The 56,577-nt window shown below is 42.1% G+C and carries 48 protein-coding genes (1 of these 48 cut by a window edge); 23 read left to right on the top strand and 25 right to left on the bottom strand.

The genetic code is table 11. From position 1 onward, the window contains the following. The first annotated feature begins 227 nt into the window (after window positions 1–227). Window positions 228–353: a hypothetical protein gene (locus tag IQ246_RS30730; protein WP_255515418.1), complete on the top strand. Its 126-nt coding sequence runs from the start codon at window positions 228–230 to the stop codon at window positions 351–353. A gap of 124 nt (window positions 354–477) precedes the next feature. On the opposite strand, the gene IQ246_RS01250 is transcribed toward IQ246_RS30730, so the two are convergent. Beyond that, window positions 478–726 carry a DUF6761 family protein gene (locus IQ246_RS01250; protein ID WP_191758764.1) on the bottom strand — a complete coding sequence of 83 codons (249 nt, stop codon included), beginning with the start codon at window positions 724–726 and terminating at the stop codon, window positions 478–480. Between the two features lie 554 nt (window positions 727–1,280). Here IQ246_RS01250 and IQ246_RS01245 point away from each other — a divergent pair. Continuing rightward, a complete protein-coding gene (locus IQ246_RS01245) occupies window positions 1,281–2,057 on the top strand; it encodes a response regulator transcription factor (RefSeq protein ID WP_193999361.1) in 777 nt (258 codons plus the stop codon). 24 nt (window positions 2,058–2,081) lie between these two features. Here IQ246_RS01245 and IQ246_RS01240 read toward each other — a convergent pair whose 3' ends face one another. The 4 genes from IQ246_RS01240 to IQ246_RS01225 all read right to left on the bottom strand — a co-directional run bounded on the left by IQ246_RS01240 (window position 2,082) and on the right by IQ246_RS01225 (window position 4,837). Beyond that, window positions 2,082–2,888: an ATP-binding cassette domain-containing protein gene (locus tag IQ246_RS01240; RefSeq protein ID WP_193999374.1), complete on the bottom strand. Its 807-nt coding sequence runs from the start codon at window positions 2,886–2,888 to the stop codon at window positions 2,082–2,084. A 115-nt stretch (window positions 2,889–3,003) separates the two neighbouring features. Then, entirely contained in the window at window positions 3,004–3,558 is a 555-nt protein-coding gene (locus tag IQ246_RS01235) for a hypothetical protein (protein WP_193999359.1), read from the bottom strand. 124 nt (window positions 3,559–3,682) lie between these two features. After that, window positions 3,683–4,144, bottom strand: coding sequence for a DUF4079 domain-containing protein (locus IQ246_RS01230; RefSeq protein WP_193999357.1), 462 nt, complete (start codon window positions 4,142–4,144; stop codon window positions 3,683–3,685). A gap of 297 nt (window positions 4,145–4,441) precedes the next feature. Beyond that, window positions 4,442–4,837, bottom strand: a complete 396-nt coding sequence (locus IQ246_RS01225; protein WP_193999355.1) for a DUF1830 domain-containing protein — start codon at window positions 4,835–4,837, stop codon at window positions 4,442–4,444. A gap of 577 nt (window positions 4,838–5,414) precedes the next feature. Between IQ246_RS01225 and IQ246_RS01220 the strand changes: the two genes are divergently transcribed. From IQ246_RS01220 to IQ246_RS01205, 4 genes are all read left to right on the top strand, one after another. Beyond that, window positions 5,415–7,004: a photosystem II high light acclimation radical SAM protein gene (locus IQ246_RS01220; RefSeq protein ID WP_193999353.1), complete on the top strand. Its 1,590-nt coding sequence runs from the start codon at window positions 5,415–5,417 to the stop codon at window positions 7,002–7,004. Window positions 7,005–7,114: 110 nt separating this feature from the next. Next, window positions 7,115–8,512 (top strand): DICT sensory domain-containing protein, encoded by a 1,398-nt coding sequence (locus IQ246_RS01215; RefSeq protein ID WP_193999351.1) that lies wholly within the window; start codon window positions 7,115–7,117, stop codon window positions 8,510–8,512. After that, the gene (locus IQ246_RS01210) at window positions 8,509–9,147 is read left to right on the top strand and encodes a pentapeptide repeat-containing protein (protein ID WP_193999349.1); all 639 of its coding nucleotides are present in this window, start codon (window positions 8,509–8,511) and stop codon (window positions 9,145–9,147) included. The genes IQ246_RS01215 and IQ246_RS01210 overlap by 4 nt, the downstream gene beginning before the upstream one ends. Window positions 9,148–9,204: 57 nt before the next feature. Beyond that, window positions 9,205–9,447 carry a hypothetical protein gene (locus tag IQ246_RS01205; RefSeq protein ID WP_193999347.1) on the top strand — a complete coding sequence of 81 codons (243 nt, stop codon included), beginning with the start codon at window positions 9,205–9,207 and terminating at the stop codon, window positions 9,445–9,447. 210 nt (window positions 9,448–9,657) lie between these two features. On the opposite strand, the gene IQ246_RS01200 is transcribed toward IQ246_RS01205, so the two are convergent. Continuing rightward, entirely contained in the window at window positions 9,658–10,482 is an 825-nt protein-coding gene (locus tag IQ246_RS01200; protein ID WP_193999345.1) for a CPBP family intramembrane glutamic endopeptidase, read from the bottom strand. A 64-nt stretch (window positions 10,483–10,546) separates the two neighbouring features. Next, window positions 10,547–10,828 (bottom strand): ATP-dependent Clp protease adapter ClpS, encoded by a 282-nt coding sequence (gene clpS, locus IQ246_RS01195; protein ID WP_193999343.1) that lies wholly within the window; start codon window positions 10,826–10,828, stop codon window positions 10,547–10,549. Window positions 10,829–11,129: 301 nt separating this feature from the next. Between clpS and IQ246_RS01190 the strand changes: the two genes are divergently transcribed. Continuing rightward, entirely contained in the window at window positions 11,130–11,480 is a 351-nt protein-coding gene (locus IQ246_RS01190) for a hypothetical protein (protein WP_193999341.1), read from the top strand. Window positions 11,481–11,655: 175 nt separating this feature from the next. Here IQ246_RS01190 and IQ246_RS01185 read toward each other — a convergent pair whose 3' ends face one another. Next, window positions 11,656–11,853 carry a hypothetical protein gene (locus tag IQ246_RS01185; RefSeq protein WP_193999339.1) on the bottom strand — a complete coding sequence of 66 codons (198 nt, stop codon included), beginning with the start codon at window positions 11,851–11,853 and terminating at the stop codon, window positions 11,656–11,658. Between the two features lie 469 nt (window positions 11,854–12,322). On the opposite strand from IQ246_RS01185, the gene IQ246_RS01180 reads away from it, so the two are divergent. The 4 genes from IQ246_RS01180 to IQ246_RS01165 all read left to right on the top strand — a co-directional run bounded on the left by IQ246_RS01180 (window position 12,323) and on the right by IQ246_RS01165 (window position 19,311). Further along, on the top strand, window positions 12,323–12,664 hold the full coding sequence (locus IQ246_RS01180; protein ID WP_193999337.1) for an STAS domain-containing protein: 342 nt from the start codon (window positions 12,323–12,325) through the stop codon (window positions 12,662–12,664). A 331-nt stretch (window positions 12,665–12,995) separates the two neighbouring features. Then, a complete protein-coding gene (locus tag IQ246_RS01175) occupies window positions 12,996–15,668 on the top strand; it encodes a TIGR03960 family B12-binding radical SAM protein (protein WP_193999335.1) in 2,673 nt (890 codons plus the stop codon). 805 nt (window positions 15,669–16,473) lie between these two features. Next, window positions 16,474–18,627, top strand: coding sequence for an Rne/Rng family ribonuclease (locus IQ246_RS01170; protein WP_193999333.1), 2,154 nt, complete (start codon window positions 16,474–16,476; stop codon window positions 18,625–18,627). Window positions 18,628–18,636: 9 nt separating this feature from the next. Then, window positions 18,637–19,311, top strand: a complete 675-nt coding sequence (locus IQ246_RS01165) for a ribonuclease HII (RefSeq protein WP_193999331.1) — start codon at window positions 18,637–18,639, stop codon at window positions 19,309–19,311. Between the two features lie 4 nt (window positions 19,312–19,315). Here the strand turns inward: IQ246_RS01165 and IQ246_RS01160 are convergent, their stop codons facing one another. Continuing rightward, window positions 19,316–19,903 carry a DUF1997 domain-containing protein gene (locus IQ246_RS01160; protein WP_193999329.1) on the bottom strand — a complete coding sequence of 196 codons (588 nt, stop codon included), beginning with the start codon at window positions 19,901–19,903 and terminating at the stop codon, window positions 19,316–19,318. Window positions 19,904–20,102: 199 nt separating this feature from the next. On the opposite strand from IQ246_RS01160, the gene IQ246_RS01155 reads away from it, so the two are divergent. Both IQ246_RS01155 and pheA read left to right on the top strand, forming a co-directional pair. Beyond that, window positions 20,103–21,833 (top strand): glycosyltransferase family 39 protein, encoded by a 1,731-nt coding sequence (locus IQ246_RS01155; protein ID WP_193999327.1) that lies wholly within the window; start codon window positions 20,103–20,105, stop codon window positions 21,831–21,833. Between the two features lie 259 nt (window positions 21,834–22,092). Beyond that, a complete protein-coding gene (pheA, locus tag IQ246_RS01150; RefSeq protein WP_193999325.1) occupies window positions 22,093–22,971 on the top strand; it encodes a prephenate dehydratase in 879 nt (292 codons plus the stop codon). Between the two features lie 7 nt (window positions 22,972–22,978). On the opposite strand, the gene IQ246_RS01145 is transcribed toward pheA, so the two are convergent. The 8 genes from IQ246_RS01145 to IQ246_RS01110 all read right to left on the bottom strand — a co-directional run bounded on the left by IQ246_RS01145 (window position 22,979) and on the right by IQ246_RS01110 (window position 30,507). Then, the gene (locus tag IQ246_RS01145) at window positions 22,979–23,626 is read right to left on the bottom strand and encodes an LON peptidase substrate-binding domain-containing protein (RefSeq protein ID WP_193999323.1); all 648 of its coding nucleotides are present in this window, start codon (window positions 23,624–23,626) and stop codon (window positions 22,979–22,981) included. 278 nt (window positions 23,627–23,904) lie between these two features. Continuing rightward, complete coding sequence (gene rpsJ, locus IQ246_RS01140) at window positions 23,905–24,222, bottom strand: 30S ribosomal protein S10 (RefSeq protein ID WP_008232935.1); 318 nt, start codon at window positions 24,220–24,222, stop codon at window positions 23,905–23,907. 167 nt (window positions 24,223–24,389) lie between these two features. After that, complete coding sequence (gene tuf / locus IQ246_RS01135) at window positions 24,390–25,619, bottom strand: elongation factor Tu (protein ID WP_193999321.1); 1,230 nt, start codon at window positions 25,617–25,619, stop codon at window positions 24,390–24,392. A gap of 23 nt (window positions 25,620–25,642) precedes the next feature. Further along, window positions 25,643–27,721 carry an elongation factor G gene (gene fusA / locus IQ246_RS01130; protein WP_193999319.1) on the bottom strand — a complete coding sequence of 693 codons (2,079 nt, stop codon included), beginning with the start codon at window positions 27,719–27,721 and terminating at the stop codon, window positions 25,643–25,645. Between the two features lie 138 nt (window positions 27,722–27,859). Beyond that, window positions 27,860–28,330: a 30S ribosomal protein S7 gene (rpsG, locus tag IQ246_RS01125; RefSeq protein WP_191758783.1), complete on the bottom strand. Its 471-nt coding sequence runs from the start codon at window positions 28,328–28,330 to the stop codon at window positions 27,860–27,862. Between the two features lie 396 nt (window positions 28,331–28,726). Further along, window positions 28,727–29,110, bottom strand: a complete 384-nt coding sequence (gene rpsL, locus IQ246_RS01120) for a 30S ribosomal protein S12 (protein ID WP_086687982.1) — start codon at window positions 29,108–29,110, stop codon at window positions 28,727–28,729. A 99-nt stretch (window positions 29,111–29,209) separates the two neighbouring features. Further along, a complete protein-coding gene (locus IQ246_RS01115; protein ID WP_193999317.1) occupies window positions 29,210–29,536 on the bottom strand; it encodes an iron-sulfur cluster assembly accessory protein in 327 nt (108 codons plus the stop codon). Window positions 29,537–30,087: 551 nt separating this feature from the next. Next, the gene (locus IQ246_RS01110) at window positions 30,088–30,507 is read right to left on the bottom strand and encodes a cupin domain-containing protein (protein WP_193999372.1); all 420 of its coding nucleotides are present in this window, start codon (window positions 30,505–30,507) and stop codon (window positions 30,088–30,090) included. A 49-nt stretch (window positions 30,508–30,556) separates the two neighbouring features. Here IQ246_RS01110 and IQ246_RS01105 point away from each other — a divergent pair, with 49 nt between their 5' ends. Then, window positions 30,557–30,805, top strand: coding sequence for a hypothetical protein (locus IQ246_RS01105; RefSeq protein ID WP_193999375.1), 249 nt, complete (start codon window positions 30,557–30,559; stop codon window positions 30,803–30,805). A gap of 31 nt (window positions 30,806–30,836) precedes the next feature. Here the strand turns inward: IQ246_RS01105 and IQ246_RS01100 are convergent, their stop codons facing one another. Next, entirely contained in the window at window positions 30,837–32,864 is a 2,028-nt protein-coding gene (locus IQ246_RS01100; RefSeq protein ID WP_193999315.1) for a phosphodiester glycosidase family protein, read from the bottom strand. Window positions 32,865–33,644: 780 nt separating this feature from the next. Here IQ246_RS01100 and gltB point away from each other — a divergent pair. Together gltB and IQ246_RS01090 are read left to right on the top strand one after the other, a co-directional pair. After that, window positions 33,645–38,381, top strand: coding sequence for a glutamate synthase large subunit (gene gltB / locus IQ246_RS01095; RefSeq protein ID WP_193999313.1), 4,737 nt, complete (start codon window positions 33,645–33,647; stop codon window positions 38,379–38,381). An 810-nt stretch (window positions 38,382–39,191) separates the two neighbouring features. Then, window positions 39,192–39,536: a DUF1815 family protein gene (locus IQ246_RS01090; RefSeq protein WP_193999311.1), complete on the top strand. Its 345-nt coding sequence runs from the start codon at window positions 39,192–39,194 to the stop codon at window positions 39,534–39,536. Window positions 39,537–40,055: 519 nt separating this feature from the next. On the opposite strand, the gene IQ246_RS01085 is transcribed toward IQ246_RS01090, so the two are convergent. After that, entirely contained in the window at window positions 40,056–42,119 is a 2,064-nt protein-coding gene (locus IQ246_RS01085) for a CHAT domain-containing protein (protein ID WP_193999309.1), read from the bottom strand. A gap of 116 nt (window positions 42,120–42,235) precedes the next feature. Between IQ246_RS01085 and IQ246_RS01080 the strand changes: the two genes are divergently transcribed. Further along, window positions 42,236–42,733 (top strand): thioesterase family protein, encoded by a 498-nt coding sequence (locus IQ246_RS01080; protein ID WP_193999307.1) that lies wholly within the window; start codon window positions 42,236–42,238, stop codon window positions 42,731–42,733. Window positions 42,734–42,776: 43 nt separating this feature from the next. Here IQ246_RS01080 and IQ246_RS01075 read toward each other — a convergent pair whose 3' ends face one another. The 3 genes from IQ246_RS01075 to IQ246_RS01065 form a co-directional block, all read right to left on the bottom strand. After that, entirely contained in the window at window positions 42,777–42,974 is a 198-nt protein-coding gene (locus IQ246_RS01075) for a hypothetical protein (RefSeq protein ID WP_193999305.1), read from the bottom strand. A gap of 282 nt (window positions 42,975–43,256) precedes the next feature. Further along, window positions 43,257–44,453, bottom strand: coding sequence for a 1-deoxy-D-xylulose-5-phosphate reductoisomerase (locus IQ246_RS01070; RefSeq protein ID WP_193999370.1), 1,197 nt, complete (start codon window positions 44,451–44,453; stop codon window positions 43,257–43,259). A 14-nt stretch (window positions 44,454–44,467) separates the two neighbouring features. After that, window positions 44,468–44,605 (bottom strand): hypothetical protein, encoded by a 138-nt coding sequence (locus tag IQ246_RS01065; RefSeq protein ID WP_193999303.1) that lies wholly within the window; start codon window positions 44,603–44,605, stop codon window positions 44,468–44,470. 220 nt (window positions 44,606–44,825) lie between these two features. On the opposite strand from IQ246_RS01065, the gene IQ246_RS01060 reads away from it, so the two are divergent. The 4 genes from IQ246_RS01060 to IQ246_RS01045 are packed head-to-tail and all read left to right on the top strand — an operon-like array spanning window position 44,826 to window position 50,409. Continuing rightward, window positions 44,826–46,133: a mannosyltransferase family protein gene (locus tag IQ246_RS01060; RefSeq protein WP_193999302.1), complete on the top strand. Its 1,308-nt coding sequence runs from the start codon at window positions 44,826–44,828 to the stop codon at window positions 46,131–46,133. 34 nt (window positions 46,134–46,167) lie between these two features. Continuing rightward, complete coding sequence (locus IQ246_RS01055; protein WP_193999368.1) at window positions 46,168–47,568, top strand: DUF2079 domain-containing protein; 1,401 nt, start codon at window positions 46,168–46,170, stop codon at window positions 47,566–47,568. 26 nt (window positions 47,569–47,594) lie between these two features. Beyond that, window positions 47,595–48,989, top strand: a complete 1,395-nt coding sequence (locus IQ246_RS01050) for a DUF2079 domain-containing protein (protein ID WP_193999300.1) — start codon at window positions 47,595–47,597, stop codon at window positions 48,987–48,989. Between the two features lie 46 nt (window positions 48,990–49,035). Beyond that, window positions 49,036–50,409 carry a mannosyltransferase gene (locus tag IQ246_RS01045; RefSeq protein WP_193999298.1) on the top strand — a complete coding sequence of 458 codons (1,374 nt, stop codon included), beginning with the start codon at window positions 49,036–49,038 and terminating at the stop codon, window positions 50,407–50,409. Between the two features lie 54 nt (window positions 50,410–50,463). On the opposite strand, the gene IQ246_RS01040 is transcribed toward IQ246_RS01045, so the two are convergent. Then, a complete protein-coding gene (locus IQ246_RS01040; protein ID WP_193999297.1) occupies window positions 50,464–52,014 on the bottom strand; it encodes a glycosyltransferase family 39 protein in 1,551 nt (516 codons plus the stop codon). Between the two features lie 158 nt (window positions 52,015–52,172). On the opposite strand from IQ246_RS01040, the gene IQ246_RS01035 reads away from it, so the two are divergent. Further along, on the top strand, window positions 52,173–53,135 hold the full coding sequence (locus tag IQ246_RS01035) for a glycosyltransferase family 2 protein (protein ID WP_193999296.1): 963 nt from the start codon (window positions 52,173–52,175) through the stop codon (window positions 53,133–53,135). 1,228 nt (window positions 53,136–54,363) lie between these two features. Then, window positions 54,364–55,275 carry a polysaccharide deacetylase family protein gene (locus IQ246_RS01030; protein ID WP_193999295.1) on the top strand — a complete coding sequence of 304 codons (912 nt, stop codon included), beginning with the start codon at window positions 54,364–54,366 and terminating at the stop codon, window positions 55,273–55,275. Window positions 55,276–55,433: 158 nt separating this feature from the next. On the opposite strand, the gene IQ246_RS01025 is transcribed toward IQ246_RS01030, so the two are convergent. Beyond that, complete coding sequence (locus tag IQ246_RS01025) at window positions 55,434–55,649, bottom strand: DUF2839 domain-containing protein (protein ID WP_193999294.1); 216 nt, start codon at window positions 55,647–55,649, stop codon at window positions 55,434–55,436. Between the two features lie 229 nt (window positions 55,650–55,878). Beyond that, window positions 55,879–56,577, bottom strand: the 3' portion of a protein-coding gene (locus tag IQ246_RS01020; protein ID WP_193999293.1) for an ATP-dependent DNA helicase. Its footprint extends 858 nt past the window's final position; the window shows 699 of its 1,557 coding nt (coding positions 859–1,557); its start codon lies beyond the right edge, outside the window — the gene reads right to left on this strand; its stop codon occupies window positions 55,879–55,881.

Raw genomic sequence — 56,577 nt, 5'->3', positions numbered from 1 at the left:
ATCAGTTCAACATAGCTGACCGCCTTTTCTTTTCAGTGACTTTTCACCTGAACAGATATGTCAATTTTTTATCCATACTTTTCTAAGTATTATTTTCCGCTCGCTTATCTTTAGTCTAAACTCCAGTAATTAGGAGGAACGGCAATAGACGGGGGTAAATAAAGTGTATCTTTACAAAGAATTGGTATAACTCATAAAAATATTGCAATGCCATTAACTAAAAAGTGATGGCATTATTTTATGTACAGACAATAATAGCCTTGGCATTAGTGCAAGTGCATATTAGCCGTCATGCCCTAACATTTAGATCAAAAATCCCCTCAGTCACCTTGGCAAGACCAAGATGTGGTTGAGGGGAAGCACTTTATCAATACAACTCCAAAATTTCACACCACTACACCCGTTTATCAATACAGATAATATGTTATGATCATCTGCGGCAATATACGGTTACTATCAATGACCTGGACAAAGGCATTAATAGTAATCAGGCTGTGGCTGTGGTTGTGGCACTGCAAAATTTGATCCATCGTACAAGTAGCGACTGGCTTCCTCTTCTAGACGATGAATCAGAAAAGGTTCAATAGTGTTACCATGTCGCAGTGCGGCTAGATATCCATCCAAATACATCCGCATATCATCCGTGCGATAACCGCGATTCCATAACTCGGCGAAGGCGTCGGTAAGTCTTTGGTAATAGCGGATGGTTTGTGTGTCTTGGAGCATAACTGCTGTATTAATCTCTCTGGAATGAGAATTGTAAATGATTCACGCCGAAATGTGAAGTCTCACTTTTATTTTGGCATTGACTCAAAGCTTATAAATCTACTTTGGGCAATACATTCAGCAGCTACAATTTAACTAAATCCTATTCCAGAAAACCCGGAATATGATTATTTAACAAGCTATTTTTATGATTTTCTCTATTAACAGCCAAATTTAATTGGTAAGTACGGGGATCAATCTTTGTTAAGATAGAATCCGAGTTTACCATGAGACTGAAAGATAGTTATGGTAGTCGTTAGCTAGTTTAGTTAGAGTTTTTTTGGACATTACAACTTGCTAGTTAGTAAGCTATTTAGCCAAAAGAACTTTTGATAAGTCTAACAAAAATTTAAGAATATTACTAATCGGCTCTCGGCAAGGCAGAAATTAAAGATATTGCCACTCTTCCTATGGGGAAATGTAAAGATAATAGCAATTGAAGTAACAAAGACTACAAAACCTTGGGCATGGGCTTGTTACTTTGAAAGTCATCAACGCTAAGGGGTCTTGCCGCCGTGGGTTCGGTTTGTATTGAAATCGTTGAGGGAAATCCCCATCTGAGGTCGTTGCTGGGTTGGCACTTGCAACAACTGGAATACCGTGTGCATCAAGCCGCCAGTATTTATCAAGCAAGGGAAGTATTTTTAAGCCATCAACCAACACTGGTCATCCTTGATGCTGATCTACCTGATGGTGATGGTATTGAGTTTTGTCGTTGGTTGCATCGTCAGCAGCAGCCTCTCATCCTCATGCTATCTGCCCGTAGTAATGAAGCTGATATTGTCGCAGGTTTAAAGGCGGGTGCAGATGACTACCTAAGCAAACCTTTTGGAATGCAAGAATTTCTGGCAAGAGTAGAGGCATTAATTCGCCGCAAGCGCACACCCACAGCACCAGCTTATTTGGATTATGGTACTTTGCAAATCGATTTAGTACAGCGCCGCGTCCGCTTCCAAGGGGAGTTCATCGACTTAACACCCCAAGAATTCAGTTTGTTGTATGTTTTGGCGCAAGCCGGGGGAGTGCCTCTGAGTAGGTCGGAATTGCTGCGTCGTGCGTGGCCTGATGCCATCGACAACCCGCGCACCATTGATACTCACGTTTTATCGCTGCGGAAAAAGGTTGAACTTGATCCCCGCCAACCTAGTTTGATTCAAACTATCCGCAATGTAGGATACCGTTTTAACATGGAAATTTTGAATGTTAATGTTTCACAGTCACAAACAAAGTTAGCTAAAGAAAGATTTAGCAATCAACGTGCAACACTTAGTGGTCAATTAACACAGTCCTGAGTCTTGAGTTGTGAGTAGTGATTTTTAACTCCATTCTTCAGTTGCTTGGGCTTCTGCTTGCATCAAGCTTTCTCGTAAGTTAACCCAATTTATTTCGGATACACTTTGATTTGCCAATAGATGACCTTGTTTTAGGTGTAATAACCGTGTACAAAACATCTGGGCTAGCTCTAGTTGGTGATTTACCATCAAAATTGTGGTTTGATGAGTTTGACTCAGTTGGATTAAGATTTGCATCATACGAAAAGCAGTACCAGCATCCAGGGCAGAGGTTGGCTCGTCTAATAGTAAAATTTTCGGTTGGATGACTAAGGCACGAGCGATCGCTACTAGCTGTCGTTCTCCAGCAGAAAGTTGTACCTCAGTTCGCCCTAACCATTCACTGGGAATGTGTAGTTGTTCTATCCAGTCACTAACTCGTTGCTGAATTGTCTGTTTGGGTAAACCACGCAAAACCAGCGGATAAGCCAAGGCTTGCTGAACTGTCATTCCCAACAGCTTCGACTCTTGTAATACAAGTGTCACCTGTTGACGTAGCTGAATAGCAGGAATTTGGCGATACTCTTGATTTTCTAGATAGATTTTACCGTTGCTGGGTTCAATCAGCCGATTGAGGAGGCGTAATAAAGAAGTTTTGCCAGCGCCAGGTGAACCTACAATAGCAAGGCGTTCACCGCAGGTGTTAGTGGAGCGATCGCCTACGTACAACTCTAAGGAAATATCCTGCAATATGGGATATCCCTGCTGATTACCTGGAAGCTGGGTTTTTAGTTTTGTAAACAGATTAACTTTCTCTAGCCGTAGTATGGCTCTTGCTGTCACATTATCCAAGTTCAATGAGGGAGATGAAGGAGTGGGGAAGTGGGAGAGTGGGAGCAAGTTTTCCCCTCTGCCTCTTGACTTTTGACCTTTGACTTTTGACCCTTGACCAATTCTAAGTTAGTTGTCAAGTGGCTAAGGCTGTGGCGATCGTCCAGCCATCGACTAATAGTAGCAGCAGGGTGAATCCCAGTAAAATCAGGTACATCCATGGCTGTGCTAAAGGGCGAACATCTGTAGTATCAATACCCGTCTTCGCTTGCACAATTTGCACAAAACGAGCAAATCCAGCTACACGCATTGGTAGTAAATAAGCTTTCCCCTCCTGGCTAAGGAAATAATAAACCAGTCCTCCTTGTCCAGTAGTGCGAGGTTTTAACTCTTTGACTTGTGACCAAGGTAAGCTCCAACCTTTACGAAATAAGCGAGGAACCCAAGTGGGGTAAGTAACCTGAATTCCTTGGTCATCTATCATTACTCGTTCAGTCAATACCGCATATAAAGCAACGAAGCCGATGCTAATCCCTACCCATAATAATTCTGGTGGTACAGGTGCAGCCGTTACCTGCGATAAGAAAGGTAATGGTACTGTGAGTGCTAGATATAGACTCAACAATGTAATCCGAATTAACGGAGATAGGCGAAAAATAGAAGCTGAGGTATTGGCTGAGTTGGCTGTCACGGCTCAATCACGATTGTTGGCTTTAAGTTCATACTAACTGGGAACCTGGCAAGCATTCAGGCGGATAAACATAAATGTAGAGCTTCCGGAGAAACACTCTGTTGAAATTCTCCTGACGATTTAATTAGGGTAAATATTTTTGTACTACACTCCAACCAGTCAAAGATACCCAGGCGAATCCCACAAACAGGACAATATTCACGCCAATGTGTAAAGGTCTAGCCCAAGCTCGTCTGGCACGAATTTGCGTAGCACTAAAAGCAGATAGTAAAACTAACACTACCACTATCAGCCCTGCTACCAAGTGTGACGAGTGTCCCAAGGAACCAAAATGTCCCAAAGTTCCAACAATACCAATTACCAGCAGTAGCAGTACTAAACCTACCATGCTGATACCGATTATGTAGTGCAGCGATCGCACTCCCCTATTTCCGCCCATAAATGGGTTAATAAAAGGAAACTCTCGCAAAGTTCTCGCCCGAAACATTAAAACGCCGGTGACAGCTAACATCAAATATGCTACTAGGGACAACCCCATAGACCAAGCGGCTATTTTCCACAACCAAATAAAAGAAGGCAGATTCATTCCTTAGTGCGCTATAAAAAAGCACATTTTCTCGTGAGGGCACTCAACAGTCAACAGTCCAAAGTCAGAGTAAGCTTTTTTTATCCATTGAAGTTGTACATTAACTCGTTAGATTGTCATTAGTCATTAGTCATTTGTGTTTATAAAGGACTAATGACTAATAAAGGTCTTAACGAAAAGATACAACATTTAGACAAGTTAGCTTATTCAATTACTCTTGACCCTTGACCAATAAACAAAAAGGGCTACTGAATTCAGCAACCCTCAAATTGGGCAAAATTGAGCAAAATTTTTTTCTTAATCAACAGATGCTAAACCAGCGACTTGTAAAGGTTTTGTAGTATCTCCGGTTTTTGTATTAATTGACTGTACTATTGGTTTGGTATTAATAGGGTCTTTTTCTGCTGACAAGTCTGTATCAAATTCATAACTGCTTGGTTCTTTGAGCATCAGGCGATCGCACGGAATCTTATCGGATAAAATTGCACTTGCCATCATACCCGTATGAATCTCCATTTGAGCTTTTCGTGGAGCTTCAAACACGAGGCGTTGCCCAGGAAAAACAACCCGTTCAAAGTACCAGTTGGGAATATTGGAGATGCGAGCCACCTGTATTTTGCTCGTGGCATTAACGTAGCAGCAGAGAATTTTCCCCGATTGCTCCGGTGGTAGAGGATCTAATATTTGAGCCATAACTGCTGAGGAGCTTTACGCCACAATTTTACATTACACTAGCCCAGCCTAGCATCAGCTGATCCCCGGTTGCTGTAACTCCTAATACCAACTGAATCTTTGGAGATTATTTATATCTAAAGAAATATCTTAAAGTTATAAAATTTTTGTAAATATCCATGCATTTTTTTGAATTATACACTATACGTAGAAGTTTTTAATATTTTTTTCTGGTAAAAATGCTTTAACTCGCTTAAGGCAGATAATTAGAGTATTGGTACGACGATCCCCCTGTTTGTTGCCTAACTAGGAAGAGAGTTTTTTGCTTCATCTATCACAGGACTAATAAGCTTTGATCATCGCTTAATGAATAAGCTCAATGTTATCGTAAAGCTATATGAAAAATATCTTCATAAAACCTCTATCTAAATGCCATGCATTTGGTAAATGTAACAATTTTCACAGCTACCAACAGAAGGTTAGTAAGTACTATAAATCCGTTTATATGTCAAGCTACATCTGTGAGATACAGAGTAGCCAAAACAAACACACGCTTTAAAACTGGAATTTCTCTCACTCTCCCCAAAATATTGGCAAGATGGAAGTTAAAACACCCATGATGGAAAATCGAATTCTCTACGTTCGCCTTCCCTGTAACCCCATCTTTCCTATTGGGGTTATCTACCTTAGTGATCATGTCCACAAGCAGTTTTCCAATATTGAACAGCGCATCTTTGATTTGGGAACAGTACCACCTTTAGATTATGCTGCCGCCTTGGATCGCTGTGTCGATGAATTTAAACCGACACTGCTAGTCTTTTCTTGGCGGGATATCCAAATATATGCCCCAGTCGGCGGACGCGGTGGTAATCCTTTGCAAAATGCCTTTGAATTTTACTACGCCAAGAATCTTCTATTGAAACTACGCGGCGGATTGGGCGGTTTGCGAATCTTCATCGCTTACTATGTAGAATTATGGCGCAACCTGGGATTAATCAAACGCGGTTTAAAACGCGCCCAGAAATATAATTCTAATGCTCGTGTAGTTGTAGGCGGTGGTGCAGTCAGCGTGTTTTACGAACAGTTGGGTAAAAGCTTACCTAAAGGGACAATTATTTCTGTGGGTGAAGGGGAAACTCTCTTGGAAAAACTTTTAAGTGACAAAGAGTTTCAAGATGAACGTTGTTACGTAGTAGGAGAAACTCAGCCACGGAAACGGCTAATTCATGAACAACCCACCCCACTGGAGAAAACTGCCTGTAACTACGACTATATTGAAAGCATTTGGCCCGAATTTAACTATTACCTCCAAGAACAAGACTTCTACATAGGTGTCCAAACAAAGCGTGGTTGTCCCCATAACTGTTGCTATTGTGTCTACACCGTAGTTGAAGGCAAACAAGTACGCATCAACCCAGCCGATCATATAGTTGCTGAGATGCAGCAACTATATGATCGCGGCATTCGGAATTTCTGGTTTACCGACGCTCAATTCATCCCAGCGCGGAAATTTATCGATGATGCTGTAGAACTATTGCAAAAAATCGTTGATTCTGGTATGACAGACATCCATTGGGCAGCATATATCAGAGCCGACAATTTGACACCAGAGTTGTGCGACTTGATGGCAAAAACTGGGATGAACTATTTTGAAATCGGGATTACTAGTGGTTCCCAAGAACTCGTGCGGAAAATGCGGATGGGGTACAACCTGCGAACCGTCTTGCAAAACTGCCGTGACTTAAAAGCAGCTGGTTTCAACGACTTAGTTTCTGTCAACTACTCCTTTAACGTTATTGACGAACGTCCCGAAACCATTCGCCAAACCATTGCCTACCACCGCGAACTAGAACGGATTTTTGGTGCTGAGAAAGTCGAACCTGCTATCTTTTTTATTGGACTGCAACCCCATACCCATTTAGAAGAATATGCTTTCAAAGAGGGCATCCTTAAACCAGGATATGATCCAATGAGCTTGATGCCTTGGACAGCCAAAAAACTCCTTTGGAATCCTGAACCTCTTGGTTCATTCTTCGGCGAAGTGTGCTTGCAAGCTTGGCAACAAAACCCTAACGACTTCGGACGCGAAGTTATGAAAATCCTAGAAGAAAAGCTGGGTTGCGCCGACTTAGAAGCAGCACTTTCCGCACCAATGGAGACGAAAGAAAAACAGTTAGTAACTATTTAATAGAAGACGGGAAGACGCAGAATCAAATCAGGCAAAATCCCCTCTTCTTCTTTTCCACTCTCCCACTCCCCCACTCTTTTCTTCCTCTGCGATTATTTTCACCAAATCTCATGTTAGAAGGCTCAATCCTACAACAGCTCCAAACTGCCCATCGTCATAGTACCAGGCCAATTCGATTCGGGGTGTACTACAAAAATACCCTAGTCTCCCTTTGTCATGCCCTAGAAGACCATATTTTAGCCGACGACGGTACACCCCTAGTCATCACAGCCTTCCAACAGGGTAAATGGTATCTGCAAGAAGCCCAACGATATGCAGACATCGCCCAGCGCAGCCGTGAAATTGCCATAATGGCTGCCCCTGACACTGGTTTTGCTGAACATCCCACAAGTCAGTTATCCAACATAGACTTAGTAGAATTAGATCCAGTCGATCCAGTAGCACAGGAATGGCACTTGATTATCTTGTCACCGCAATACACAGCGATGGTAATTTGTCAAGAATTATCAGAGTCAGATTATGGCAACGCTGGAGTACCTACATCAGATTTAGAGCGTAAATTTTACGGCTTGTGGACATTTGAGCCAGAGTTAGTGCAAGAGACAGTAGAAATAGCGATCGCCCACATTAAACAATACAACTCAGCACTGGCGGAAAAGCTTACAAATTATAAACAGGCTATTATACCCTCAATTGCCAGAACGCAAAAGTTGGGTGCAGTTGTCTCCCGTGTAGTAGATTACCTCCAGACTGGACAGGATAATTTATCCATACCAACAGCGCTTCGCCAACAAACGCTAGATCGCAACTTGGTTTCTAACGAAATCCAAGCCTTTTTGCGGATGGCGCAACTGATGGACATGGCAGATGTTAACAATCCAATGGCAGCTGCGGAAGTAGTAGTACTTGCCGAGGCGATGGGACAGCTTTTAGATCTTCCCGCATGGCAGATTAAGAGATTGCGGCTGGCGGCTTTGCTGCATCGCATAGATCCATTACAGAAAGCTGAAAGCGTTCTCACTGGCGGGATATCTACACGTTACCAAGAAGATGCCCCTAGTTCTCCCTTAACTTGTCCCTTAGTACCGGGAGCGCAAGTACTGCGAACAATGCCACGACTACGGGCAGTTGCTCAAATTATCACCCACCAAACCGAATGGTGGAATGGTACAGGAGAACCAGCAGGCTTAGCTGGGGATGCAATTCCCTTAGAGTCAAGAATTTTGGCATTATTGGCAGACTTTCAATGGCGAGTTAATCAGCGAAAATCGTCAAATCAGAGTCGCCAAGAAATATTTACTCAAGCTTTGGATGAGTGCAGACAGCAACAATCCAACCGTTTTGATCCTAAACTTGTAGATACCCTAGCTTTATTAGTTATGGGTTTGCAACAGGGACTTGACTTACCCCAAATGACACCCAAAGTCAGCGCCGGCATCTGGATACTTGATTCCCGCTGGGATAGTCACAGCAAGACTAATGAGGAGATTGGTAGTTACCCCAAATGAATATTGAAGCCATTAAATTAGGAAAACTCAAACACTTACCAGGGGCAAATTTAGAAGACGAGGAACTCTCCCAACTGGATTTAAGCCGCATTAATCTTGCTGGCGCTACCCTTGTTGGCACCAATTTCGCAGCTTCCAAACTTGAAGGTGGGCATTTGGAAGGAGCAAATTTGATGGGGGCGAACCTCAAAGAAACTGACTTACGGGCGAACCTAATGGGAGCAAACCTGATGCAAGCAGATTTAACAGGCGCTGACTTGCGGGGTAGCAACTTGCGGGGTGCTAACTTGATGGGAGCGAGACTCAGTGATGTGTCTTTAGCGGGTGCTTTCGTCAGTGGTGCCAATTTGATGAACGTCAACTTACAAGGCGTTGACTTGCGGGGTGCTGACTTGCGCGGTGCAAACCTGACTGGGGCAAATCTTAAAGGTGCAGACTTGAGTCGCGCCGATTTGCAAGGTGCGTTATTAAGTGAAGCAAATCTCGAAGAAGCTGACTTGCGGGGGGCAAATTTGGCCGGGGCGAACTTGACAGGGGCGAATTTGCTCTGTGCGGAGTTAGAAGGTGCAAACTTGAATGGCGTTAATTTGGATAAAACGTGTTTGGTGGGTACAGTGATTGAGACGCTTGCGTAAAAATTGTACCAAAAAACCACCTATGCCGATTATTTGTATTTTTGAGGACTACCCAGAATGACATCCGTCGCCGCCCAAGTCTCAATCACCGCAATTATTCCCATGTTGACTGCGATCGCAAATCGGCAATGGGAACAGTTCAAAGAACTGGAGGCAAATTTTGTATCCCAGTATGGAGTTGAGGTATGGCAAGAGGTTTTTAATTTCCGTCTCAAGCCAGCACTGGATAAAGATTCTGACAGATGGCTACTAATCCAGTGGTGTAGTGAAGGAATTATCTCAGTCAAAAATGTGGCGTAGGTGCGATCGCCATAATTCACCTTTGCGATCGTTTAATTAAAGACTTTTCCTAAGTGCGCTCTTAATGTATCGATACTGCCCCACTGAGATATCAAGCTTGGACTAGACAACAATTTAGCTTTAGTATTATATTAACCCCACTCGGCTCTCGTTTCATTCCTATCAATTTTTAGCCGATATTTTATTTTTCTACAAGTTCATTACTCATTTTTAATTTTTCACTGTTCGCCCCCGTATCCACAAAGCCAGTACACTCATCAACAGTACCCCCATCAATCCTTGTAGAGGATTATTATTCACACCAGTCACCCAATCAGGAACTTTACCAGAATATTTCGTTAATTCTCCAACATTAATAATGTAGTAACCCCAGACTAAACCACCATGTAGACCAATTGGTAAACCCAAGCGTCCCCTACGCCAGCGCTTTCCCCATACCTGCGTTAACCCCAGAACTACTAAAGCTGGAAATTGTGGCAGTGTATTAATAATTGCCTCTAGCGGTTTGATAAAGTGTAGTGCAGCAAAGGCAACGGCATCTGTCCATAGTGCTACGCGCAGACTGTAATCCTTCTGTAACTCATTTAGTAACCAGCCTCGGAATAATAATTCCTCAGCAAACCCGAAACCCAAGCCAACAATTAAACCTTCTAAAATCACTTTCAGCAAGAAAACTTTCGGTTGTTGCCATATCAGCCAACCCCAGAAACCTTGTAGCCCAAAGAGTATCAGAATGTTAATTAACCCCATAGCCAAGCCACGTAGCAAATCTACACCATTTTGCCGCGTGAATTCTAAGCCATAATGTTGCAGCATTTGCGGCTGCTGATAAACGTATTTGCTCCATAACTTGAGCAATAAAATAAAGTTTGCATATAGCAGCACTATTGTCAAGATACTTACTAAGTTAGAATCACGCACTAGTAAGTAAATTGGTGCAGCAAAGGGCAACCACAGCAGCAATAAAATTGCAATAAAACAACCCAGCCTAATGGGGGCAGGGCTTTGGGCTAAACGGACAAAGTTTATTTTCATACTAGATAAGTCAACAATCACCAGTCAATACTCCAGATTATGACTCTTGACTCTTGACTTTTGACTATTCGTCAGGTTCAATTGTGCTACTTAAGCCATGACTTTTCAATGTTTCGCAATAGAACTCAGCATGTTCTTGAGCGCAAGTAATCACCAAAGCTAGCCCATTCGTATGGGCTTCCATCATGATGCTAACAGCTTGGGGCTGGGTGAGACTCGTCACAGTGGTTATTAGTGCCTGCACCACGTACTCCATAGAGTTGTGGTCGTCGTTATGAAGCAAAACGCGATACCGAGGCGCGAGCTTGCGGGATGTGGAACGCTTCTCAATGGTTTCAACTGACACGGCTCTTTGCTCTTTTATCGTTGATTCACTACAACAAACTATCTGTCGAGCGATCGCTTAACAGTTATTTACCCATTCTATAGTATTTCTGTCTGGATACTATAACAGGAAAATTTTTACTGCCGCAATTAGCCCCTGGCAGTATTTTATCAGCACTTTGTGAGGTTTATGTCTAATGCTACCGTGATAGTGCTATCTTTATGTTTCAGGAATTTCATCTAAGCATAGCTCATTGTGACTCTTAAAATGAAGGAAGCCATAAAATAATCTTTGCCATTGCCCAAACTGCATAATGATAGACATGAGCCTATATTTTCAACCAGGACAAATTGTGTCTTTAGAGCATGGCGACAGGAATCTGTATGCAGAAGTAATTCAAGTTGTGCTTTCCCGCCAGTTGTATTGGGTGCGTCCTTTACTGTTAGTCAATTTCGTTCAAGAATCGTCGGTGGTTACAGATTTGCGAGAAGCATCTGACCTGCTTTGGCCTATCAATTTATTTCGACCAGCTCTAGACACAGAAGTAATTACTTTATTGAGCCAGGTTTTAGCCAAAGAACCAAAAACTGAACCAGACTCAACTGCTAAGCAGCAACTCAATGAATTTGTTCACCAACTCTGGCAAGCATACCAAAATAGCACTCAGCAATGACTAGAGATTTAAATAGTCAACCTTATAGAAAAATACAAGTGATGATATCGCGCCTGTCATATAGGCTGTTTGTGCTAATAAAAGTTTGACCTACTTTCAAATTTGATGACCTAGCCATTTCTAAAATTAACTTGATATCAGAAAATAAGCATCAATAGTAAATCAATTAGAATTATTATCCCAGGCTAGGAACCAACTGGATTCGACCAGCATCCATCTCTGCCATTAATAATTCCAAGGCTTCGTAGTCAACGTCAGATATATAACCTAATTCCGTCAGTTCTGAGTTGATTTCATTTTCTATCTCTGGAGTTAATTTTTTAATGTCAAGAGCTTTCTCTACCAAGTGACGAATAGCATACTGAGTTTTCATAAGTAATAAACCAACTGTATATGATACTTAATTATCCAAGATAGAGTTAAGTATAAATTGTGATTTAGACACTGATTTTTAGTGATCTATATCACAATTTAACCAGATAGATAATTCGTTATCTACCCTACAATATGCCATTAGCAATCATGAAAGTGAAAGTATTTAATCTACCACTGAGCCTGGGCTAAATCGGCTTTATTTATAGACCAAGCAATTGTTCTCAGCATCGTTACAGATGACTTGTTTGGTCTACGGCTGTCTATGTTGATTGTTTTGGAACTGAGATAAAAAAAAAGTATATATAAATACATTTTGCTATGCATTTATGACAATCTTTAAACAGAGATACTAAAGCAATAAAGATTCCGCAAAGAGACTTAAGACGTATGGTCGATGCAACAAAAAAGAGTTTATGTTCAAATAAACCTCAGCTTGATGTTTTAATAACTCTCAATAGGATTTAGTTATGCAAGCAGTACTTAAATATCCCAAGATTGCAGTTATTCGTCCTCAAGGCTCTCTGAATGCTGCAAACGCTTTGGAATTTGAACGAGATCTGACCACAGCGTTGGCACAAGATGGTATGTCCATCTTGGTAGCGGATTTAGCAGATGTAGAATCTTTAGACAGTGCAGGGTTAATGGCATTGGTATCTGCACTTAAGCTGGCTGGGACTTTAGGAAGGAGTTTCCGACTTTGTTCTGTTTCTCCGTCCATTAGAATTATTTTTGAAATGACACAACTCGATAGAGTGTTTGAGATATGGGAATGGGAATGCGAAGCCGAGTTGGCAGACAGAAATCTGTAAAAGCTTCTACGATCAGAAGTTGGCGCAGAGGCTTAGGCTATAGGTACAAAGCTACTTTTCATCTGGCATCTGAACTTCAAACAAGCTTCCCTTTCCCTCCAATGGCGACTTATGGAGCGCTAGATTTTCTGATAGTGCAGCAGTTTTTGCCGATTAGAAGTTCAGTAACATAACTTTATGTTCAAAGAGCGATGCTGGCCCAAAGCTTAGGTTAAGAGCATAGTTTATGTAAAGGAGTTGTAAGTTGCAATATTCAAACCTGTAAGGAAACCTAATCAATGCTAAAGTTAAAGCTGAGTAGCTGTAATTAAGGTAGCTAGAAGATAGCACAGTGACTGTTGCAGTTGAACAATTAATAACATCGGATATTTTAAAACCAGCGCGTTACCTCGGTAACGAGCGCCTAGCAGTACACAAGCCTTGGGATACGTCAGTAATACGCTGGGTTTTAACCTACCCAGAAGTATATGAAGTTGGTGCATCCAATTTAGGACATATCATCCTCTATAACGTTTTGAATGCCCAGCCGCGCCAGTTATGCGATCGCGCTTATCTCCCAGGCCCAGATCTGGTAGCCAAACTACGCGAAACTAATACACCCTTGTTTGCGGTAGAGTCAAAGCGATCGCTCACAGAATTCGACATTTTAGGCTTTAGCCTAAGTTATGAACTGGGAGCAACCAATATTCTAGAAATGTTGGATTTGGCTGGAATTCCCCTAACGTGGCAAGAGAGGCAAAACAGAAGAGGAACAGGGGAAACAAAAGAAGAATCTCCTGATTCCCACTCACCATTTCCGTTGATTTTTGCAGGAGGACAGACGGCAACATCAAATCCTGAACCATACGCCGACTTCTTCGACTTTTTTGCTCTCGGCGATGGGGAGGAATTGTTACCAGAAATTGGCTTGGTCTTGGAAGAAGGCAAACAAGCAGGATTGAGCCGAGAAAAACTACTACTGGATTTGGCACAGATACCAGGTGTATATGTTCCCCAGTTTTACAACATGGCAAAGGATGGCTCAGTTCATCCCAATCGCCCAAATGTTCCAAAACGAATTCTGCGACGGGTTGCGACTCCAATACCAGCTTATTCTATTGGGTTAGTTCCTTATGTAGAGACGGTACATGACCGTTTAACAATTGAAATTAGGCGCGGTTGTACTCGTGGCTGTCGTTTTTGTCAACCAGGAATGCTCACCCGACCAGCACGAGATGTAGAACCAGATAAAGTGGTAGAAGCCATTGAACAGGGCATGAAGGCAACTGGTTATAATGAGTTTTCCCTGTTATCCCTGAGTTGTTCTGATTATTTATCCCTGCCAGCAGTGGGGATGGAAATTAAAAATCGGTTAAAAAATGAAAATATTTCTCTGTCTCTACCCAGCCAACGGGTAGATAGATTTGATGAAAATATTGCCAATATCCTAGGTGGTACGCGACAAGGTGGACTGACTTTTGCTCCCGAAGCTGGAACCCAGCGGATGCGGGACATAGTTAATAAGGGTTTGACGAATGAAGAACTATTGCGGGGTGTGAAAACTGCCTGGGAGAAAGGCTGGGATAAAATCAAGTTGTATTTCATGATTGGCTTGCCGGGTGAGACGGATGCCGATGTTCTAGGTATTGCAGAAACGGTAAGCTGGCTACACAGAGAATGTTGGGCTAAGGACAGAAGACGGCTTAACTTTAACTTGACAATTTCTAACTTTACGCCTAAACCGCATACGCCGTTTCAATGGCACTCTGTTTCTACAGCTGAGTTGAAACGTAAGCAAAATCTGCTGCGGCAAGAATTCCGCCGGATGAAGGGAGTAAAGGTGAATTTCACCGATGTTCGCATTTCGGCAATGGAGGATTTCATTGGACGAGGCGATCGCACTCTTGCTCAAGTACTGCGACGTGCCTGGGAATTGGGTGCGGGTATGGATTCCTGGTATGAGAACGTAGATCAGGCGTTTACAGCTTGGGGGTTGGCGATCGCTGAAGCTGGTTTAAACTGGAAATACCGTCAAGTGGAAAACGGTGAATGGAACGTCATGGAGGATAGTAGTGTTGATGACCGCCTCGACGTTAAGTTCCCTTGGGAACACATTGATACGGGAATTGACAAAAAATGGCTCAAAGAAGACTTACAACGTGCTCTAGAAGCTGCAACTGTCCCGGATTGCTCGTTTGAAGGTTGTTCACACTGTGGTGTTTGCAGCACTGACTTCGGACACAATGTTGTCATCGAGCCGCCATCTGTCCCAGAATTCACTGGTAATTTTGTCCCCAACACCACCAAAGCACAACGACTACGTGTCTGGTTTGGCAAGCAAGGCGATATGGCTTTGGTGAGTCACCTGGATTTAATGCGTCTGTTTGACCGAGTTATGCGGCGAGCAGGCTTACCAGTTGCTTTCACAGGTGGGTTTCATCCCAATCCACGAATTTCTCTAGCAACTGCCTTAGCGCTGGGAGCTACCAGCAGTGGTGAGATTGTGGATTTTGAGTTAACTGTACCAGTGGATGTTGATACTTTCCGCGAACAACTAGCTAGGGAACTGCCTACAGACATACCTATATATCATTTGGTACAGCTAGATTTGAAAGCTCCAGCAGCTACCCAATTATTGGAAGCAGCAGAGTATTTAATTACAGTAGGAGTACTCACAGAAGCAACACCTGCACAATGGCAAGCATGGATTGATACAATTAAAGCCAAAGACGAGCTTTGGTACGAGCAAACGACTAAATCAGGCAAGAGCCAGTTAATAAATCTGCGCGATCGCTTATTTGAACTGGAATTAGTAGAAACCTATCAAAGTATTGCAGAGTCAATATCTGTTATGCGTTATGTGGGTAGTTATCGCCAAGATGGTGTGCTGTTGCGTCCCGAACAAATTCTGTCTATGCTTGAAATAGTGGCTGGTGAAATTCAAAGCCTTGGCTTGGGAGCCTCGGACTTCGCAAAATTTCAACTCTTACACATACATCGCAATCGGCTAGTTTTAGGAGTATAATCCCTGAAGGGCAACTTGCTAGTAGTTGTCTTGATAGGGCATATCATGGGAATTGATTTTTAGCAAGGTTGCGTTAGAATGTGATGAAGAGAAATTTTCTGGCGCTGCATTGAATCAACTGGTTCACTACCCTCATAATAAGGGGGCGAAAGCAAAGATATTTAGAGTGCAACTTCTAGGATTTTATCCCAGACAAACTGAGGCAGATTAAAGAACACTCTCTGTATAGCTAACTTTGGAATCAGTAACTGAAAGCAGGCTCCGTCGGCAACTTTTTCTCTATGCTTTTAAAACAACTGCTGAAAGCCTAATCTACAGTAGTGCTGAGTACTGAAGATCCAGCCGTGTACGAGGGTTGCTCCCGTTGAGCGGACTGGTCTTGCTGAGTGTAACCCTAATGACGACTACGGGGAATAGAAAACAGAAATAGTTTCTTTTTCTTAAGGACTCAGTCGGTTGCTTTCAAATCAAGCGTCTTGACTCAAAAGCTCACTCAGCGAAAACTCTGAGGTGCGGCTTGCGCCCCTCAGAAATTCTGAGACTCAGAACTTTCAACTCAGGATTTCCTTTGATGAAGGTATTGCATCAAAAATCAACCGTCCGTGGTTGATTTAATTACTTAAACAATATGCAGCGGTTCTGGATTAATCAGGCGTGTAAACGCAATTACACCGTCAACAGCTCTTTAACTTTGAGCCGAGATTCGCAATTTTTATTATCAGTAGCGCTTTTGGAGCTGGCAGGGGCGAAAGGCGTAACAAACCTCCAGAGCTACATTGGTGCTGCCAATTTTTGAGGAAATTGAATGCCAAAACAAATTATTATCGCGGAGCAGCATCAAATTGCTGCCGTCTTTTCTGAAGACCAAATACAGGAACTCGTTGTTGCTACAGGTCATCACCAAATAGGTGATATCTACTTAGGTGTAGTAGAAAATGTATTACCTGGGATAGATGCAGCTTTTGTCAATATCGGTGATCCAGAACGCAACGGTTTTATTCATGTAACTGACTTGGGGCCATTGAAGCTAAAGCGTACCGCAGCGGCAATTACAGAATTATTAGCACCACAGCAAAAAGTTTTGGTGCAAGTGATGAAAGAGCCAACAGGGACCAAAGGGCCGCGGCTTACTGGTAACATCACCTTGCCCGGACGCTACGTAGTACTGATGCCCTACGGCAGAGGTGTAAATTTATCCCGGCGGATTAAGAGTGAAAGCGAGCGCAACCGCTTGCGGGCACTGGCGATTTTGATCAAGCCTGCGGGGATGGGTTTGCTGGTACGTACCGAAGCAGAAGGCAAACCAGAAGAAGCAATTATGGAAGACTTGGAAGTGCTGCAAAAGCAATGGGAGTCTATCCAGCAAGAAGCGCACTCTACCCGTGCCCCCGCGCTACTCAACCGAGACGATGACTTTATCCAGCGTGTATTGCGAGATATGTATGGCGCGGATGTGAATCGGATTGTAGTGGATTCCAGTACTGGCTTGAAGCGGGTGAAGCAGTATTTGCAGAACTGGAGTGGAGGTCAGACACCGCAAGGATTGTTGATTGATCATCACCGCGATCGCTCTCCAATTTTAGAGTACTTCCGTATCAGCGCTGCGATCCGAGAAGCATTGAAACCCAGAGTAGACCTACCTTCTGGAGGCTATATTATTATCGAGCCGACTGAAGCATTAACAGTGATTGATGTCAACTCTGGTTCATTCACGCGATCGGCGACAGCAAGAGAAACAGTTCTGTGGACAAACTGTGAAGCTGCAACAGAAATTGCTCGCCAACTGCGTCTGCGGAATATCGCTGGGGTGATCGTCGTTGATTTCATTGATATGGAATCGCGGCGCGACCAACTGCAAGTTCTAGAACACTTTAACAAAGCACTTAAAGCAGATAAAGCTCGTCCCCAGATAGCTCAATTAACTGAGTTAGGTTTGGTAGAACTAACCCGCAAGCGTCAGGGTCAAAATATTTACGAATTGTTTGGTGAAACTTGCCCCACCTGTGGCGGTTTAGGGCATACTGTGCGTTTACCAGGAGAAACCGAAAGCCGTATGCCAATCCCAGTAGAAATACCAGAGCGCTTTGTATCCCTACCTTACAAAGAACCGCGTCAACCAGCTGCCCGAATCATGGAACCACGAGAAACCTACGATGGGTTTGGGGAAGCATTCGATGCTGACTCTGAAATGGGTGCTCTGAATCTGATGAATCATCCTAGTTATCAAGAATTAGGCGACAATAATAAGCGTCGTACTCGTACCCGCCGTCATCGGATTGGTATCAACGGAGTAAATGGGAAAGATGAATCTCGGGTTGGTGCAAATCCACTAGCTTTTGTTAATGAGCCAGACTTAGACCTTGATGCTGAAGCAGAACTAGGAGGAACACCTGAAATACCTGCGCCCAGCCTCGGTAAACCGGGTTGGAGTGAAAGAGTAGAACGTACTAAAGTTACAGTTACTAAGGCAGAACCAGTTAAACCAGTTGTAGAACCGCCAGAGATTGTCTCTGTGGAAATGACACGAGACGAACAAGATGTTTTTGCCTTGATGGGAGTCTCTCCATTGGTGCGTTTGAATCGGGAGGTTAAAAATCCTAAATCTGTAATTATTAACGTTACCCTCCCAGGACAAGTTCCAAATATACCAACAGAATCAACCTCAGAATCAACCGTTACCCAAAGGGCAACTCCTGAAGTAAGCGCACCTATCTTGCCTACATCACGAGTTGAGTTAGAACAAAAATTCTTGCCACAAGAAACAATAACACCACAAGAAACAATAACAACAGAGGAATCAGGATTTACCGCGAACCCTTCGGAACGCTTATCTGCAAGAGGCCCCGCCAAGACCAACGCAGATGAAAGTGAAGCAAATAGCTCCTCTATTGCCAACCGTCGCCGTCGTCGTCGTTCCTCCGCAGCAGATGGAGGCACATCCACCATAGATGAAAGTTAACTTACATCTATGGTAAAAACAGAGCAAACTGCTGCTCTTGGGTCGCCAGCACCCATAGGCGAATCCAGCTGGCTTGAGTTTTCTACCTTGTCAGGTATTCAAGGGATGCTTGCAGGCGTGGATGAAGTTGGACGAGGATGTTTATTTGGGCCTGTGGTTGCCGCAGCAGTAATATTACCAGATCATGCTTTGCCAGAACTGATGGCAGCTGGAATTAAAGACAGTAAAAAATTGTCTAGTTCTCGTAGAGTTGATCTGGCGCAGCAAATTTATAGGCTGGCCATAGAATGGAAAATCGGCTTTGCTTCAACTGCTGAAATTGACCAGATGAATATTTTGCAAGCAACACTGCTAGCGATGAAGCGGGCTGTGCTCAAGCTGAAGGTAAAACCTGCACTTTGCTTAGTTGATGGCAATCAGTCAGTAAAAAACTTGCTAATACCGCAACAAACAATAGTCAAAGGGGACGAGCGATCGCTGAGTATTGCCTCTGCTAGCATTGTTGCTAAAGTTTGGCGTGACGATTTGGTGCTGCGTCTGGCAGCAAAATATCCCATGTACGACTTAGCGCGTAACAAAGGTTATGGCAGCCAGCGGCATTTGTTGGCGCTGCAACAATATGGTTCCTCACCCTTGCATCGCAAATCTTTTCGTCCTTGCCAAATGAAAGTACTCACTGATTAAATAATTACTCAGGATTCAGTATTGGCAATTCAGTACTGTCATCGTCAAGCCCTTTCTCTTTTGTTTGTAATATCACCCAGTGGCGATAATCAGCTAGAAGTTGATGTAGCAAACGTTGCTTAACTGTCAAGAGCACACTCTTGAGCAAACCATTGCCGGTTGCTTCTAAAATCGGCTTGGGAGTGAAGGAAAATGGCGGTGGCAGATCCACCTGTACTTCTAAATCGGCTCTTCCTTGTAGGCGAGTGCCAGTGCTTAGATCTTTGGCAGACAAATATCCTTTTAAATTTAGAGCAAAACGCTGATTAACATACTCAAGACCCAGAATTTCACAACCTACCGATCGCAGATAAATTATTCCATTGGATTCTGCCCAGACTCTCATGTCTACAGTAGGTTGAATACTCAGTGACATAAAAGTCATAGGACGCATTTTCAAGCGAAATACTTCCTCGGAAAGCTGCTGAATACGGCTGTTATCAACCAAAGCTCTAACCAGGCGTGGAGGCTGACGCAAGTAGTGCTGAATAGGAATAGGCTGCTGTGGAACAGCAATTTCCACCGATTGGGAGGCAGTAAACTTGGTAGCCATGAGTTGAAGGAAGTAATTGTTTGATACTTTTATTATTAATTAATTATGTTTATTTTTTTAATTCAATCAAATAAATATTTATCATGACTGATTTATTTTCGATTCTATATTTGCCTATAGTTATACTTCATTATTTAGACAGTTTGAGAAATTATGATTACTATCTTCAGAGAGATAAATTTAAGTCTACATAGGATTAATGAATAATCGCTCTCACCTACTGCTAATGCTGCTCTGGTTAGGCATTGGTACTAGTCTACGCTTCGTGCGTCTGGAATCTCTACCGCCTTGGACTGATGAGTGTGCAACGATAGTTTTTAGCTTAGGTAATAGTTTTCACACTGTACCACTCAATCAGGCAATTAGTTCAGATGTTTTGTTACACCCACTGCAACCTATTCCCACGACTGGAATTAGCGCAGTTATCGAGCATTTATTTGATGAGAGTAATCATCCGCCAGTCTATTTTGCTGTGGCACATTTCTGGATGAAAATGTTTTCGCCCACAGGGGAAATAGCCTCAATTTGGGTGGCGCGATCGCTCAGTGCTTTATTGGGGGTTGCATCGATTCCTGCCATGTTTGGCTTTGGCTATTTAGCTTTTCGCTCCAAGTTGGTAGGTCAGATGGCAGCAGTAATGATGGCAGTTTCACCCTACACTGTTTTCCTGGGTAGAGAAGCGCGTCATTACACTTTAGCAATTTTGTTAGTAATTGCGTCTTTGTGTTGCTTGGTCAAAGCAATTCAGACTATCCATCATCAGCAATCTCTACCTATGTGGGTGGTATTAGCCTGGGTAACTGTGAACAGTTTAGGAGTAGCAACTCACTATTTTTTCACCCTAACTCTTTGTGCTGAAGGCTTTGTATTACTGTGGCAAATTTGGCTAAAAAGCCAGCAGACTCACCCAGTGCAACATAACTGGTGGCGTATTTGGATAGTTGCTATGGCTACTCTAATTGGATGTCTGATCTGGATACCTACTCTACAGAATATTCCTGGTAGTGATCTCACAAACTGGGTTGTGGGTAGTAATCCTCAGGTTAGATGGTTAGAACCGATAGGACGACTACTACTTTGGACTATGAGTATGCTGTTGCTGTTACCTTCCACACTCACAAACCTGCCGATGGTGATTGTAGTTGTTTCTGGTGTGCTAACTTTGCTGTTTTTATTTTGGAGCCTGCCTAAACTCACTTATGGGCTGAAAATCCAGGGGCAATACCCTGATAGTTATCTAGCCATTCAAATATTGAGTATGTATGTTATTGGGGCGATCGCCTTGTGCTTGTGTTTCACATACGGCTTGGGAATGGACTTAACTTTAGCTGCTCGGTTCCAATTTTTCTATGCCCCGGCAGTAATTTTGCTCTTGGGCGCTGCATTAGCTGGCTGTTGGAACCAAGTACAGAATTTAAACCACCATAAACAAAAATTCTGGTTTCTGGTGAATGGGAAAGTTGCAGTCAGCCTAATTTGGCTGATGGCAGTGCTTGGGGGAGTGACAGCAGCCTGGAATCTGGGCTACCTACAAAATCAACGTCCTGATGTCCTTGCCTCTATCATCCAAAAAGCATCTCCAGGCAATGTGTTGATTGCTACAAATCACTTGCATCACGGGCAAACGGGTAGAATGATGGGATTAGCTTGGCAATTAAAACACCAACCGGACAAAAATTTGCAATTTTTCCTGGCTCATAAAGATTCAGAGACTAAAACTTATACCCACGCATTACAAGTATTTCAGGAAAAGCTAACTGAAATCCCGCGACCTTTAGACTTGTGGTTAGTTGAATTCCGTACTCAAGTCGATCTGGAATCCCAACACTGCGTTCCTGATAACCAATATGGTAAATCTGCTGGCGAATACAGTTATAAACTTTATCGTTGTTTTATTCAAAATAGCAGTACCGTAGTAAAAGGGTACTAGTGGTACGAGTAGAGTACTTAATGCCACAGGCAACTAAAATTAGGAGCAGTAATTAATCGGTAAATAAAAAATAAGAAATTGCAAAGGTAATTTATTACCAAAGTCTCAACAGCAGAGGCTTTTACAATGTGCGACTGTTGAGCCTCCTTGCGCGATCGCTGCTTCATAATTTTCGCACCTTCAACCAATATTTCAAGTTAATAAAGGCTGGGTTTGCCTAGATATAGTTTATAAATTTAACAGATAACTAATAAACACTATGACTATATCTATTGCTCATCTAGGGCCTCCTGGCACTTATGCAGAACAAGCAGCTATTTTTTATGTCAATTGGTTAGTCCAAAAGACGGGAATTGAAGCTATTTTATGCCCCTATCCTAGCATTGCTCAGTCACTCCAAGCCGTTGCTGCTGAACAAACTCAGTTGGCTGTTGTACCCGTAGAAAATTCTATTGAAGGCAGTGTAACCATGACAATGGATACGCTGTGGCAGTTGGACAGTTTGCGAATTCAGTTGGCTTTGATTATGCCCATCGCTCATGGGTTAATTTCCTGCGCCACTAGTTTAGATAGTATTAAAACTGTTTATTCTCATCCGCAAGCTTTGGCACAATGTCAGGGATGGTTAGAGACATTTCTACCAACTGTGCAAGTGATTCCTACTAATTCCACAACCGAGCAGCTACAGCACTTGGAAAATGATAAAACAGCAGCGGTAATTGCATCTAGCAGAGCCGCTCAGCTCTACAATCTACGGATCCTTGCCAATAGTATTAACGACTATCCAGAAAACTGTACTCGCTTTTGGGTGGTAAGTAAGGGTGAAGTAGACGCTAATTACCGTATATCTTCAATAAGTCCTAGTCACACATCACTGGCTTTTAGTACGCCTGCTAATGTACCTGGAGCGCTACTTAAACCCCTGCAAGTATTTGCTCAACTAGGTATTAACCTTAGCCGGATTGAATCTCGTCCGACGAAGCGATCACTAGGGGAATATTTATTTTTCCTTGATTTAGAAACAGATGCCACTTCAGCACAGATGAAATCTGCTTTAGCAGATTTATCCATCTATACAGAAATTTTGAAAATCTTTGGTGCTTACAATGTTTTGCCAATCAGTAGAGACTTGATATAACTTCTGTCTATTTCTCATTAAAGGTGTCTTTGAGTACAGCGCGAGCTGCCAAGTGATTACGAGTAGAAGTTAAAATTTCTGCTTCCCGTTCTAGACGAGCAGCAGTATCCTGCATTTCTAGCAATGACTGCTGCTCTGCGGCAACACCGTAAAGATTGCTGGCTACCCAATAAGATAACTCTGTTGGTAGATCGGGCAGATCTTCTGGTAATTCGATGTTTTGTTCAGTTAATTTAGCTGATAGACGCACAACATCTCGCAGGAGTTGTTCCACTTCAGAAGACAAAGGTCGCAAATCTTTAGTAGGCTGATGGTCTTCAATCCACTCTACTAAGCCAACGCGGTAAGGTTTTTCACGAACATATTCTAGCACACGAAATCTTTGCTGTCCCAAAGTTAACATTTTCATGCGATCATCTGGTAGCCGTTGATGATGAATGATTTCCGCACAGCAGCCAACGTTTGCAATCCCACCTTTGACCGGATCAACCATTAAGACACCGAACCTGCGATCGCTCTCCAAAATCGTGTTCATCATGATTCGGTAGCGAAATTCAAAGATGTGGAGGGGTAATGGTCTTGTGGGAAATAGAACTACTTCAGGTAACGGGAACAGAGGTAGTTCACGAACTGCAATTTTAGAAGATGATGTCATTGTTATCTCAGTATAAACTTAATCTTTAAAATTTATTCTTCTCTGCTTTTCCCGTATTTTGTTTACATTCTATCATTTGTTTTGTAGCTAAATAAAAGCCATGAGATATATTTATTCAAGGCAATGTAAATATTCATACTAGTGTCATTTGTTCTTAAAGTTATGCTCGGCCGAAGTTTGCAGCAAAGGAAGCCTCCGCTGCAACTTGTTTGTTTATGCTTCGTTATTAGCCATTTCTTCGAGTACTAATGATTAATGACTAATGATTAATGACTAATTTAAAGTTTTACTTCTATATCCACACCTGATGGTAGATCCAGTTTCATCAGAGCATCAATAGTTTTAGAAGAGGGTTGGTAAATGTCAATAATCCGGCGATGGGTACGGGTTTCAAAGTGTTCCCGTGAATCTTTATCTACGTGAGGCGATCGCAGCACACAATAGATCCGCCGTTTTGTTGGTAAAGGAATTGGGCCTATGGCTGTAGCATTAGTACGGTTAGCTGTATCTACAATCTTCTCGCAAGATGTATCCAATAAGCGTCGGTCAAAAGCCTGTAAACGAATTCTAATCTTTTGCTGCTGTAGAGTTGCCATTTTTAAATTGTCCAGGTTCTGAGTAATTAGGGGAATGGGACTGGGTACAGGGGAATGGGGACTGGGAACCCAATCCTCATTCTCTAGTACCTAGAATAAAGGGAAGAGAAAGGAGCAGAGAAGTACTAATACCATCTCTGCTCCTTTTTTATCAGAGCAAAAAGGTGTTACTTCAAAATTTTGGAGACGACACCAGCACCAATGGTACGACCACCTTCGCGAATAGCGAAGCGCATTCCTTGCTCAATAGCGATCGCGTTGATCAATTCTACGGTCATCTTAATGCGATCGCCCGGCATTACCATTTCTGCCTCACTACCATCATCGGAAGTAAAGGCTCTGATAGTGCCAGTTACATCTGTTGTCCGCACGTAGAACTGGGGACGGTAGCCAGAGAAAAATGGAGTTTTCCGACCACCTTCTTTTTCAGTAAGGACGTAAACTTCACCTTCAAATTGAATGTGAGGTTTAATTGAACCAGGTTTGGCTAGCACCATACCCCGTTCAATATCAGCCTTCTGAATACCCCGCAGTAATACACCGGCGTTATCTCCAGCCATACCTTCATCGAGACTCTTTTTGAACATCTCGATCCCGGTTACGGTTGTGTTACGAGTATCTCTGATACCTACTAATTCAACCGTATCGCCGACTTTGACTTTACCACGCTCAATCCGACCAGTAGCGACAGTACCACGACCTGTGATCGAGAACACGTCTTCTACAGCCATCAGGAAGGGCTTATCTATATCACGTTCAGGAGTTGGAATGAAAGAATCTACAGCATCCATCAGTTCATAGATCTTATCTACCCAAGGATCTTCACCCCGTTGGGTTTTGGGGTTGGCGGTCATTTTTTCCAACGCCTGTAAACCAGAGCCTTTGATAATAGGAATGTCGTCACCAGGGAAATCATAGCTGGAAAGCAATTCCCGAAGTTCTAGTTCCACCAGTTCCAGGAGTTCTGGGTCATCCATCAGGTCTTCCTTATTCAAGAAGACAACCAGACTAGGAACGCCGACCTGTTTTGCCAGCAGGATGTGTTCACGGGTTTGGGGCATAGGGCCATCTGTAGCAGCAACTACAAGGATAGCTCCATCCATCTGGGCAGCGCCGGTGATCATGTTCTTCACATAGTCAGCGTGTCCAGGGCAGTCTACGTGAGCATAGTGACGATTTTCGGTTTCATACTCAACGTGGGCGGTATTGATGGTAATACCCCGTGCCTTTTCTTCTGGCGCGTTATCGATTTGATCATAGCCCTTAGCTATAGCCTGACCCATAGCTGCCAAGGTCATAGTGATGGCTGCTGTTAACGTGGTTTTGCCGTGGTCAACGTGGCCAATGGTACCGATATTGATGTGGGGTTTATTCCTTTCAAACTTTGCGCGTGCCATGAATGCTCATTTCCTTATTCTAATTAAGCGTTCCCTTTGCTTTTAGCAATGATAGTTTCAGCTACGCTGCGAGGCACCTCTTCGTAGTGGCTGAACTCCATAGTGAAGATACCCCGACCTTGGGTCTTCGACCGGATATCAGTGGCGTAGCCAAACATGGTCGCCAGTGGAACTTTGGATGCGACCTTAGCGAGTCCCTGTTCGGTGCTTTGGCTTTCAATCTGCCCCCGGCGGGAGATGAGGTCGCCAATGACGTTCCCGATATAGTCTTCAGGAACTTCAACCTCAACTTTCATCATAGGCTCTAAGAGGACGGGTGAAGCTTTCAGCACAGCCTCTTTCATCGCCATTGAGCCGGCGATTTTGAAAGCCATTTCCGAAGAGTCTACATCATGGTATGACCCATCAATCAGCGTCGCTTTGACGTCAATCAACGGATATCCAGCAAGAACACCGGATTCGCAGCTTTCTTTCATTCCTTGTTCTGCGGGGCCAACGTACTCTTTAGGTACTGTACCGCCGGCAATTTTGGAGACGAATTCAAAGCCAGTACCGGGTTCTCCAGGCTCCAAATTGATCACAACATGACCGTATTGACCTTTACCACCACTTTGGCGGATGAATTTGCCCTCAATTTTGCTCACAGCTTTCCGAATTGTTTCCCGGTAAGCTACTTGCGGCGCACCTACATTGGCTTCCACCTTGAATTCTCGTAACATCCGGTCTACTAGAATTTCTAGGTGTAGCTCTCCCATCCCCGCGATCACGGTTTGGTTTGTTTCCGGATCGACGCGGACACGGAAGGTTGGGTCTTCTTCTGAAAGAGATTGCAGAGCCTTGGACAGCTTGTCCATATCGTTCTTGGTTTTGGGTTCAACCGCCACCGAGATCACAGGTTCAGGAATGAATAGGGATTCCAGAATTACTGGCGATCCATCATCACAGAGCGTGTCACCTGTCAAGGTGTCTTTCAATCCCAGAGCTGCTCCTAAATCACCCGCTCGCAGTTCATCGACATCCTGCCGATCATCTGCCTTCATGAGAACTAAGCGGGAAATCCGTTCTTTTTTATTCTTACTAGCGTTGAGAACGTAGCTGCCCTTTTTCAGGACACCAGAATAAACGCGAACAAATGTCAGGCGACCGTAAGGGTCAGCCATAATCTTGAATGCCAGAGCTGCTAGGGGTTCGTTGTCATCAGCCCGCCGCTCGATAGTATCACCATTAGGCAGTAAGCCTTGAATTGGCGGTACTTCACTTGGCGATGGTAGGTAATCTACAACGGCATCCAGCATCAATTGCACGCCTTTGTTTTTGAATGCCGAGCCACACAGTACTGGTACGATTGTGCCAGCAACTGTGCCTTTACGCAGTCCAGTGGCGATTTCGTCTTCTGTCAGTTCTTCGCCATCGAAGTACTTAGCCATCAGAGCATCATCAGTTTCTGCCACTGCTTCTACTAGCTTGACGCGGTATTCATCTACTTGCGCTTGCAATTCGGCGGGGATATCAGTTTCCTGGATATCGGTTCCTTGGTCGTTTGCGTAAATATACGCACGTTGACGTACCAGATCGATGATACCTTGGAATTCGGTTTCACTACCGATTGGTAGTTGAATAGCGATCGCATTTGCCCGCAAGCGATCGCGCATTTGCTCGTGAACTTTATAGAAGTTCGCTCCAGTGCGATCCATCTTGTTGATGAAGGCGATCCGAGGAACTTTGTAGCGGTCTGCTTGTCGCCACACTGTCTCGGACTGCGGTTGCACGCCACCCACAGAACAAAATACTGCAATTACACCATCCAACACGCGCATGGAACGCTCAACTTCAATTGTGAAGTCTACGTGACCCGGAGTATCGATAATGTTAATTTGATGATCTTTCCAACTGGTACTAATAGCAGCAGCAGTAATAGTAATTCCCCGCTCCCGCTCCTGATCCATCCAGTCTGTTACAGCAGTTCCTTCATGAACTTCGCCAATCTTATGAATTATTCCAGAGTAAAATAATATTCTCTCTGTTGTCGTTGTCTTGCCCGCATCTATATGCGCCGCAATACCTATATTGCGTACTTTCTCTAGCGGGATCGTACGTGCCACAGCTACCTCCTATAATTTTTGCCTCATGATATCTTGTATATTACTCTTTGTTAAGATTCTATACTTTTACGGAAAACCGTCTTTTTGGAAAAATCCACGATATACCGCTTACAAAAAAGCGATATATCGCTTTTCTACTTAGTAACGATAGTGTGCAAATGCTTTGTTTGCTTCCGCCATGCGGTGCGTTTCTTCTCGCTTGCGAATGGCATTTCCAGTTTCGTTAGCAGCATCCATTAACTCATTTGCCAGTTTGCTTGCCATTGTGCGCCCTGGTCTAGACCTGGAAAATTGCACCAGCCAACGCAGTGCTAGGGTAGTACCCCGGTCTGAACGCACTTCCATTGGTACTTGATATGTTGCTCCGCCGACTCGCCGAGCTTTTACTTCTACTAAAGGCGTTGCATTTCGCACTGCTCTTTCAAAGGTTTCCAAGGCACCGCTACCAGTGCGTTCCTCAATAGTTTTCAAGGCATCATAAACAATCCGTGCGGCAAGTGATTTCTTGCCATGACGCATAATCCGTCTGATAATCATGCTCACAAGGCGACTGTTATATACTGAGTCAGACGGAACTGGGCGCTTTTGAACAACACCACGACGAGACATACTTCACCTTTAATTCGGATTTGGCAACGAAATTATATGCTATCAGGCTATCAGACATTGGAAACTAAAAGCGGTGGAACCCGCCGCTCATAATTCCTCTATTTTTCCTCTACAGTTGCAGCGAGGCTAACCTATTGACTTGCTGCCTGCAACTAGACACACAAGGCGACAACATTAGAAACCTTAATATCTAGATTAAAATGCTGCTGTCGCTCACAGTATTTTGCCTAAAACTTTCTACACTTGCTCGCTTAGTGTAGGGTGTAGTTTCATTTTTTGAAACAGTTACAACAGCGATGATTACTATTGTTGAAAAGCAAGCGCTGCTTGTTTTTCTGTCTCTTGAATTTTTAAGATAGACGATTAACCGTGTTTGATGCGATTAATCGCCTAATCCTATTTTTTCGCTTCCTTAGGACGTTTGGTTCCGTACTTGGAACGACCTTGCTTGCGGTCTTTGACTCCGGCTGTATCTAAGGTGCCACGGATGATGTGGTATCTCACACCTGGTAAGTCCTTAACCCGACCGCCACGAATCATCACAACTGAGTGTTCCTGCAAGTTGTGACCAATTCCTGGAATGTAGGCTGTGACTTCAAACCCAGATGTAAGTCGTACCCTTGCTACTTTGCGTAGAGCTGAGTTAGGCTTTTTAGGTGTGGTCGTGTATACTCTGGTACAAACACCCCGACGTTGAGGGCATTGCTTCAGAGCTGGGGACTTGGTTTTCTGACGCGCTTTCTCGCGCTCATTACGTATTAGCTGCTGTATGGTTGGCATGAGTTACAGCGCGTGAAGCTGCATTAGGGTCTAAGTTTTAACAAATCCTAATTATATCGTTTTTGATGATTTTATGTCAATTGTTATTTATCTTTTGTCCTATTGACTAATAGAGAAAGAATTTCCACAGCCACAGGTAGCGATCGCCTGGGGGTTGTGGAACCGAAAACCACCACCCATCAGATCCTCTGAATAATCGAGTGTCAACCCAATGATGTAATTTAAGCTTTCAGTGTCTATGATTACTTGAATTCCATTCAAGTCAAAAACCTGATCATTAACTTTTACTACTTCATCAAAGAACATATCGTAAAACCACCCAGAACAGCCACCGGGTCTAACTGTTAATCGAAACAAGCCTTTTGGCTGCTGCTTGAACTTAATTCGCCCGATCTCACTAGCGGCTGCTTGACTCAAATGAATCATGAAATTCTTTTTTTGCCATTGGAAACCCTATCTTAATCTTACAGATGGGTCGACACTTCCACGCCTGATTATTAATCTACTTTCACATCCTGAACTAGAAATTGACACTCTCAGGTCTAAAGACACGCTCGATTCTTTAATCAAAGACGTTGCTTACTCAGACAGGATTACTCGATAAATTTTGCTTTCCACCATCACTCAGGAGTATGTGTGAGTTGTTTGCCATATATAGGATTCCTATTTGATTTTTGAAAGAACTGCGTACACCTCTAACTCCCTTTTTTCCCATTCCCTATCCCCTATCCCCCATTCGGTGTCTCTACAAGTCCGTTCACGAATCAAATCGGATTACTATATCTGGAATAGGTATCCCTAATTTAAGCTAGATGTTGTGGTGTGAGAGCGATCGCTATTACCACTTTAACACTGGAACGCCAGAAGTTCCTGCCTTCTTGAGGTGATCACTTCTGGCGTATGTAGAAACATAATTTTAGTCTTTGTTTTCAGGCAACCGATGAGGATTTAGACGATATTTAAAAGATCATCTGATTTTAACCCTTGGTACGTGCATAGTCATCTTGGTAGCGAATAATATCATCTTCTCCTAAATATTCGCCATTTTGGACTTCAATCAACACCAAGGGGATCACGCCAGGATTTTCTAGACGATGAGCTGTACATTGGGGTACATAGGTTGATTGATTATTGCTCAGCAGAATTTCTTGCTCGCCACAAACTACCCTAGCTGTACCTGACACGACAATCCAGTGTTCGCTGCGGTGGTGGTGCATTTGCAAACTAAGGCGGTGTCCAGGCTTAACTTCGATGCGCTTGATTTTGTATCCGCGCCCTTCTTCCAAAACTGTAAAAGCCCCCCAAGGACGCAGCTCAGTTGCAGCAACGCCTCTGGAAGTAATGACTGGAGGTAGGGGCAGAGTGTTAGTTTGTGCCATTTCTTGATATTGAGCCATAGTTACCTTATTTGGAGACATAACAAACCGTTAGTACTCTTAATCATTGATGAAAAATCTAGCGCGATCTCGCAACCGTGAAAATCAGCAACTTTATTCCACTTTGATAAAGATAGCAAAATCAAGCGTGATTTTTTACACCATCACTACTAAAATTTTGGTATCTACACCAAGTCTTCATCAAGCAAAATGGCTACTTATTCTAAACTTTAAAAAAAGCATTGGGCATTGGGCATTGGGCATTGGGCATTGGGCATTGGGCATTGGGAATTGGGCATTGGGCATTGGGCGTTGGTGATTAAGAGACTTTTCTATTCTCTACTCCTTTATTACCGCTGTTGCAGGAAAATACCAATTCCATTGTGGACGCGAGCTGCTGTACTGGGGGAACGGTCGAGTAGTTGTCCTCCCAAGTAAAGACTGGTAGAACTACCACCGTCCAAATTTAGGGCATTTACACACCCTAGAAGTTGCATTAGTTGTGCGTGTTCTGCCAAGCTAGGGCCATATCCGCCAGCACGATTATGCACGGTAGTAATCATCAGTGTGCCTGGTGCTGTTGTACAAATACCACTGCGAATTGCTTTTTCTGCAATAAAGGCATCGCTGAATTTCTCGCCTTTGGCATCAAGAACAATTTGACGATTTTGCACTAATAGCGGCCCTGCTCCCACAATGTGGGGGTAACGGCTAAAATCAGCCGGAGTAGTAGCGCTGGTGATGCGGACTGTGGTGCCAATAGGTAACTGTAGTGCGGTAGTAGCAGCGCTACCGCGTAAAGTGAGTAAGTATCCATCTTGAGGAATGGGAAGCGTGGTATTGCCTGCTTTACTACCTAGTAACTGCTTGGTAACTTGATCTTTCTGGACAACAAGGATAACTTCATTATCCGTTAAGGGGGTGTAAGTCGTTCCCCACACTGGTGTGTAACGGGCAATACCACTCTGAACGTAACCACTGTTAAGAAAAAGAATTGGTAAGCGCAGGTTGTTTGCAGTAATTAAAGTTTCTACCAAGGTGAGACGACCAAAGTAAAATTCCCCAGAATCGTTCCAAGCGATCGCTCCTCGGTTAAGAATAGGCCCTGATAACCATTGACCATCACGACGAATTGCACCCAAGGGCAATTTGTTATTGCGGTTAAAATAACCACCATTGATTGCTGCTACTGCTAAGTACCGCTGTGCTGTTTGAATTAAGGGTGCAGTACCCGCAAGAGTATCAGGGTTTGTCCAGATGGGTTTCAAGATCAGCCCAAATTTGTGGGGATTAATTTCTAACGAAACCACAGGAAAACGGTCTGTGCCTAACTTGACAAAACGCTGTTGCCAGCGTAATCCCGATGCCCAAGTGATATCCTTCTCTTCTAGAGCGTCGGGTCGAATATCGATAATAAGGCGATTGGGGTTAGCTACAGTACTAATTTGAGGAGATAGACCAAAGGGAACGCTCAAACGAACAATAGTTTGATTCTTGACTACCTCCACTTGTTGAATTAGCGAGTCAGGAACTGGCGCTGGTGGTGTTGGTGGTGTTGGTAATATTTGTTTGAGCAGGTTTGGCAGTAATGTAGGTGGTGGTGCAGGTGGCAGAGGGCTATAGCGTTCTACTAACACAGGATTGGCTATTCCATCTAGGGTAATTGTCCACTCTCGATTTGGCGGTGTAGTCGGCTTGGAGATAGGTACGTCTGGGTCAGAGAGTGAAGTTTGGGTTTTTTTGGCTGCCAAGCCTTGTGTAATTTGCCAAGGAGTTGGACGATCTAAATCAATCAAAATACGAGCCTGCCCCAAAGGTGCAACAGTTGAGACGGAAGATTGCTTATTCTCAATAATATTGGTCACTTGCGCCTTTGGAGTGACAATCACCAAGGTGTTGCCATTGGTTTGTATCTGCCATCCTGCTGTTTTCGCAAAATTAGTAATATCTAGATAACGATATGCTCCCAGCAGCCTAGTGGTTAAAACTACTGGCTTTGTAGCGGATGAAAACCACTGTACTGGTTGTTTAGCTGGACTACTACTGTTTAAGAAAGTTACCCCAATTACTTGCCTAAATATCCCATCACTGAGATGAGTTGTTGCTTGACTTGCTCCAGGTCGCTGCAACCAAGTTCCTGGTAATGTGCGACCATTGAGAGAAATTTGATTCCCAGAAGATAATATCCCTGGAAAAGGAGACCTAGAGGACTGTGAGATCAACCTCGGTATTGATTGGGCACTGGTAGCATAGTTAGTAGTTAAGTACAGTGTTGTCAAAAGTATTGGTGACATAGTTGACCAGAAAAACCTACTATTGCCGTGATTGATAATAGTACTAAAGTTTTCTCGTCCATAACAATTTGGTATTTTTACCATAATTTACTAAGTACTGGTGAAAGTTATTACCCAAGGAACAAACTAAAGATTAAGTTATTGGCAAATATTAAATAATCATGAATTTATTTTTTAATGAGTATGGTATTATATAGATTGGCTTATTATCGCTTTTCAATCAAAAAAAGCATTTTGTCGCTAGAGTTACCACAACGAAGTGTTTGAACTGGCACCAGTTCTGACCAGACTATACACGGTAGTTTTAGTCAGCAAAACTGGATTAAAATATTCGATCCTTACTGATCGCTGCTACTGTTGCTACTTAAGCGAGGCCTAATTAGTAGTAAAGCAAATGGCAGTTGTGAAGCAGCAAGACTCTAGACAGCAACAGAAATATTTGGGAATTGTCAAATGGGTATATATTGTAATACGCTGATTTTATTGCTGGGACAGGATAGTGTTAGCTTGAAAACATAGTACAGCGTTCAATGTTAGTTTTATTTCAGGTAGATCGAGATATGCTCTACCTGGTAACTAGGGTGCATCTGGAAAAAGGAATTGAGAAAATACTTAGCTTCACATTGTTATAGAGAACAGTCTGTCAGGGCGAGAATAATGTCCGGGCAGAAGTATCTTGTTTAACACCGCATAAACACATAGAAAAATAACGCAACGATTTTAACACGGGTTAACTAAAAAGTAAAGCCTAAGTTAAAATTTTTTTTCCTTAAATTTTGGTACTTAAATCGTTAAATTAAGAAATTTTTCCCAACCAAGTAAGTAGCAGCAAATTTTATTAACTCAACACTTCAGGAATAGGGTATGAATCAGAAACCGATGAATCAAGACCAGAAAATCACAGCGAATATTGGCTTAGGAGATACCTACCAAGAACCAAGGTGGTTGGTAGAGGAACGAGATGCTTGTGGTGTAGGTTTTATTGCTCATCGCCACAATCATGCCAGCCACGAAGTTGTGGCAAAAGCCTTAAATGCTTTGACCTGCTTAGAACACCGGGGAGGTTGTAGCGCAGACCAAGACTCTGGTGATGGTGCAGGAATATTGACAGCGATTCCTTGGGAGCTGTTCCAGCAAGATTATGGCCAAAAGATGAGGGAATTGCCATCCATCAGCAATATGGCTGTGGGGATGATATTTTTACCGCCAGACCAAGAGGCAGCACAAAAAGCTAGGACAACAGTTGAGCAAGTAGCGGCTGAGGAAAAACTGACTGTACTGGGATGGCGAGTCGTGCCAGTACAATCTGATTTACTGGGGGTACAAGCCAGAGAAAATCAACCCCAGATTGAACAAGTTTTACTAGCTTCCATTTACAAAAGTGGTGATGAATTAGAGCGGCAATTGTACATTACCCGCCGCCGAATTAGTAAGGCTGCAACCAGTATTTCAGAAGAATTTTATGTCTGCTCTTTATCAAGCCGCACAATTGTTTACAAAGGCATGGTGCGTTCCGCTGTGTTGGGAGAATTTTATAAGGATTTAACAAATCCAGCTTACAAGAGCGCCTTTGCTGTTTATCACCGCCGCTTTAGTACCAACACAATGCCCAAGTGGCCCTTGGCTCAACCGATGCGGCTTTTGGGTCACAACGGCGAAATTAATACCCTATTGGGTAATATCAACTGGATGATGGCACGAGAAGCCAGCTTGAATCATTCAGTATGGGGCGTACAGCCCTCCGCGCATGAAAACGGCGAAGCCTCTTTGCAGGAGACTCGCATCAATGAACTTAAGCCATTAGTCCATATTGACAACAGCGACTCAGCCACTCTAGATAATGTACTGGAATTACTGGTGCGTTCCGGTCGCAGCCCCTTGGAAAGCTTAATGATTATGGTTCCAGAGGCTTACCAAAATCAGCCTTCTTTGCAGAACTATCCAGAAATTGTCGATTTTTACGAATATTACAGTGGTCTGCAAGAAGCGTGGGATGGCCCAGCACTTTTGGTATTCAGCGATGGGCAAAAAGTTGGTGCAACACTAGATCGCAATGGCTTAAGACCAGCTCGCTACGTGATCACCAAGGATGACTACATCGTCGTCGCTTCTGAAGCAGGTGTAGTGGACTTCCCAGAAGCCAGCATTCTTGAGAAAGGCAGACTAGGACCAGGGCAAATGATTGCTGTGGATTTAGTAAACCATGAAGTGCTGAAAAATTGGGATATTAAGCAGCGCATCGCCAAGCAGCAACCGTACGGAGAATGGTTGCGACAGCATCGCCAAGAATTAAAGTCATTAGTCATTAGTCATTCTTCATTAGTAAATGGAAATGGAAATGGCAAAGGACAAATGACTAATGATATGGAGCCGACAACTGATAGACAAACCTTACTTCAGCGTCAAACAGCCTTTGGCTACACCTCAGAAGATGTAGAAATGGTGATTCAACCAATGGCGATCGCCGGTTCCGAGCCGACTTTTTGCATGGGTGATGATATTCCTTTAGCAGTGCTGTCAACAAAACCCCATCTGCTTTATGACTATTTCAAACAGCGCTTTGCTCAGGTGACGAACCCAGCAATTGATCCCCTACGGGAAAAGCTAGTGATGTCCTTGAAAGTCGAACTGGGTGAGCGGGGTAACTTATTAGAAGCAAAGCCAGAATATGCTCGGAGACTGAAGCTAGAATCGCCACTATTGACAGAAGCAGAGTTAGAGACAATTAAGCTATCGGGATTTGCCACGGCTGAGTTGTCAACCCTATTTGCAATTGCCAACGGCCCAGAAGGATTGAAAGCAGCAGTGCAGTCTTTACAAGCACAAGCCGCTGAATCAGTCCGAGCAGGTGCGAAAATTTTAATTCTTAGCGATCGCCCTGTACTTGATACTGAATACACCTACATTCCTCCTTTATTGGCAGTGGGTGCTGTACATCATCACCTCATTCGCGAGGGATTGCGAATGAAAACATCCCTAATTGTTAATACAGCCCAGTGCTGGAGTACCCATCACTTTGCTTGTCTCATTGGCTATGGTGCAGGCGCAGTTTGCCCGTACATGGCTTTGGATACGGTGCGCGATTGGTGGTTTGATCCCAAAACTAAAAAGTTAATGGGTTTGAAGAAAATTCCAGCCCTCACACTAGAGCAAGCTTTAGGAAACTATCGCAAAGCGGTAGAGTCAGGTTTGCTCAAAATTCTCTCCAAGATGGGAATTTCCTTGCTGTCCAGTTATCAAGCAGCGCAAATCTTTGAAGCCATTGGCATCGGTAGGGATTTAATAGAACTAGGATTCCGTGGTACAACTTCCCGTATTGGTGGTTTGAGTATCAAGGAACTCGCTGATGAAGTGCTTTCCTTCCACGTCAAGGCTTTCCCGGTAACGACCAAGAAGCTAGAAAATCTGGGCTTTGTGCAGTACCGTCCCGGTGGTGAGTACCACATGAATAGCCCAGAAATGGTAAAGGCGCTGCATAAGGCTTTGGATAGCAAGGAGTACGACCACTACGAAGTTTATAAAAAGCATCTTCAAGGCAGGCCAGTAACAGCCTTGCGTGACTTGCTAGATTTCCAAAGCGCTCCCTCGCCGATTCCCATAGAAGAAGTTGAGTCAGTCAGTGAAATTGTCAAACGCTTCTGCACTGGGGGTATGTCTTTAGGCGCTTTATCACGAGAAGCGCATGAAACTTTGGCGATCGCCATGAACCGTATTGGCGGTAAATCTAACTCTGGGGAAGGCGGTGAAGACCCAGTGCGCTACACAGTCTTAGATGATGTAGATGAGTTTGGTCACTCGCCAACCCTACCGCATTTAAAAGGATTGCAGAATGGTGATACTGCTTCTAGTGCGATTAAGCAAGTTGCATCAGGACGCTTTGGTGTCACCCCAGCGTACCTCAGCAGCGCCAAACAAATAGAAATCAAAATTGCCCAAGGTGCAAAGCCTGGGGAAGGTGGACAGCTACCAGGGCCCAAAGTTAGTCCTTATATTGCGATGTTAAGGCGCTCCAAGCCTGGGGTAACGCTGATTTCGCCGCCACCACACCACGATATTTATTCCATTGAAGACCTGGCACAGCTGATTTTTGACCTGCACCAAATTAACCCGAAAGCGCAGGTGTCGGTAAAGCTAGTTGCAGAAATCGGCATTGGTACAATTGCCGCAGGTGTAGCAAAAGCCAACGCTGATATCATCCAAATTTCCGGTCACGATGGTGGTACAGGAGCATCACCGTTGAGTTCCATTAAACACGCTGGTTCGCCTTGGGAACTTGGTTTAAGCGAAGTGCATCGTGTTTTGATGCAAAATAGTCTACGCGATCGCGTGATTTTGCGCGTAGATGGCGGATTTAAAAGTGGTTGGGATGTGGTAATAGGTGCATTGATGGGCGGTGAAGAATTCGGTTTTGGTTCCATCGCCATGATTGCCGAAGGTTGTATCATGGCACGAATCTGCCACACAAATAACTGCCCTGTGGGTGTAGCCTCCCAGAAAGAAGAACTCCGCAAGCGATTTACGGGAATGCCAGAAAACGTCGTTAACTTTTTCTACTTCATTGCCCAAGAAGTGCGTAGTCTTTTAGCCAGACTCGGCTACCGTTCTTTATCGGAAATTATTGGACGTGCAGATTTGTTGAAAGTCCGTCAAGAGGCAACACTCACTAAGACGCAAGCACTGAACCTCGACTGCTTACTTCAGCTACCAGATACCAGAGAAAATCGCAGTTGGTTGGTACATGAGGAAGTCCACAGCAACGGCGTAGTTTTAGATGACCAATTGCTTGCTGATCCCGAAATTAAAGCTGCTATTCGCGAGCAGTCAACTGTCACTAAAACCTTCCCAATAGTCAACACCGACAGAACAGTAGGCGCAAGATTAGCAGGGGCGATCGCTACTCAGTACGGCGACAGCGGCTTTGAAGGACAAATTAACCTCAACTTTCAAGGCAGTGTTGGACAAAGCTTTGGAGCCTTCAACCTCCCCGGTATAGTTCTAACGCTGGAAGGAGAGGCAAACGACTACGTAGGTAAGGGTATCCATGGTGGCGAAATCATCATCAAACCCCCATCTGATGCTACCTATGACCCTTCACAAAACGTGATTGTGGGCAATACCTGCCTCTACGGTGCTACGGGTGGTGTCTTGTTTGCCAACGGCTTAGCAGGAGAGCGCTTTGCTGTGCGTAACTCTAAAGGCACAGCAGTTATTGAAGGCGCTGGGGATCACTGCTGTGAGTACATGACTGGTGGTGTGATTGTTGTCCTTGGCAAGGTTGGACGTAACGTAGCTGCTGGGATGACTGGTGGACTAGCGTACTTCTTAGATGAAGACGGCTCATTTCCTGAGTTAGTCAACCGAGAAATTGTTAAAATACAGCGAGTGATTACAGAAGCAGGCATCAAGCAACTGCAAGAGTTAATTAAAACTCATGCAGAACGCACTGGTTCACCAAAGGCAAAGAAGATTCTGCAAAACTGGCAAGAATACTTGCCGAAGTTCTGGCAGTTAGTTCCGCCTTCTGAAACTGATAGTCCAGAAGCAAATCCCAACGCTGAACCTGAAAAAACAACTGAGTGGAGTTTAGCTGTCAGTCATTAGTGATTATCGTTGCAATACGACTTCCCTTTGATTGGGTAGAGGTGATGGTTGATGAAATCAAAAAGCCTCTACCTACACTACTTCCGTATCAGAATTCAATTTTATGCAATTGATTGATGCAGCTTTTTTAGGTAAATACCAGAAGGCTGAAAATATTGCCGAAATGGCAACATTACTCATCTGAGTTTAGTTATTCTCAGTGTTAGGTCTATCTATTGTGAATTTTGAATTGATCCTTATCTATTAAATACGTAAACTTTTGTATAAAAAATTACTGGTATCAAATGACCTAAATCTCAGATTTTCACAATCATTTGCTAAACTTTACATAGGAAAGCTTTATTTGGTATCTCCAAACATTTGGTACAACCAAATATATGTTAGAGAATAGACGGTGTAAAGATATGAACAAGAGGCAGTAAAACGACGCCAAGTGGCATTAGAGCCTCTTAAAGTAGTAAATTTAACCGCACATTTCCCATAAAAATGGAATATGTAGCTTTTCTATAGTTGACTAGTACCAAATTTAAGCTACTCTTAAAACGGATAGCTGCCAGTAATAATCTATCCTGACAGGATTATATGAAGAGAAAATTAAGTTTAGTTATTCTGTCTGAGATTTTGACTTTACAAATTGAATAGTTTGATACGGCAGGCAAACTCGTTATCAACTACCCTAAGCAAGGTAGTCTATTAACGATTTCATCGATTTTTGGTAATTGTAATGAATAGTTTACAATACCAGTGGATGAGAAAATCTAAAGAAAATATAAAAGAGACTCAAATGACTGTGGTGTCTGGAGGGCAAAAGTGTTTCTGAGACTAGCACATCAACACCGACAATTCGTCCAAGACTTGGTAATGAACCTACAAGCCTTGGCAGTTGTACTAGAACGGCGTGGATATCCTGCGTCCTGTTATACCTGTGGTGACCAGATGAATAGTGCATCATTTATGGTTAGCTTGGGTGATAACCATCTAATTCGGTTTTTAGTGTCCGATTACGGAATTACTTGGACAGAAATGCGGGATGACCGCGAACTAATGAAGTTAGAGGGTGCAGAGGCAATTAACCAGTTACAAGAACTAGCTAATCTTGTTAAGCAATCCATGCAAACTGGAACAGGTTCTAAAACTCTTGCCAAGAAGTATTAAGGTTCCAAAGGTCGATGGCAAATTGGGAATTAATCATCGGTAATGGAGAATACGTGGTTTGGCTGACGATCGATCGCCTATTACCGATTCTCTATTACTGTTAAGTGATTGGCTCATCGCTAGCTTGTCATATCTTTTCTTAAATCTGCCAAAACCTCACGAAAGGATTATGAGCTTTTAGATCAAAGTTAAATTAAAACGCATTGCTAAATGATATGAATGGTGCCCAATAATACAGACAAGCAGGGTTATATCTGCTGGTCATCAAAGCAAGGTGTAATTTTTTAAGGGCTTCTGCCTTCGTAAACTTGCCCGTTTGCTCTGTGGCACGGAAGGTTTCATCAAGGGGAACAATTCGTCAGAAAGTACTAATTGCTACTTTGATTGCAGTGTTTTAGATGAATATGACGCGATCGCTATTTACCAAACAAAATCATAAAATCTTCTAACTTACCATCCACATACCAGCCAGAAGCTCACGAAAGGCGTTCTCTGGCAAAGCTTGCGATCGCTCAATACCTAAAGTCCATTACCAATTAAAATGAATGGTGCCCAATAGTATGGGTGACTGAAGTCGCTAACTGCTCCTGGAGCTTTACTGTGGCTTTCCTTCCAGTCTCCAGTAATTAAAGAGATTTGAGCTTGTCGTAAAGCTTCGGCTTTTGTCAACTTACCTGATAGTAGCTTAGCATAAAAAGCACTCATTAATACCTGCGTACCACCATCGTCCACAGCCCACAAGGAAGCAATTGCTGCTCTAGCACCGGTTTTTTGTATCTGATAGCCAAAACCCAAAATTTCCTCCCCAGTGCCTAAAGAGCCTCCCAAGCCAGTTTCGCAGGCACTTAAAACTACCAAATCCACATTAGGAAGCGACCAAGTTGCGACATCTCGAAGGTTAACGCGATCGCCATTCCCAAATAAAATAAACGAATCTTCTGGTTTACCCATTACAAAAGCTGCATGAGTTGCTAAATGGACAATTGTATAATCATCCATTTGCGGTACAGTGGCTTTGGGGCTAAAAGCATCGTCTAAAAGTTTCTTTGTTTCAGGAACTACCTCTGCTAAGCTCTCCACTTCTCGCCCTGCAAACGGCAATCCAGCAAAAGCAAACTGCCGATTACCAATTTGGATTTGATAATTACCTTTAGTAAAAGCACCTGCTAAAATCCGCAAATTAGATTGTTTTTGGGTGTTCAAGTTACTCAGGCTGGCAGATGTAATGTGATTAACACTGAAGCGCTGGATTAACCATTTGCCATCAAATAAAGCAGCGATAGGAATGTAACGTAACTGGTTATCTGGAGCGTAAATTAGAGTTTGTGTACCTGAAAGCTTCAGGTCGTTTTCTATCGGCTTAATTAGCCAGTTATATAATTGGCGTGCAGGTATTTTGAGATTCCGACTGGGATTTTTTAAAGCTTGGCGAAAAGCAACAATTGTCTGACTGAGATCTTTGCTTGTGACAGCAACGGTGCGATGAATTGGTGGGGATTCAGGAGTTACCAGTACCAATTCCAAACTATCTTTTAAAATTAGTGGGTAAAGAAGTGCAGATTTTTGAGGCAATCGCGCTAAATTATCTCGAACTTGATTGAGACTCTCCAAATCTAAATTTTGCTGCCTTGCTGTACGGCTAATTTGCTCTACCTGTGCAGTGACTGCGGGACTAGTAATAAATTTATTAAATGCGTCTAATTGTTGCTGCTGAGTCAATACTAATTGCTCAATGCGTTGTTCTTGTTGAGGCGATCGCTTTTGAGGGGAAATTTTACGCAGCTTTGTCAGTTCTTTACCTAGTACAATAGCCTGATTTAGGATTTGCTCCAACTTTTGTTTAATTGGTTTTTCTCTGCCTACAATCTCAATACCTTTAGCAGTACGTTGATTACCTGGCACATTCTGGAGATATTCCTCTAGTTCTTCAACTTTGAGTAAATCCATTGTCCTTTGCGCTTCAGCAACACGTTCCTGTTTGAGCAATCGTTCAGCCAAAATGCGATATGTCTGGGCAACAGTTATGCTGTATGCATCTGGTTGTGGTACAGAAAGCGCTGATGGATTCAAGCGAGCTTTCTCACGATTAATCAAGCAATGCTTGTAGAAAAAAATTGCTAACTCTGGTTTGTTTTGGATATCAAATAAATAACCTATATTACTGTAGGTTTTGCCAAGTCGCACAGGATCTCCGATTTCCTTATCAATAACTAAGGCTTGCTGATAAGACTGGAGTGCTTGAGAATACTGACCTTGATTTTGGTATACTCTGCCAATGTTATTGAATGTTACGGCTTCCCAAGAGCGTTCTCCAAGTTCCCTAGTTATACCTAATGCTTTCTGTAATCTCTGTAATGCTTCTGGAAAGTGCTTTTGCTGAGATTGCTCCATAGCCTCTTTGTTGAGCCTCTCGATCTCTAATTTGCTATTGTTATTAGGTAAAGCTTGAGCTTTTTCTCCGTGGTAGTACAGCAACTTTGCATTTGAGATTACATGGTTATTTTCTGGGTACGCCATCCCAAAACCTAGTAAACTAAATACAGTTAAAGTTATCAGATTAACGTAGCAAAGATTAGGCTGCATAACAAAACACTCCTTGCGTTCAGAATTGTAAATCTTAAATCAAGAAGTTCTGCAATGCAATTGATTTTTATGCTATTTAATATCCGTAAAACTTCTAGCTGCTCAGAAACTTAAAGATGTCAGAAGAAAAATCTAGTCAACCGCAACTACCGCCAATTAGTGCTATTGATAGTCCATCACTGAGGGCATACGAGAGTTGGTTTGAATATCCTATTAGAGTACAACCCCACCACACTGATTATGCAGGTATTGTCTGGCATGGTTCCTATATCGCTTGGATGGAAGAAGCGCGGATAGAATGCTTGCGCTCGATAGGTATTGAATTTGCTGATTTAGTAGCTTTAGGTTGTGATTTACCAGTTGTAGAACTGTCGGTACATTATCACCGTTCAATTCAATTAGGTATGGCGGTGGTGGTAAAAACACGCATGGCTGAAGTGACTGGTGTCCGTATCAATTGGGATTATGCGATCGCCTCAATGGATGGAGAACAATTGTACGTCACTGCTCAGGTAACTTTAGTGGCATTAGATCGCGAAAGAGGCAAGATTATGCGTCAGTTACCTGCAACTTTTAAGAATGCATTGGCAAAGGTTTCTGCCTTACCTAAATAAAGGATGGAAGACGAAAGTTTTATCGTTGATAATTTCATCTTTCTTATTTGCTGCCTTTGATCTGTGACACAGTTTGAGCAAATTGAGTTATCTGATGCCAAATATCTTGGGGAGTAATGCCAAAACTAATATTTAATAAAACTAGGATCGCAGCAATAGTCAATGCAGTGCTCACAGTGGTTCTTAGCAATTTCCACAATATAGTAAAGACGATCCAAGCTACAATCAAGGTAATAATCATATATAAATTCCTTGAGAATTGCTCTGTTTTAAAAACCCATTTATCAAGAGGAAATTTTTGTCTTGATAACAATTACTGGTGTCAAATAAATTTGACAAAATTAATAATAGCTACTCAATTTAGGATTTTTTATTTAAAAGTATCACAATAAATATACCCGAAAATGTGAGAATAATTCGGCTCTCAAGCAAGTTGTTTTGTAAATTTTTGAATAATTTTTCTGGAGTCGTAGATTTGAAAACCATTCTTAGCCTTCAGCTTAATACTGAAGGCTGAAGGATTTTATCGCAGAGAGATTATCCGCGATTGAGTTTGTAGCTTTTCAGTTGCTGTTAAAACTTCTTGTCTTGCCCATTTATCTGCTGCCAGAATGTCATCTAAAGAAGGATTTGCACAGTTATCATTTTGATGGCGATCGCACACCAATTCGATACACCGGGGAATATCTAAAAACCGAATTTTTTCTTCTAAAAATAACGCCACAGCTTGTTCATTTGCGGCATTTAATACAGCCGGCATTGAACCACCAGCCCTACCCACAGCATAAGCCAACTGCATACAAGGATACTTTTGGTGATCTGGTTCACGAAAGGTTAAATTTCCCGCTTTTACTAAATCCAGTCGTTCCCAATTGGTATAAATGCGATCAGGCCAAGATAAAGCATACAGCAGAGGTAAACGCATATCTGGCCAGCCGAGTTGGGCCAAAACTGAAGTATCTTGCAGTTCAATGAGCGAGTGAATAATGCTCTGGGGATGAATGACAATATCGATATTGTCATAATCCAACCCAAACAGGAAGTGAGCTTCAATCACTTCTAACCCTTTATTCATCAAAGTGGCAGAGTCAACCGTGATTTTACGTCCCATCGACCAATTAGGATGTTTGAGGGCGTCAGCAACTGTCACTTCTGCCAACTTTTCTACATCCCAATCTCGGAAAGCCCCACCAGATGCGGTTAGCAAAATCCGCCGCAAACCATTTTTGGGCACACCTTGAAGGCACTGAAATATGGCGGAATGCTCGGAATCGGCTGGTAATAATTTGACGCCGTGTTTCTCTATTAAAGGTAGAACCACAGGGCCGCCAGCGATCAAGGTTTCTTTATTCGCTAAGGCGATATCTTTACCAGCTTCAATAGCGGCGATGGTGGGTAGCAACCCAGCACAACCAACAATACCCGTAACAACCGTTTGGGAATCGCCGTAGCGGGCAACTTCTATCACTCCAGCTTCGCCACCCAGTAAAATTGGTTGGGGATCAAGGTCTTTAATAGCTTCTTGGAGTGCTGGCAATTTCTCTTCTGAGCAAATTGCAGCAATTTTTGGTCGAAACTGCCGAATCTGAGCAGCCAACATTTCCACATTGTGCCCAGCTGCTAATCCCACAATCCGAAACTGATCTGGGTACTGAGTGACAATATCTAAAGTCTGAGTACCGATAGAACCAGTGGAACCAACAAGAGTAATCGCTTTCACAATTGCTTCAGGATTTACAGACAACTCTCACTATAAATTGCTTGGGACTCCTTAATAACAGCGATCGCCATAATCAATGTATCCCAAAGGCAAGCCAACTGTTGTTTACCAAGAAGTATAGCCGCTAGCCACAAAGTTCTAAAGTTGCTCAATTTTCATCGGAATAGACAAAATATGTGTTGATAAATACTATATATATAAATATAAATGCTGAAGATTTTGGCCAAAATGACTAAATAGGAAATACTTTCAACTAAGTGCTAATTTGTTTAGTGGTAGAGGATTAAATGTGCAAAATGTTACTCATAAATCGCTGTGTTACAGCCATAGGTAAGAGGATGCATAAAGGAGTTTGTTGAAACGCTCAAGCCGATGGTTAAAGTTCTGATAGTTATAAAAAAACTTTTATGGAAAAATGATTTCCTCTTTCCCGCAATAATGTGGCTTGTCAGCCGAATATTTATCTTGACTGCCATGTTGGTGGTTGCGCCAAAGCTGCCATTACCAGCAGAAGGAATTGTGCCCCATTTTGGCTGGGAAGTATTTGACGCTTGGGATAGTATGCATTATCGGGCGATCGCTACTTCCGGCTACGAATTCGTCAATGACGGGAAACAACATAATCTAGCCTTTTTCCCCCTATTTCCCCTAAGCATCTGGGTCTTAATGAAGTTGGGCTTGCCGTTTGAAATGGCAGGTACGCTGGTGAACAATCTGGCATTTTTCGCAGCGCTTTACTGTTTATACTTTTGGGTCAAAGAGCATTATGGGATCAGCGCAGCGCAGTGGGCTACTGTAGTTTTGTCGTGGTGTCCATCGTCCATGTTTACAGGAGTGATTTACACCGAGGGGCTGTATTTGTTTTTGAGTACAGCTGCTTTGCAGTCCTTTGATCAAAAGCAGCATGGTTGGACTGCCTTTTGGGGTGCAATGGCCACAGCAACACGGCCCACAGGAATGGCACTAATTCCGGCGTTGGCGATCGCTGCTTGGCAAGAACGCAGACCACCCATTGCCTACGTTGCTAGTTCAGCTACTGCTATTGGGCTACTTTTATTCAGTCTGTACTGTGCGATTTCTTTTGGTGATCCCTTAGCGTTTATCAAAGCACAGCGTGGATGGCGACCCTCCCTAGGGTTTGATTGGCAGGGTTGGTTAAACATGCTCATGCAAATTCCATTTGGCGCCAACAATTGGCAATTTGGGTGGATAAAAAACCCATCTGGCGGGATTAAAGACCCCTGGTATCCTTTGTGCTTTGGGCTGATTGTTACCAGTAGTTATCTTTTATGGCGTTACCGTAGACATTTGAGTTCTGTGAAGGTCATCTATGGCTTTTACGCGTTCGTCTTATTTTTGTTGATACTGGCAAACGAACAGTTAATCAATAACTTGCTTAACGTGTTTATGGTCTTGGGCGGAGGCTATATGTTATGGCGATTACGCACGCAACTAACCCCAGTTACTGTTCTCTATGGCTTTTGCGGTATTGGTTTGCTGCTAGCCTCTGGAGGTACTATCTCCTTAAGTCGTCTCGCTTATGGTATTGTGCCTCTGAATATAGCCATAGGTGTGCTGCTATCTCGCCATCCGCGTCATGGATATTTAATGTTGGGCTTGTTTGTGACATTACTTGCCAAGATTGCTATAGGATTTGCCCAAGAACGTTGGGTGGGATGAACAGAATTGGGTACTGGGGACTGGGGAATGGGGAATGGGAAAAAAACTGATTCAGCTTGGTTCTGCTAGTTGGATGATTGGCGTAAGTGCCTTAATTTTATTCGCGTCCAGCGGCTTAAGACACGAGCTGTTTAATTCAGGCGCTTGGGACTTAGGCATTTTTGACCAAGCAGTGTACTTAATTAGTCAGGGACAACCGCCCATTTCTTCTTTCTTGGGTTTTCATATTCTTGGCGATCATGCTGCTTGGATATTGTATCCCTTGGCTTTACTCTACAAAATTTATCCTAGTGTTTACTGGTTGTTTGCAGTGCAATCAGTCAGCTTGGCGTTAGGTGCTCTGCCTACATGGTATCTAGCCCGTCAAGCTGGGTTGAAAGAAAGCCAAGCAGTAGCAATGGTGGCGGTTTATTTGCTGTATCCAGTAGTGTATAACGCCAATCTGTTTGATTTTCACCCAGATGCGATCGCCATCCCAGCACTTTTGGCGGCGGTTCTAGCAGCACGGCTAAATCAGGTAGGATGGTTTTGCTTAAGTATTTTCATAGTGTTGGGTTGTAAAGCGGTATTATCTCTAACAGTTGCCGCGATGGGAATTTGGTTACTTGTCTTTGAAAAACGGCGACTATATGGTGCGATCGCTTTAATTACTGGTATCGCCTGGTTTTTAATTGCTAACAAAGGGATCATCCCATTTTTTGGGAGTGAGGCAGCATTACTTGAACGTCATTTTTATCGATATAGCTATCTCGGAAACTCATTTCCCGAAATGGTTAAAATTTTGCTGTCACAACCAGAACTAATTTTAAGAAAAGTCTTTTCATTAACCAACTTGGAATATTTAGTTTTGTTGTTAGCACCTGTAATTTGGGGGCTTTCACTTCAAGGTTTGACACCTTTGGTTGGTGCTATTCCTTGTTTGGTACTCAACATGCTCGCCAATCACCCATCACAAAAAAACCTGATCTTTCATTACTCGCTACCAGTTATACCATTCCTGATGGTAGCTGTAATTGACAATTTAGCAGTAGGTAAGACATGGCTACGAACCCAAAAAGCAATTATTTTGTGGTCATTAGTGGGATTTTTGGCTTTAGCTAAATTCGGTTTTTTTGCCTCACAGCATCTTAAATATCTGGATAATTGGCAAGCTACACGAGAAGCGATCGCTCTAGTTTCTTCATCAGGAAATGTACTTACCACAGAACACATTGCTCCGCATTTAAGCCATCGAAAATTAATTAAGTGTAAATTTGCTAATTTTCCATCAGCTTATGAGTTAAATACGTTTGATTATATATTTCTAAATGTTCGCCATCCTGGTTGGTCAGATACTTCTGAATCTGCTATGGGCTTAGTAAATAAACTAAAAAATCAATCAATATTTAAGTTAAAATATCAGCGCGATGATGTATTTCTATTTGTGAAAAATTAATCAAATTATCTAAAATTACTCACAGAATGAAAAAAAGCCTTAAGCTTGATACTGTTGGTTGGATGATTGGCATAAGTGCGTTAGTTTTGTTCGCTTCTAGTAGCTTACGGCACGAACTATTTCAATCAACTGCTTGGGACTTAGGAATTTTTGACCAAGCAGTTTATTTAATAAGTCAAGGAAAAGCGCCTATTTCTTCTTTTTTAGGCTTTCACATTCTTGGTGATCATGCTGCTTGGATTTTCTATCCTTTAGCTTTACTGTACAAAATTTACCCTAGTGTTTACTGGTTGTTTGCTTTACAGGCGGCTGCTTTGGCGCTAGGTGCTTTACCGACATGGCATCTAGCCCGTCAAGCTGGATTGAAGGAAAGCCAAGCACTCGCTATTGCTGCTACATACTTGCTATATCCACTGATTTTTAACATTAATTTGTTTGATTTCCATCCAGAAGTGATGGTTTTACCTGCACTTTTGGGAGCAGTTTTAGCAGCTAGAGGAAAACACATTTGGTGGTTTTGTTTCAGCATTATCCTAGTGTTGGGATGTAAGGCTGTGTTGTCTCTTACAGTTGCTGCGATGGGTGTTTGGTTACTATTTTTTGAAAAGCGGCGAGTCTATGGTGCGATCGCTATTATTAGTGGTCTTGCTTGGTTTGCGATCGCTACTAAAGGGATCATTCCCTTTTTTGGTACAGAATCAGCCTCTGTAGAACGTCATCTTGGCAGATATGGCTATCTGGGAAACTCATTTTCAGAGATAATTCAAAATTTACTAGCTCAACCAGAAATTATCTTAGAAAAGCTTTTTTCATTTGATAATTTAGGATATTTAGTTTTGCTGCTAGCACCGATAATTTGGGGTATCTCACCTCAAGGAATGACGCCTTTAATTAGTACAATTCCTTGTTTAGCAATCAACCTTTTTGCCGACTACCAACCTCAAAAAGAATTGCTGCATCAATACTCTCTACCAATTTTGCCATTTTTATTATTATCTGTAATTTCCAGTCTGGCAGCAGGTAGGGGATTGTTACAACAGAAACGAGCAATTATTTTGTGGTCTTTAGTGGCATTTGTGAGTCTAGCAAAGTTTACCTACTTCGGTGAAAGATATCTAAAATCTCTCGATACTTGGCAAGCTACACGAGAAGCGATCGCCCAAGTTCAACCTTTAGGAAATGTTCTCACCACAGATGAAATTGCTCCGCATTTAAGCCATCGAACATTGATTAAGTTAATTCAATCAAATTCTCCAATAGTTAATTTAAAAATATTCAATTATATATTGCTTAATATTCGTCACCATGGTCTATCAAGTAATCAGGAATTTGATATATATTTACTAAATCAGCTAAAAAATCAGTCAGATTTTAAGCTGCAATATCAACGCGATGATGTGTATTTATTTGTAAAAGACTAATTATTTTAGATCGGATATTTATTATTACTATTTATAACTGCAATAAATGAAAGCTCAAAAAAATCTTATTACATTACTTTTACCTTTAATAGTATGTAGTGCATTTATACTTTGTGCAGCTATAGGGATGCTAATTTATCCTGATACTTTCAATAAGTTTTTTTCGTCATCTCAATTAGTTCGAGAAATTCCCCCACAACTACCCCATAAAAGTTATTACTGGGATATACAAGCTTATGCTGAGATGGCTATAAATCCAAGTTGTCAGGCATTTTATGCTCTTTGGCCCTTTATTATTCGTAATATATTTCATCCACAAAATATAGAGCAGGCTGCACACTATTTTTTACTTGTTGCTACTACATTATTCTTTATTTCTACTTTTTTGTTTTTTTGGGTTTTAAAAATAGGCTTACAACGCTTATATTTAACTTTCTGGTTAGTTTTAGCTTATACTCTGAACCCTATGGCAATATTCCGGGTTATAGGTTATACAGAAAGCTTATTTGCCACACTTAGCACCTTTCTTATTTGGGTTTGCTTACCACAAGTAAAACTTAATGAAAAAATCAAACTTTGCTTGATATTCGCTATTACATTTTTCATGGGTTTAACTAGACCAGTATTGATCCAAATATTTTTTTCGACCACAGCGGCAATTCTCACAATGTTTACATTGGAAATTTTACAGCTAAAAATCTATTCTTGGAAGAATGTATTAATTAGTATAAAAAAATATAGATATGAACTGAAAATGTCCATGACTATGTGGATGTCAGCATTATTAGGCTATTCTCTATATGGAAGTTTTTGTCTACAAACCAGAGGTGACTTTTTTGCTCCTTTCCATGACCAAAAAAACTGGGGAAAAGCTATAGGTTTACATTTAGAACTATTATTATTTCCTAAATCTTTGCTAATTGACCTTTTAGGTTTGTATTTACCAGTAATAATTTTATTTATCTCACTTATTTTGGTTTATTTTAAACTTATTAGATCCCAAAATATATCTCTTCCTAAATATAGGTTTTGGCTCAATATATTAATTTTATATCCACCTCTACTAATTTGTGTATATGCTTTTAATTTTGTAAGATTAAAAAAGAGAAGTTTTCAAGATAATTTACACCAATTATTGATATCAAAATATGCTATAACATTGGCTAGTAACTATATTTTTTGGTTTTCTATTTACTTTACTACCGCGCATTCAATTATCATATTTTTCACCCAAGATCGCTTGCATAGCTTGGGAAGATATATATTTGCAGTTCCCTTCTTTTTCCTAGCTTTAGGATATTTATATCGTTGTATTCCTGGGAAAACAAAGTACCATACTCTCTGGTGGATAATTTTTATTTCTGCTATTGCCCTAGTTCAACAATGGATTAATTATGGCCAGGATAAATGGCTTGGTTAAAACATATAAAATCTCATAAATAATTATATAGATAAGAGTAATGATGTTGAAACTTTAATTAATCTCTGGCAGAATCAAAGTAAAATCTTCAGCAGTACCAAGAGATTTACTACCTAGTAAATTTATTTTCTGCAAACTTGCATTATCTAGCAGTAAATAAGATTTATTTGACCACATTCGTTGTAAATTTGGCAAAGTTTGGGGAATTACTTTGCAATCACAATAAAAATCTAAACTAGGACGACTATAAGCAAAAGAGGTGTAAATTGTTGTTCCTGGTGAGACGTGTTTGCGAATTAATGTAGCAACTGGCTTGACTGCGAAGGCTTCATTTAATTCCCAAATCCAAGATTCTGAACTCATTAACAGTGCTAAAACTAAGTACATTCCAGTAAATAAAACTGGAATAAAATAGCGATCGCGCTGTTTAATCAGCCATGCTACAATGCCCATACTTATTGTCAAAACTATGCTCATAACGATTAAAACAGGCTGAGGGTTTGCAGTGACAAAGTAAACACCTCCTCCTAAACCAGCAATAGCTATAACAGCCAATAATACTGCACAAATTGGTGCTATGAAATGACGTTTTTGCCAAACTTCATTAAGTTCAGCGCCAATTGCCAAAGCTAAAAATGGATAAACAGGCATGATATACCACGGCAATTTGGTTCTCATTAAAGAGATGGCTCCTAAGTAAATAATTGTGCCGATAATAATTAGACAACCCCAAGTAGTTTGACGCTTTTTCCAAGCTAGATAAAAACCTCCCGGTAAAAATAACAGCCAGGGAAAACCATATTTAAGTAGCTCAATTAAATAGTACCAAGAAGGTGCGCTATGACCTTCAACAGGTTGCACGAGGCGAGCAAAAGTCTGGGCTTGAAGATTAACTTGTAAGAAACTAGCTCCATAATGTTGCCATTGGGCAGCATACCAAGCGATCGCCGGAGTATTTCCTAACAACATACCCACCCATAAATAGGGGCTTATCAACAAACTTGATTGTCGATTTAGTATGATAAATAAATAAATAATACCTCCTAATAGCAAAACTATCATTCCCTTAGTCAGAGTAATTAGCCCAAAACAAAATCCTATACCTAGAGCATATCGTTGGTTATGACGTACTTTTAAAAGACAAAACAACGACAGTAGGAAAAAAGTAATAGTCGTACCATCTAACATCGCCAGTCGTCCGTGACGCACCACGGGTAACATTGTCAGGTAAACTAAAGCAGCAAACAGAGCTGGTAAACTTTGGTTAAAAAGCAAGCGCCCTACCAAGTAAAGCAAAGGCACTCCCAAAGCAGTTAAAACTGCACCAGGTAAGCGTGTTGTCCATTCATTTACGCCTCCAATCGAGTAAGTCCAAGCAATTAGCAAGTGAATTAAGGGCGGCTTATTATGATAAGGTTCGCCTCCTAAAGTAGGGTAAAGCCAACGCATTGAACCAACTGGAGCACGCCAAATTTCACGAGCAACCTGTGCCACAGTACCTTCATCCCAGTCTCGTAAGGGGGAGTTTCCCAAGAATATTAGCCATAGAAACAGAGATCCCACGAGCAAGCTCAATAGCCATTCTTTTTGTCGGAATGGGCGCATATCTAAAATCTAGATAATCCTTTGATAATAAATTGATTCATTCCCATAACTGTATATAATTTTCTCTATTCATTTGCACAGAATTTTATACTTGTATGAGAGATGACAGGAACGATTTTACAGTAAATATTGCAGATTATATAAATTAGATAATAACTGTGACTAAGCCAATCTACTCTCTAGTAATCCCAATTTATAACGAAGAAGAAAATATTACTGAAATGTATCGGCGTCTAATTAATGTCACAGCACAGTTAGATGGTGAAGTAGAATTGATTTTGATTGATGATGGTAGTCGCGATCGCTCTTTAAGTATGATTCGCGAACTCCACCATTGCGATCGTCGTGTACGTTATCTAAGTTTTGCTCGGAATTTTGGCCATCAAATCGCAGTCACAGCTGGTTTAAACTTTGTTCAAGGCAAAAGTATCATCGTCATGGATGCCGATCTCCAAGATCCTCCAGAACTAATTTTAAAGATGATTGAAAAATGGCAACAAGGCTACCAAGTAGTTTATGCCCAGCGTTTATCTCGCAAAAAGGAAAGCTGGCTAAAACGCTTCACTGCCTATGCCTTTTATCGCATTCTCCAGCGGTTAGCTAATGTAGAGATACCTGCTGATACAGGAGACTTCTGCTTGATGGATCGGCAAGTAGTAGATATTCTCAATGCAATGCCTGAGCGCAACCGCTACATTCGCGGCTTACGAGCTTGGATAGGGTTCCGTCAAACAGCCATACATTTTGAGCGAAACCCTCGTTTTGCTGGTAGAGTCAAGTATACCTTTGGTAAGTCTTGGGCTTTAGCAGTTGACGGAGTTATCTCATTTTCAACTGTTCCCTTAAGGCTAGCAACTTATATAGGATTGCTGTCAGCTGGTGTAGCCATCTTTATGATATTGCTAGTATTGTATTGGCGTTTATTTGATCCTGTATCTCCATTAATCGGCTTCACTTTAATTACAATTGCTATGTTGTTTTTAGGATCTGTTCAATTACTTTGTATTGGTATTTTAGGCGAGTACATTGGACGTATTTATGAAGAAGTAAAAGGTCGTCCTATCTATACTTTGAAGGAAACTGGGGGATTTACTAAAACATCGGAAATGCCAGATCAATAAGCTTGATATTTGTGTTGGAGCATTATTCTTGATCTAGCGCTCTCAAGTATACTGTTTTGTCTAGCTAATATTCTAGCAAGTATGTAAATGCCTTAACTTCCAAAGGGTGGCTTCTTGTCAGACAACACCTGATGATTTAGTTCGATTCACCTCCAGTCTGATTTATGAGGTTTTGTTAAGTAACTTTACATAAAATTTGACTCAAATTAGATGTATTTTTAAACACATAAATTCCAGCCTTATTTAGGATAATCATTAAAAAACCTGAAATTTCTATGATATATTTGATGCTGTAATAGCTATATAAAATAGCTAATGTAGTTTTAACATTTTTCTCGTAAAAATGCTGTCAACTACCGTATAAATACGGTAACATTATATATTTAATTGTACTATTAATAATGTATTGACCTCCTGAGCTTGAGGTAAATAGTAGTATACAAAAAGTTTGAAGTAATTTAGGCTGATATCTCAGCATCAAAAATCAAACGAACTGCTGATAAAATTATTTTTAGTGAATGAGTCAGAAGTATCTAAATTAACGAATAACTGCCCCTTGGCAATGAGAAACTATATTAAGTTGATTTGCGTCTATGTGTTTCCTAGAAGGCAAAAGGCAACATTCAGCAGGTTGAAAATTTAACTTTTTCTTAAAAAGGAAGCAATAGTCGTAGGCAGTAGAATATACATTAGCAAGAATAAACTGTTAGTTTCCTTAGATTCTTTCTAGGTAGTTACTCCGCTCCTTGTGATTAATTATATATATTAATCAAATAATTCACTAGCTTACCTCATTTGCTAAGGCACCAAACCGGAACGCTACTTGCTTCCGGATAGCCTGTCTACAAGCAATTAGCGAGTTAGATGAAAGACAAGAGTTATAAATTGACTCTTAGTAACATAGTTTGTTGAGATTAGGAATCATTCAATTACGCTCATTCCTTAACCTAGGTGGAAGTGTGCAAGTGCAAACCTTACCTCTTATGGGCGGTAGTTGAACCTAAATAGTACCAATTATTATATGGTCAGCGTACGTCCAAAGCCAAATAATTCAGGCTTCGATTAAACTTGTATAGTTTTGCTTTCCGATTTTTTAATTCCTGTTAATCCATACTCTATTTTTCATAATTATTAGATAGTAACTGCGTATCTGAGTATCTAGAAAAAATGTCCCATAACGTACCGTCGGAATCGTAATCGATGGTTTGACCCTTGAAGGAGCTATGAAGTGGAAAACAATAAGTCGTTTCTTTGGCCGGAAGGAATATTAATTGCATTGCTTGCCTTATGCGGAACTTTGAGCCTTGGTTTCATGATGCTTGTAAAACCAACTTCCTCTGAGGCTCAGAATAGACAGAATATATATGTAACCGATATAGCAGCAAAAATAGGTACTCAGCAGCGCATTGAGGGATTAAAAGCAGCCATGCTCACAAGTTGGCAGCAACAGGCGCAAGCAAAGGGACTTTCATACTCTGTACCATCGAGCTTTCAAGGAGTAATAATTAAGTCTGCAAAACTCACTCATGGTCAAAAAGTAATTGCCCTCACCTTTGATGACGGCCCTTGGCCTCAGACCACAGACCAAGTATTAGATATTCTCCAAGCAAATAATATTAAAGGGACATTTTTTGTTGTTGGGCAGAACCTGAAAAATTATCCAGAATTAGGGAAGCGAATTGTAACTGAGGGTCACGTCATTGCTAACCATACTTGGCATCACTGGTATCATTTCTTTAATCCACAAGCAGCAGCTTTTGAAATTGACCGGACGACAGACCTAATTTATCAAATTACAGGTGTTAAAACAACTCTGTTCCGACCTCCCGGTGGGATTCTACATAATGGATTAGTTGCTTATGCAAAAAACCAAAAATATACTGTAGTGATGTGGTCAGCTGACTCCATAGACTACAAGCTGCCAACTGTACCACACTTGATCAATAACGTAATCAAAGATTCAAAACCTGGTGGGATTGTATTAATGCATGATGGTGGTGGTAATCGTTCCAGAACCGTGCAAGCTTTGCCAGAAATTATTGGTAACTTTAGAAAGCAAGGCTACCGTTTTGTAACTATTCCAGAACTTTTAGAAATACAAGATACAGACCAAAAGTTGACTGCTAACAACAAAAAATAGTTATTAATTATAAGTTACTCATCAATACTTATTTGCTAACAATTAACAACTAACTTGCAATTCTGTTATTCCACACTACCGCCAGTTTTTCTGATAAAAGTCTATTTATGAACGATTACACTTCCTCAGCGTCATCGTTCATAAATAAATATAAATACTTATAAGACTACTTGCCACCAACCAAAAGCTGGGCCGATAAAACGGATAGTCACCCACGCAACAACCATAAGACCAATACCTATCCAGGCACCACGAGTAGTCCAAGCGACAAATAGTTCAGCTTGGGTTTTAGTGATGGGAACCCAAGACAAGAACCGAGTCTCTTGACCGTATTTTTCTCCAAGTGTGGTTTTACGACGCTTTGCTTCACCCATAATCGGCAATTCAAAATTTAAAATTCAATGTAGGTTCTAAGTTCATACTGGCAGATTTATTACTTGCACGACAGCCGTTGTAAATTTTATTGCTAGTGCAAGCTGATGAAACTTGGAATGTCCAATCAAACTGATAATAGCGCTTGCTATGAGACGATCGCGCTTCGGTTGACAAAACGTAAATAGTCGTTGGTCATCAGAAAAAAAGAAACAATCTGACAACTGTCGCTTACGCCGAATTTTCCTCACTATTATTAGAAAACAGACTTGGGTCAAGATAGTTAATACGTGCTAAAGGACTAAGGGCAGCAAGAATTTGAGCGCCATAACTACGGTTAACCACTCTACTATCAAGCAAAGCAACGATACCTTGACTTTCTCGCACCGGAGCGATCGCGCGTTGCAATTCATTCAAGGCAGCTGGCAATAAGAATAAACGAAACCAGTCTTGATGCGATCGCTTATAGTGAGCTACCCTACCAGCGACCAAAGGATTTTCCAAAGATGGCAGGGGCAAAGTAGCAATGATTAACAGCTGAGGTGCTGGCAAGACTGTTTGATGTTCTCGCCAAAATTCCCAACCAGTGACCAAAATACCATTTTCATCCAAACAAGTTTTTTCCACCTGCACCCGCGAACCAAACTCTGAGGCCAGAATCGCCCCTACCTGAGACTTGAGTGGCACATCTCCCACTAACACAACCGTTAATCCTGGTGATGTAGCACTTAGACAAACTAATGTGCGGACTTTGTGAATAAATGCCGCTTGAAATTCTGGCGTGTTAGGTAGGGGTAACTTATAGGGTACATACAGTTGAATTGCTTCCGCTTGGCTATCTGAAGAAAATTTTAAGCAAGTTAAATCGTCCAAACCCAAGCGCTCACGGAAAAGTGGAGCCTCTGTTTCCGACTCTAAAGCGCTGCCAAT

It is taken from the genome of aff. Roholtiella sp. LEGE 12411 (assembly GCF_015206995.1).
In the GTDB taxonomy this organism is placed as follows: Bacteria; Cyanobacteriota; Cyanobacteriia; order Cyanobacteriales; family Nostocaceae; genus Komarekiella.
The sequence above is the reverse complement of the archived record's forward strand: the minus strand, read 5'-3'. Positions and strand labels throughout refer to the sequence as shown.

What these genes read in the sequence shown, in the direction of transcription:
- IQ246_RS30730 (WP_255515418.1), top strand. Translation starts at nt 228, where the DNA reads ATGGCATTATTTTATGTACAGACAATAATAGCCTTGGCATTAGTGCAA.
- IQ246_RS01250 (WP_191758764.1), bottom strand. Translation starts at nt 726, where the DNA reads ATGCTCCAAGACACACAAACCATCCGCTATTACCAAAGACTTACCGAC.
- IQ246_RS01230 (WP_193999357.1), bottom strand. Translation starts at nt 4,144, where the DNA reads ATGAATCTGCCTTCTTTTATTTGGTTGTGGAAAATAGCCGCTTGGTCT.
- IQ246_RS01225 (WP_193999355.1), bottom strand. Translation starts at nt 4,837, where the DNA reads ATGGCTCAAATATTAGATCCTCTACCACCGGAGCAATCGGGGAAAATT.
- IQ246_RS01220 (WP_193999353.1), top strand. Translation starts at nt 5,415, where the DNA reads ATGGAAGTTAAAACACCCATGATGGAAAATCGAATTCTCTACGTTCGC.
- IQ246_RS01215 (WP_193999351.1), top strand. Translation starts at nt 7,115, where the DNA reads ATGTTAGAAGGCTCAATCCTACAACAGCTCCAAACTGCCCATCGTCAT.
- IQ246_RS01210 (WP_193999349.1), top strand. Translation starts at nt 8,509, where the DNA reads ATGAATATTGAAGCCATTAAATTAGGAAAACTCAAACACTTACCAGGG.
- IQ246_RS01205 (WP_193999347.1), top strand. Translation starts at nt 9,205, where the DNA reads ATGACATCCGTCGCCGCCCAAGTCTCAATCACCGCAATTATTCCCATG.
- IQ246_RS01200 (WP_193999345.1), bottom strand. Translation starts at nt 10,482, where the DNA reads ATGAAAATAAACTTTGTCCGTTTAGCCCAAAGCCCTGCCCCCATTAGG.
- IQ246_RS01190 (WP_193999341.1), top strand. Translation starts at nt 11,130, where the DNA reads ATGAGCCTATATTTTCAACCAGGACAAATTGTGTCTTTAGAGCATGGC.
- IQ246_RS01185 (WP_193999339.1), bottom strand. Translation starts at nt 11,853, where the DNA reads ATGAAAACTCAGTATGCTATTCGTCACTTGGTAGAGAAAGCTCTTGAC.
- IQ246_RS01180 (WP_193999337.1), top strand. Translation starts at nt 12,323, where the DNA reads ATGCAAGCAGTACTTAAATATCCCAAGATTGCAGTTATTCGTCCTCAA.
- IQ246_RS01170 (WP_193999333.1), top strand. Translation starts at nt 16,474, where the DNA reads ATGCCAAAACAAATTATTATCGCGGAGCAGCATCAAATTGCTGCCGTC.
- IQ246_RS01165 (WP_193999331.1), top strand. Translation starts at nt 18,637, where the DNA reads ATGGTAAAAACAGAGCAAACTGCTGCTCTTGGGTCGCCAGCACCCATA.
- IQ246_RS01160 (WP_193999329.1), bottom strand. Translation starts at nt 19,903, where the DNA reads ATGGCTACCAAGTTTACTGCCTCCCAATCGGTGGAAATTGCTGTTCCA.
- IQ246_RS01155 (WP_193999327.1), top strand. Translation starts at nt 20,103, where the DNA reads ATGAATAATCGCTCTCACCTACTGCTAATGCTGCTCTGGTTAGGCATT.
- pheA (WP_193999325.1), top strand. Translation starts at nt 22,093, where the DNA reads ATGACTATATCTATTGCTCATCTAGGGCCTCCTGGCACTTATGCAGAA.
- IQ246_RS01145 (WP_193999323.1), bottom strand. Translation starts at nt 23,626, where the DNA reads ATGACATCATCTTCTAAAATTGCAGTTCGTGAACTACCTCTGTTCCCG.
- rpsJ (WP_008232935.1), bottom strand. Translation starts at nt 24,222, where the DNA reads ATGGCAACTCTACAGCAGCAAAAGATTAGAATTCGTTTACAGGCTTTT.
- tuf (WP_193999321.1), bottom strand. Translation starts at nt 25,619, where the DNA reads ATGGCACGCGCAAAGTTTGAAAGGAATAAACCCCACATCAATATCGGT.
- rpsG (WP_191758783.1), bottom strand. Translation starts at nt 28,330, where the DNA reads ATGTCTCGTCGTGGTGTTGTTCAAAAGCGCCCAGTTCCGTCTGACTCA.
- rpsL (WP_086687982.1), bottom strand. Translation starts at nt 29,110, where the DNA reads ATGCCAACCATACAGCAGCTAATACGTAATGAGCGCGAGAAAGCGCGT.
- IQ246_RS01115 (WP_193999317.1), bottom strand. Translation starts at nt 29,536, where the DNA reads ATGATTCATTTGAGTCAAGCAGCCGCTAGTGAGATCGGGCGAATTAAG.
- IQ246_RS01110 (WP_193999372.1), bottom strand. Translation starts at nt 30,507, where the DNA reads ATGGCTCAATATCAAGAAATGGCACAAACTAACACTCTGCCCCTACCT.
- IQ246_RS01105 (WP_193999375.1), top strand. Translation starts at nt 30,557, where the DNA reads ATGAAAAATCTAGCGCGATCTCGCAACCGTGAAAATCAGCAACTTTAT.
- IQ246_RS01100 (WP_193999315.1), bottom strand. Translation starts at nt 32,864, where the DNA reads ATGGTAAAAATACCAAATTGTTATGGACGAGAAAACTTTAGTACTATT.
- gltB (WP_193999313.1), top strand. Translation starts at nt 33,645, where the DNA reads ATGAATCAGAAACCGATGAATCAAGACCAGAAAATCACAGCGAATATT.
- IQ246_RS01085 (WP_193999309.1), bottom strand. Translation starts at nt 42,119, where the DNA reads ATGCAGCCTAATCTTTGCTACGTTAATCTGATAACTTTAACTGTATTT.
- IQ246_RS01080 (WP_193999307.1), top strand. Translation starts at nt 42,236, where the DNA reads ATGTCAGAAGAAAAATCTAGTCAACCGCAACTACCGCCAATTAGTGCT.
- IQ246_RS01075 (WP_193999305.1), bottom strand. Translation starts at nt 42,974, where the DNA reads ATGATTATTACCTTGATTGTAGCTTGGATCGTCTTTACTATATTGTGG.
- IQ246_RS01060 (WP_193999302.1), top strand. Translation starts at nt 44,826, where the DNA reads ATGGTTAAAGTTCTGATAGTTATAAAAAAACTTTTATGGAAAAATGAT.
- IQ246_RS01055 (WP_193999368.1), top strand. Translation starts at nt 46,168, where the DNA reads ATGGGAAAAAAACTGATTCAGCTTGGTTCTGCTAGTTGGATGATTGGC.
- IQ246_RS01050 (WP_193999300.1), top strand. Translation starts at nt 47,595, where the DNA reads ATGAAAAAAAGCCTTAAGCTTGATACTGTTGGTTGGATGATTGGCATA.
- IQ246_RS01045 (WP_193999298.1), top strand. Translation starts at nt 49,036, where the DNA reads ATGAAAGCTCAAAAAAATCTTATTACATTACTTTTACCTTTAATAGTA.
- IQ246_RS01040 (WP_193999297.1), bottom strand. Translation starts at nt 52,014, where the DNA reads ATGCGCCCATTCCGACAAAAAGAATGGCTATTGAGCTTGCTCGTGGGA.
- IQ246_RS01025 (WP_193999294.1), bottom strand. Translation starts at nt 55,649, where the DNA reads ATGGGTGAAGCAAAGCGTCGTAAAACCACACTTGGAGAAAAATACGGT.